The 57,094-nt window shown below is 67.3% G+C and carries 52 protein-coding genes (1 of these 52 cut by a window edge); 38 read left to right on the top strand and 14 right to left on the bottom strand.

Annotated features, from left to right (window positions below; translation table 11 throughout):
* Positions 1-79 precede the first annotated feature (79 nt).
* The 3 genes from AAEX60_RS08225 to mce form a co-directional block, all read right to left on the bottom strand.
* Positions 80-1,915: a calcineurin-like phosphoesterase family protein gene (locus tag AAEX60_RS08225; protein WP_342102560.1), complete on the bottom strand. Its 1,836-nt coding sequence runs from the start codon at positions 1,913-1,915 to the stop codon at positions 80-82.
* Positions 1,916-2,108: 193 nt separating this feature from the next.
* Positions 2,109-3,533, bottom strand: a complete 1,425-nt coding sequence (locus AAEX60_RS08230) for a DivIVA domain-containing protein (protein ID WP_342102562.1) — start codon at positions 3,531-3,533, stop codon at positions 2,109-2,111.
* Between the two features lie 119 nt (positions 3,534-3,652).
* A complete protein-coding gene (gene mce, locus AAEX60_RS08235; protein ID WP_342102563.1) occupies positions 3,653-4,111 on the bottom strand; it encodes a methylmalonyl-CoA epimerase in 459 nt (152 codons plus the stop codon).
* A gap of 225 nt (positions 4,112-4,336) precedes the next feature.
* Here mce and AAEX60_RS08240 point away from each other — a divergent pair, with 225 nt between their 5' ends.
* From AAEX60_RS08240 to AAEX60_RS08250, 3 genes are read left to right on the top strand one after another with little or no spacing between them, the layout of a single operon-like run.
* On the top strand, positions 4,337-4,486 hold the full coding sequence (locus AAEX60_RS08240; protein WP_170165175.1) for a hypothetical protein: 150 nt from the start codon (positions 4,337-4,339) through the stop codon (positions 4,484-4,486).
* A gap of 24 nt (positions 4,487-4,510) precedes the next feature.
* Entirely contained in the window at positions 4,511-5,086 is a 576-nt protein-coding gene (locus AAEX60_RS08245; protein ID WP_342102564.1) for a PH domain-containing protein, read from the top strand.
* Complete coding sequence (locus tag AAEX60_RS08250; protein WP_342102565.1) at positions 5,086-6,672, top strand: NAD-binding protein; 1,587 nt, start codon at positions 5,086-5,088, stop codon at positions 6,670-6,672. The genes AAEX60_RS08245 and AAEX60_RS08250 overlap by 1 nt, the downstream gene beginning before the upstream one ends.
* A 12-nt stretch (positions 6,673-6,684) precedes the next feature.
* Here AAEX60_RS08250 and pgm read toward each other — a convergent pair whose 3' ends face one another.
* Positions 6,685-8,319 (bottom strand): phosphoglucomutase (alpha-D-glucose-1,6-bisphosphate-dependent), encoded by a 1,635-nt coding sequence (gene pgm / locus AAEX60_RS08255; protein ID WP_342102566.1) that lies wholly within the window; start codon positions 8,317-8,319, stop codon positions 6,685-6,687.
* Positions 8,320-8,366: 47 nt separating this feature from the next.
* Here pgm and AAEX60_RS08260 point away from each other — a divergent pair, with 47 nt between their 5' ends.
* Entirely contained in the window at positions 8,367-9,308 is a 942-nt protein-coding gene (locus AAEX60_RS08260; protein WP_342102567.1) for a tetratricopeptide repeat protein, read from the top strand.
* A 313-nt stretch (positions 9,309-9,621) separates the two neighbouring features.
* Here the strand turns inward: AAEX60_RS08260 and AAEX60_RS08265 are convergent, their stop codons facing one another.
* On the bottom strand, positions 9,622-10,392 hold the full coding sequence (locus AAEX60_RS08265; RefSeq protein ID WP_342102568.1) for a GntR family transcriptional regulator: 771 nt from the start codon (positions 10,390-10,392) through the stop codon (positions 9,622-9,624).
* Between the two features lie 405 nt (positions 10,393-10,797).
* On the opposite strand from AAEX60_RS08265, the gene AAEX60_RS08270 reads away from it, so the two are divergent.
* From AAEX60_RS08270 to AAEX60_RS08300, 7 genes are all read left to right on the top strand, one after another.
* Positions 10,798-11,667 (top strand): class II aldolase, encoded by an 870-nt coding sequence (locus AAEX60_RS08270; RefSeq protein WP_342102569.1) that lies wholly within the window; start codon positions 10,798-10,800, stop codon positions 11,665-11,667.
* An 86-nt stretch (positions 11,668-11,753) separates the two neighbouring features.
* Entirely contained in the window at positions 11,754-12,164 is a 411-nt protein-coding gene (locus AAEX60_RS08275; protein ID WP_342102571.1) for a PTS sugar transporter subunit IIA, read from the top strand.
* A 4-nt stretch (positions 12,165-12,168) separates the two neighbouring features.
* Positions 12,169-12,660: a PTS sugar transporter subunit IIB gene (locus AAEX60_RS08280; protein ID WP_342102572.1), complete on the top strand. Its 492-nt coding sequence runs from the start codon at positions 12,169-12,171 to the stop codon at positions 12,658-12,660.
* Positions 12,657-13,409 (top strand): PTS mannose/fructose/sorbose/N-acetylgalactosamine transporter subunit IIC, encoded by a 753-nt coding sequence (locus AAEX60_RS08285; RefSeq protein WP_342102573.1) that lies wholly within the window; start codon positions 12,657-12,659, stop codon positions 13,407-13,409. The genes AAEX60_RS08280 and AAEX60_RS08285 overlap by 4 nt, the downstream gene beginning before the upstream one ends.
* A complete protein-coding gene (locus AAEX60_RS08290; RefSeq protein WP_342102575.1) occupies positions 13,402-14,262 on the top strand; it encodes a PTS system mannose/fructose/sorbose family transporter subunit IID in 861 nt (286 codons plus the stop codon). The genes AAEX60_RS08285 and AAEX60_RS08290 overlap by 8 nt, the downstream gene beginning before the upstream one ends.
* Positions 14,263-14,288: 26 nt before the next feature.
* Complete coding sequence (locus AAEX60_RS08295; protein WP_342102579.1) at positions 14,289-15,332, top strand: alcohol dehydrogenase catalytic domain-containing protein; 1,044 nt, start codon at positions 14,289-14,291, stop codon at positions 15,330-15,332.
* 19 nt (positions 15,333-15,351) lie between these two features.
* Positions 15,352-16,827 (top strand): xylulokinase, encoded by a 1,476-nt coding sequence (locus AAEX60_RS08300; RefSeq protein WP_342102582.1) that lies wholly within the window; start codon positions 15,352-15,354, stop codon positions 16,825-16,827.
* Between the two features lie 118 nt (positions 16,828-16,945).
* On the opposite strand, the gene AAEX60_RS08305 is transcribed toward AAEX60_RS08300, so the two are convergent.
* Genes AAEX60_RS08305 through AAEX60_RS08320 form a run of 4 tightly spaced genes read right to left on the bottom strand, consistent with a single transcriptional unit; the run spans position 16,946 to position 23,090 of the window.
* Positions 16,946-17,722: an NUDIX hydrolase gene (locus AAEX60_RS08305; RefSeq protein ID WP_342102583.1), complete on the bottom strand. Its 777-nt coding sequence runs from the start codon at positions 17,720-17,722 to the stop codon at positions 16,946-16,948.
* A 4-nt stretch (positions 17,723-17,726) separates the two neighbouring features.
* Positions 17,727-19,661 carry a 1,4-alpha-glucan branching protein GlgB gene (glgB, locus tag AAEX60_RS08310; protein ID WP_342102585.1) on the bottom strand — a complete coding sequence of 645 codons (1,935 nt, stop codon included), beginning with the start codon at positions 19,659-19,661 and terminating at the stop codon, positions 17,727-17,729.
* 1 nt (position 19,662) lies between these two features.
* On the bottom strand, positions 19,663-21,030 hold the full coding sequence (locus tag AAEX60_RS08315; protein WP_342102588.1) for a maltokinase N-terminal cap-like domain-containing protein: 1,368 nt from the start codon (positions 21,028-21,030) through the stop codon (positions 19,663-19,665).
* A gap of 20 nt (positions 21,031-21,050) precedes the next feature.
* A complete protein-coding gene (locus AAEX60_RS08320; RefSeq protein ID WP_446721295.1) occupies positions 21,051-23,090 on the bottom strand; it encodes an alpha-1,4-glucan--maltose-1-phosphate maltosyltransferase in 2,040 nt (679 codons plus the stop codon).
* A gap of 243 nt (positions 23,091-23,333) precedes the next feature.
* Between AAEX60_RS08320 and AAEX60_RS08325 the strand changes: the two genes are divergently transcribed.
* The 3 genes from AAEX60_RS08325 to AAEX60_RS08335 all read left to right on the top strand — a co-directional run bounded on the left by AAEX60_RS08325 (position 23,334) and on the right by AAEX60_RS08335 (position 27,624).
* A complete protein-coding gene (locus AAEX60_RS08325) occupies positions 23,334-25,778 on the top strand; it encodes a glycogen/starch/alpha-glucan phosphorylase (protein WP_342102591.1) in 2,445 nt (814 codons plus the stop codon).
* 62 nt (positions 25,779-25,840) lie between these two features.
* Positions 25,841-26,974 (top strand): AAA family ATPase, encoded by a 1,134-nt coding sequence (locus AAEX60_RS08330; RefSeq protein WP_342102594.1) that lies wholly within the window; start codon positions 25,841-25,843, stop codon positions 26,972-26,974.
* Complete coding sequence (locus tag AAEX60_RS08335; RefSeq protein ID WP_342102595.1) at positions 26,971-27,624, top strand: DUF4276 family protein; 654 nt, start codon at positions 26,971-26,973, stop codon at positions 27,622-27,624. The genes AAEX60_RS08330 and AAEX60_RS08335 overlap by 4 nt, the downstream gene beginning before the upstream one ends.
* 33 nt (positions 27,625-27,657) lie before the next feature.
* Here AAEX60_RS08335 and glgX read toward each other — a convergent pair whose 3' ends face one another.
* Positions 27,658-29,862: a glycogen debranching protein GlgX gene (gene glgX, locus AAEX60_RS08340; RefSeq protein ID WP_342102597.1), complete on the bottom strand. Its 2,205-nt coding sequence runs from the start codon at positions 29,860-29,862 to the stop codon at positions 27,658-27,660.
* A gap of 309 nt (positions 29,863-30,171) precedes the next feature.
* On the opposite strand from glgX, the gene AAEX60_RS08345 reads away from it, so the two are divergent.
* Genes AAEX60_RS08345 through AAEX60_RS08360 form a run of 4 tightly spaced genes read left to right on the top strand, consistent with a single transcriptional unit; the run spans position 30,172 to position 33,664 of the window.
* Complete coding sequence (locus AAEX60_RS08345; protein ID WP_342102599.1) at positions 30,172-31,338, top strand: cysteine desulfurase family protein; 1,167 nt, start codon at positions 30,172-30,174, stop codon at positions 31,336-31,338.
* A complete protein-coding gene (mnmA, locus tag AAEX60_RS08350) occupies positions 31,335-32,435 on the top strand; it encodes a tRNA 2-thiouridine(34) synthase MnmA (RefSeq protein WP_342102600.1) in 1,101 nt (366 codons plus the stop codon). The genes AAEX60_RS08345 and mnmA overlap by 4 nt, the downstream gene beginning before the upstream one ends.
* Entirely contained in the window at positions 32,432-33,448 is a 1,017-nt protein-coding gene (locus AAEX60_RS08355) for a methionine synthase (RefSeq protein WP_342102602.1), read from the top strand. The genes mnmA and AAEX60_RS08355 overlap by 4 nt, the downstream gene beginning before the upstream one ends.
* 9 nt (positions 33,449-33,457) lie before the next feature.
* Positions 33,458-33,664, top strand: a complete 207-nt coding sequence (locus tag AAEX60_RS08360) for a hypothetical protein (RefSeq protein WP_342102603.1) — start codon at positions 33,458-33,460, stop codon at positions 33,662-33,664.
* A gap of 12 nt (positions 33,665-33,676) precedes the next feature.
* On the opposite strand, the gene AAEX60_RS08365 is transcribed toward AAEX60_RS08360, so the two are convergent.
* Positions 33,677-34,288, bottom strand: a complete 612-nt coding sequence (locus tag AAEX60_RS08365; protein ID WP_342102823.1) for an amino acid-binding protein — start codon at positions 34,286-34,288, stop codon at positions 33,677-33,679.
* Between the two features lie 224 nt (positions 34,289-34,512).
* On the opposite strand from AAEX60_RS08365, the gene AAEX60_RS08370 reads away from it, so the two are divergent.
* From AAEX60_RS08370 to AAEX60_RS08400, 7 genes are all read left to right on the top strand, one after another.
* Positions 34,513-34,980: a nucleotidyltransferase domain-containing protein gene (locus tag AAEX60_RS08370; RefSeq protein ID WP_342102605.1), complete on the top strand. Its 468-nt coding sequence runs from the start codon at positions 34,513-34,515 to the stop codon at positions 34,978-34,980.
* Positions 34,980-35,318, top strand: coding sequence for a HepT-like ribonuclease domain-containing protein (locus tag AAEX60_RS08375; RefSeq protein WP_342102607.1), 339 nt, complete (start codon positions 34,980-34,982; stop codon positions 35,316-35,318). The genes AAEX60_RS08370 and AAEX60_RS08375 overlap by 1 nt, the downstream gene beginning before the upstream one ends.
* Positions 35,319-35,359: 41 nt before the next feature.
* Positions 35,360-35,587, top strand: a complete 228-nt coding sequence (locus AAEX60_RS08380; protein WP_342102609.1) for a hypothetical protein — start codon at positions 35,360-35,362, stop codon at positions 35,585-35,587.
* Between the two features lie 87 nt (positions 35,588-35,674).
* Positions 35,675-35,971 (top strand): Asp-tRNA(Asn)/Glu-tRNA(Gln) amidotransferase subunit GatC, encoded by a 297-nt coding sequence (gene gatC, locus AAEX60_RS08385; RefSeq protein ID WP_342102610.1) that lies wholly within the window; start codon positions 35,675-35,677, stop codon positions 35,969-35,971.
* The gene (gene gatA, locus AAEX60_RS08390; RefSeq protein ID WP_342102613.1) at positions 35,971-37,515 is read left to right on the top strand and encodes an Asp-tRNA(Asn)/Glu-tRNA(Gln) amidotransferase subunit GatA; all 1,545 of its coding nucleotides are present in this window, start codon (positions 35,971-35,973) and stop codon (positions 37,513-37,515) included. Before gatC ends, gatA begins: the two co-directional genes overlap by 1 nt.
* Positions 37,512-39,014: an Asp-tRNA(Asn)/Glu-tRNA(Gln) amidotransferase subunit GatB gene (gene gatB, locus AAEX60_RS08395; protein ID WP_342102615.1), complete on the top strand. Its 1,503-nt coding sequence runs from the start codon at positions 37,512-37,514 to the stop codon at positions 39,012-39,014. The genes gatA and gatB overlap by 4 nt, the downstream gene beginning before the upstream one ends.
* A gap of 107 nt (positions 39,015-39,121) precedes the next feature.
* Positions 39,122-40,483: a uracil-xanthine permease family protein gene (locus AAEX60_RS08400; RefSeq protein WP_342102617.1), complete on the top strand. Its 1,362-nt coding sequence runs from the start codon at positions 39,122-39,124 to the stop codon at positions 40,481-40,483.
* A 5-nt stretch (positions 40,484-40,488) separates the two neighbouring features.
* On the opposite strand, the gene AAEX60_RS08405 is transcribed toward AAEX60_RS08400, so the two are convergent.
* Both AAEX60_RS08405 and AAEX60_RS08410 read right to left on the bottom strand, forming a co-directional pair.
* The gene (locus AAEX60_RS08405; RefSeq protein ID WP_342102619.1) at positions 40,489-40,935 is read right to left on the bottom strand and encodes a hypothetical protein; all 447 of its coding nucleotides are present in this window, start codon (positions 40,933-40,935) and stop codon (positions 40,489-40,491) included.
* On the bottom strand, positions 40,935-41,576 hold the full coding sequence (locus tag AAEX60_RS08410) for a TIGR03085 family metal-binding protein (protein ID WP_342102621.1): 642 nt from the start codon (positions 41,574-41,576) through the stop codon (positions 40,935-40,937). The genes AAEX60_RS08405 and AAEX60_RS08410 overlap by 1 nt, the downstream gene beginning before the upstream one ends.
* A 227-nt stretch (positions 41,577-41,803) precedes the next feature.
* On the opposite strand from AAEX60_RS08410, the gene hisI reads away from it, so the two are divergent.
* The 11 genes from hisI to AAEX60_RS08465 all read left to right on the top strand — a co-directional run bounded on the left by hisI (position 41,804) and on the right by AAEX60_RS08465 (position 55,371).
* Positions 41,804-42,178 carry a phosphoribosyl-AMP cyclohydrolase gene (gene hisI, locus AAEX60_RS08415; protein WP_342102623.1) on the top strand — a complete coding sequence of 125 codons (375 nt, stop codon included), beginning with the start codon at positions 41,804-41,806 and terminating at the stop codon, positions 42,176-42,178.
* A gap of 8 nt (positions 42,179-42,186) precedes the next feature.
* Positions 42,187-43,695, top strand: coding sequence for an anthranilate synthase component I (locus tag AAEX60_RS08420; RefSeq protein ID WP_342102824.1), 1,509 nt, complete (start codon positions 42,187-42,189; stop codon positions 43,693-43,695).
* Complete coding sequence (locus AAEX60_RS08425) at positions 43,692-44,204, top strand: Trp biosynthesis-associated membrane protein (protein ID WP_342102627.1); 513 nt, start codon at positions 43,692-43,694, stop codon at positions 44,202-44,204. The genes AAEX60_RS08420 and AAEX60_RS08425 overlap by 4 nt, the downstream gene beginning before the upstream one ends.
* Positions 44,201-44,464, top strand: a complete 264-nt coding sequence (locus AAEX60_RS08430; RefSeq protein ID WP_342102629.1) for a hypothetical protein — start codon at positions 44,201-44,203, stop codon at positions 44,462-44,464. Before AAEX60_RS08425 ends, AAEX60_RS08430 begins: the two co-directional genes overlap by 4 nt.
* Positions 44,461-45,252 carry an indole-3-glycerol phosphate synthase TrpC gene (gene trpC, locus AAEX60_RS08435; protein ID WP_342102631.1) on the top strand — a complete coding sequence of 264 codons (792 nt, stop codon included), beginning with the start codon at positions 44,461-44,463 and terminating at the stop codon, positions 45,250-45,252. The genes AAEX60_RS08430 and trpC overlap by 4 nt, the downstream gene beginning before the upstream one ends.
* 50 nt (positions 45,253-45,302) lie before the next feature.
* Positions 45,303-46,586 carry a tryptophan synthase subunit beta gene (trpB, locus tag AAEX60_RS08440; RefSeq protein ID WP_342102633.1) on the top strand — a complete coding sequence of 428 codons (1,284 nt, stop codon included), beginning with the start codon at positions 45,303-45,305 and terminating at the stop codon, positions 46,584-46,586.
* Positions 46,583-47,443, top strand: a complete 861-nt coding sequence (gene trpA, locus AAEX60_RS08445) for a tryptophan synthase subunit alpha (protein WP_342102635.1) — start codon at positions 46,583-46,585, stop codon at positions 47,441-47,443. The genes trpB and trpA overlap by 4 nt, the downstream gene beginning before the upstream one ends.
* Positions 47,444-47,450: 7 nt before the next feature.
* Entirely contained in the window at positions 47,451-48,323 is an 873-nt protein-coding gene (gene lgt, locus AAEX60_RS08450) for a prolipoprotein diacylglyceryl transferase (RefSeq protein WP_342102637.1), read from the top strand.
* An 89-nt stretch (positions 48,324-48,412) separates the two neighbouring features.
* A complete protein-coding gene (gltB, locus tag AAEX60_RS08455) occupies positions 48,413-52,942 on the top strand; it encodes a glutamate synthase large subunit (RefSeq protein ID WP_342102639.1) in 4,530 nt (1,509 codons plus the stop codon).
* Positions 52,935-54,446 (top strand): glutamate synthase subunit beta, encoded by a 1,512-nt coding sequence (locus tag AAEX60_RS08460; protein WP_342102641.1) that lies wholly within the window; start codon positions 52,935-52,937, stop codon positions 54,444-54,446. Before gltB ends, AAEX60_RS08460 begins: the two co-directional genes overlap by 8 nt.
* A 616-nt stretch (positions 54,447-55,062) precedes the next feature.
* Complete coding sequence (locus AAEX60_RS08465) at positions 55,063-55,371, top strand: nucleotidyltransferase family protein (RefSeq protein ID WP_342102643.1); 309 nt, start codon at positions 55,063-55,065, stop codon at positions 55,369-55,371.
* On the opposite strand, the gene AAEX60_RS08470 is transcribed toward AAEX60_RS08465, so the two are convergent.
* Positions 55,348-55,917, bottom strand: coding sequence for a TetR/AcrR family transcriptional regulator (locus tag AAEX60_RS08470; RefSeq protein ID WP_342102644.1), 570 nt, complete (start codon positions 55,915-55,917; stop codon positions 55,348-55,350). The genes AAEX60_RS08465 and AAEX60_RS08470 overlap by 24 nt on opposite strands.
* A 43-nt stretch (positions 55,918-55,960) precedes the next feature.
* On the opposite strand from AAEX60_RS08470, the gene AAEX60_RS08475 reads away from it, so the two are divergent.
* Positions 55,961-56,455 (top strand): SRPBCC family protein, encoded by a 495-nt coding sequence (locus tag AAEX60_RS08475; protein WP_342102648.1) that lies wholly within the window; start codon positions 55,961-55,963, stop codon positions 56,453-56,455.
* 104 nt (positions 56,456-56,559) lie between these two features.
* Positions 56,560-57,094, top strand: partial view of a glycoside hydrolase family 2 TIM barrel-domain containing protein gene (locus AAEX60_RS08480; RefSeq protein WP_342102650.1) — the start only. Its footprint extends 2,645 nt past the window's final position; the window shows 535 of its 3,180 coding nt (coding positions 1-535); it begins with the start codon at positions 56,560-56,562; its stop codon lies beyond the right edge, outside the window.

Raw genomic sequence — 57,094 nt, forward strand, 5'->3', positions numbered from 1 at the left:
GTCTGTTTGCTTTTTGGGGAGGGTGGTGGGTCACCCCCCCTTTTTTCCCCCCCCCGCTTCCATCGGGGGTGGGTCAGGCTCACGCCTTGGTCTTGGGGGCGGGCCGCTCGTCGACCACCACGATCCGGGTGGTCTTGGTGAAGCTGCGGCCGTACTCGTCCGTGGCGGTCACCCTGGCGGTGTGGGTGCCATTGGACAGCTTGGCATCCAGCGGGAGGCGCCAGATGTTGGAGCCGGACTGGGGCACATTGCCGCTGGTCATGAGGCTTCGGGTGGCCGCGTACGGGTCGGAGAACTCCCAGCCCTGGTTGAGGGCCTCACCCTTGTTCGGCTGGGTGTGCTTGGCCATCCGGGCCTTGCCGCCGTCGATCGAGACCTCCACCCGGGCCTTCTCGGAGCCGGCGTAGAAGTGGCTGGTCAGATAGCTCTGACCACCGGCCAGCTCGGCCCGGGTCACCATCATCTCCTCGCCCAGATACGGCATCTGGCCCTGCTTCTTGGCCTTCTGCCACGCCTGCGCCTTGGCCGCCCAGTCCCGCCAGTGCGGGGTGTTGAGCCCCAGGGCCAGCTGCTCCTGGTTGCTTTCGCCGCGCACGGTGTAGCGCTCCATCAGCTTGTTGCCCTTGAGGTTCAGCGTCATCACACCGGGGCGGGAGCCATCCGGGGCGAAGGCGTAGGGCAGGCCGTTCTCATCCAGCCCGCCGCCGTACCAGCCGCCGGAGACGGCCCCGGCGATCAGCTGGGTCACCGGCAGCACCGGGACACCATCCTTGGCCCACTCGGGCCGGGTGCCACCGGCGTTGAGGTGCTCCAGGGTGTGGGTGTGGCCGCCGACGGTCACCACGTCGCGCCCGGCCAACACCTTGTACAGTTCCGCGGCATTGTCCACGACAACGAAGCGGTGGTCCACGATCGGGGCGTGGGTGGCCACGACGATCTTCTTGTTGGCCGGCACATTGGCCAGGTCCGCCTTCAGCCAGTCCAGCTGCTCCTGGCTGATCTTCTCCAGGTACTTCGCCTTGCTGCCGGACTTGTTGGGGTACTCGATGCTGTCCAGCACCACGAAGTGGGCCTGGCCGACGTCGTAGGAGAAGTAGGACGGGCCGAAGTTCTCCCGGAAGGTGTCATTGGCGTGCTCGTCGCTGGTGGCGTCGTAGTCCATGTCATGGTTGCCCATGGCCGCGCGGATCGGGCCGTTGACCTGGGAGTAGATGTCCTTGAGCTTCGGGTAGAGGCTCAGGTCGTCGCCCACATTGTCACCCAGCATCAGGATGCCGCAGCCGGCGTAGTCCTCGCGCTCGGTCAGGTCCTTGACCGCACCGTTGCGGGCGTAGCCCACCTGGGTGTCGTCGTAGACCTGGGTGTCCGAGGCGATCGGGCAGCTCTGGTTGGTCTTCTTGGTGGCCTTGGAGGCGGCCAGCGGGAAGTTGACCGCCTTGGGCAGGTCACCCGTCGGCTGCAGACCGCCGTACTTCAGGTGGGTGGAGCCCTGCGGCAGGTGGGTGTAGTGGAACTGGGCAATCATGTTCTCGTCCACGGGCACCTGCCAGCCGGCCGGCTGGGTGACGAAGACGGTCATGTTCTCGAAGGCGGGCAGGCGGTAGCGGCCCTTGGCGTCGGTGGTGACCACCTGGCGGCCGTTGGAGACGGTCACGCCGGCGATGCCCTTCTCATTGCGGTCCTGGACGGAGTCCTTGTCCCGGTCGTCGAAGACGGTGCCGCGCAGCACCTTGGGGTTGGCGGCCTTGCCGCGGACAACCTGGACGTGGCCGCGGTAGGCGTCGGTGGTGGTGGCGGAGCGGGGGCCCTTGGGGGCGGCGTCGGCGGGCGTGATGGCCAGGCCGGAGAGGCTCAGGGTGGTCACCAGGCCGAGGCTGGCGGCCAGCCCGCGGCGCACGGAGGGGTTCTGCAACATGTCCGGAATCTCCTTGTGGGGTTGGGTTTCCTGGCCATGAAGCTAGTGACGTCAGATGGCCTGACCATGACCTTGCGGTGACATCCTCGCCAACCCAAATCCCTTGTGTGCAAGGAAAGTTGAACCCTGTGTGAACGTGCCGGCCCATCCCTTGACCAACCTGAAACGGACCTGAAAGGCTCCGCCCGGCCGGTCAGCGAGGGGCGTCGGGGCGGTCCAGCACCGTGGTCTGCTCGTCATCGGAGCTGTCCTGGGTCCCCAGGTCCAGCACATCGGTCCGCTCGGTGGCGTCCGAGAGCTTGGTGGTCGACGCCTCATGGAAGACCTGGGTGTGGTCCACCTGCTCCACCGTGGTGGGCTCGTCGTGGTCCGGCTGGGGCTGGGCGCTGAGGTTCTTGCGCCAGGCCGCATTCTGGTCATCTCGGGGGTCCGAGGTGCCCAGCGGATCATCGTCGGGGTAGTCCAGCGGGGCCTCACCGGCCAGCTGGCGCAGGTTGGACAGCTGGGCCACGATCGATCCCTTGCGGGTGAGCAGGGCCGCCACCTCGCGCTCCAGCTGCTCCTTGCGCCAGGCGTACTGCTCCTCCAGCCGGTCCTTCATCATGGCGGCCTGCCGATGGGCGGCCGCGATGGTGCCCTCCGCCTCCCGGGCGGCCTCGGTCTTGGTGCGCTCCGCCTCGGCCAGGGCCTGGTTGCGCAGCTCGACGGCCTTGGCGGTCTCCTCGTCCAACAGGGCCGAGGACTCCTCGTGGTGCCGGGTGGCCTCGCTCAGCAGGGCAGCGGTGCGCTCGGTGACGTCGGTGTGCCGGGCCTGGGCATCGCTCACCAGCTGCTCGGCCTGGTCACTGGCCTGCTGGCGCGTCTGGGCGGCCTGGCGCTCCGCCTCGGCCACCAGCTGGGCCGCCTGGGCCTTGGCTTGGGCGACGATCTCGGCCGCGGTGCTGGTGGCCTCGGCCAGGGTCTGCTCGGCCCGGGAACCGGCCTCGGCCGCGGTCTGGTCCGCCGCCCGACGAGCCTCGGCGGACAGCCGGGTGGCCTCCACCTCGGCGGCGTGGGTGGTGCCCGCCCCCTTCTGCGTGGCCTCGGTCAGGATGGCGGTGGCCTGGCGCTGCGCGGCGGACACCAGGGAGGCGGCCTCGGTGCGGGCCTTGCCGATGGTCTCAGTGGCATCCCGCTCGTGCTGCTCGCGCAACTGGCGCAGATTGGCCAGCCCGGCCACCCGGATGTCGTCGGCCTCGGCCTGGGCATTGGCACGCAGGTCCGCGGCCACGCGCCGGCCCTCCTCCTTGATCCGCTCGGCCTCCAGTTCCGAGCGGTGCACCAGGTCCTTGCCCTGGGCCTCGGCGGCCCGCAGGATGCCGGTGGCGTGGCTGCCCAACTTGCTGAAGTCGGTGCCGGTGGCGCGCTGGGAGGAGGCCAGTTCCCGCCGCAGGTGCCGGGTGAGCTGCTTCAGGGAGGAGAGCTGGAGTTCGATCTCCCGGACATAGTTGTCCACCGAGGCGCGGTCATAACCCATCATCGCCTTGGGGAAGGAGCCAGCCACCGAGGCCGAGTCGTCAAACAGGTTGAGACCGGTCTCCTCGCTGTTGACGTCGTCTTCCGGGTTGTACTCGCTCACGGCAGATCCTCTCCCCGGGGCCGGGCGCCCCACCCGCCAAGGTTATCGAATGCCCTCACAAAGCCGGCAGCGGCGCCGTTTCCGTGGAAACGACGCCGCCGTCGGATTGGTGCTGGGGCTCAGTGCTCGGCGTTGGCCGGGGGCTGGGTCAGCTCCAGCAGGACGCCGCCGGCATCCTTCGGGTGCACGAAGTTGATCCGGGCGCCGCCGGTGCCGGTCTTGGGCTCGGGGTAGAGCAGGCGCAGGCCACGCTCGCGCAGGGTGGCGCAGACGGCGTCGATGTCGGCGACGCGGTAGCACAGCTGCTGCATGCCGGGGCCGCCATTGCGGGTCAGCCACTTGGCGATGGTGGAGTCGTCGTTCAGCGGCGCCAGCAGCTGGATCTGGGCGCTCTCGGGCTCCTGGGTCCCGGTGCCGAGCATCGCCTCGGCGACGCCCTGCTCCTCGTTGACCTCCTGGTGCAGCACCCGGAAGCCGAACTTCTCGGTGTGGAACTTGATGGCCTCGTCGATGTCCGCGACGGCCAGGCCGACGTGGTCGATGCAGATGAAAAGATCGCTGTTGTCCATGGCTCCCATGCTTCCACAAGCGGGTGCGGCAGGGAACGGCGGGGCGGGGCCAATCCGGTTCCGGGCAGCCGGCCGTCGGCATCAAGTGATCCTGCAGACTTCCGCGTGGTCGATGCGCCAGATGGGCCGTGGTGCGGCATAGTTGACTCGACTGGATGCTGGCCGTGCCCGCGTCCGGGCCGCGACAACTTCCCCAAAGGACCCGCGGGTTCACCAGCAACTAGGAGACACGCCATGCCCGAGTGGGCCAAGAAGATCCTGTGGACGCTCGTCATCGCCTTCATCATCTACTACATCGCCACCCAGCCGGAGGAGTTCGCGGCCGGTGTGAAGTCGGTGGTCGAGGCCATCGGACGGCTGTTCAGCGCCCTGGCCGGCAACTGAGCGTGCGCAGCTGGCGGTGACGCGGTGAGCTTCTTCTCGCGTTTCCTGGCGCCCGAGGTCGACCGCCACCTGCTGGTTGACCAGGGCGAATTCATCATCGACGAGGTGGCGAAACACTGGGTCACGGTGGTGCTGCCTGCCCTGGGCATCATCGGCTGCGCCGTGATCTTCTGGATCATGCCCTGGCTCGGCACCTTCTGGTGGGTGGCCCTGGTGCTGGGGCTGGTCCTGTTCGGCTACTGCATGTTGTTGATCCACATGCAGTTCATGGACCGCTTCGTGATCACCAACATGCGGGTCTTCCGGGTGCACGGTGTGCTGGACCAGCACCTGGCCACCATGCCGATGACCCGCATTCTGGACATCTCGGTCTCCCAACCGCTGTTGGGCCGGCTGCTCGGCTTCGGCCACTTCGTCTTCGAGTCCGCCGCGCAGGACCAGGGCCTGCGCGACATCACCTTCGTCGCGCGTCCCGAACAGCGGGACCTGACCATCCAGCGAGTGATCACCCGCGCCGGTCTTCGGGCCCAGCTGAAGGCCGCCGAGTTCGACGACGAGCTGGACTTCGAGGACGACTACGACGACGAGTACGACGACTGATGGCCACCCTGGTGGTGGGCGCCAGTTCCACCAGCATCCGGTTGGCCGACGAGCTGTGCGCCGGCGGGGAACACGCGCGCGCGCTGGTGCTGCCCGGCCAACCCGAATGGATGGTCGAGGAGCTGCGCCAGGCCGGCGCTGCCGTGATCGTCGTCGACCAGATCCGGGAACACGCCCTGGCCGAGGCCGGGATCGACCAGATGCAGGCCGTGGTGGTGCTGGGCCTGGACGAGATGACCACCGTGCGGGTGGCACTGATGGTGGAGGAGCTCAACCCCGAGGCCCGGATTGTGCTGGAGCTGGACAATCCGGCCTTCGGCCGACGCCTGGAGCCCCTGCTGGGTTCCTGCACCGTGCTGTCCGCCGCGGCCCTGGCCGCCCCCTCCTTCGTCGCGGCGGCCTTCCCCGGGGGCCTGGCCCAGCCGGTGATGATCGGTGGACGTCAGCTCTCGGCCGGCCGCGTCAGCCGGGTGGGTGGCGAGCTGGTGGCGACCCTGGGGGAGGTGCGCAGCGACGAGGACGACACGGTGCTGCAGGGCGAGGGGAATGTGGTGCTGGGCACCCGGGTGATCTCCACCGGGCCGCGCGCCCGACAACGGGGCTGGTGGGGCGCCCTGGTGGCGCTCTTCGACCGGCGGCTGCGCTGGGTGGTGGCCACCCTGGTGGCCCTGGTGATTGCCTCGACGGTCTTCTTCCACGAGGTGGCCCGCCTCGACTGGCTCACGTCGCTCTACGTCGCCCTGACTGCCTCCACCCTGACCGGGATGGGAGAGGACTTCTCCCAGCTGCCGATCGGCACCCGGCTGGTGGGGATCGTGATCCAGCTGGCCGGGGTGTTGATCACCTCCGGCATCACCGCCGTGATCACCGACGTGCTGATCAGCTCGCGGCTCTCGGCCCTGACCAGCGGGCTGCGCGGCCGGCCCCGCAGGCACTACGTGGTGGTTGGTCTGGGCCGGGTGGGCCTGCGGGTGGCCCGTGGCCTGAAGGAGCGGGGCCTCAGTGTGGTGGCGATCGAGCAGAGCGAGGACGCCGTCGGGGTGCCGGCTGCGCGGGCCGCGCGGATCCCGGTGCTGATCGGGGACTCGGTGGACGACGACACGCTGCGCCGGGCGGGCGTCGAGCACGCCGACTGCCTGGTGACGGTCACCGACTCCGATGCCGCCAACCTGCAGATCGCGCTCAGCGCGCATGCGTTGAACCCGCAGGTGCGGGTGGTCACCCGGATGTTCGACGATGACCTGGCGGGGCGGGTGGAGCGCCAGCTGGGCACTGGACCGACGCGTTCGGTCTCCCGGCTGGCGGCCCCGGCCTTCGCGGCCGCGGCGCTGGGACGGCACAACGAGACCGTCGTTCCGGTGGGACGTCGGGTGGTGATCCTGGGCGAGATCGACGTCCAGCGGCCCACCACAGTGGGGGCCGTGACCAGCCCGGGCAACTGCCGGGTGCTGGCCGTACGCCCCAAGGGGAGCCCGCTGTGGACCTGGAAGCTGCACCCCGGTGATCGGCTGGAGCCGGGGGACCTGGTGGCGGTGGCCGCCAGCCGCGCCGGGATGGGCGCGGCTGGCAAGGCCCTCACCGTCTGAGGATCGCGCGGCTCAGGCGTTGAGCGCCGCGTTGACCACATCCTTGGCCTCGGCCTGGATGGCGGCCAGGTGCTCGGCCGACTTCAGGCTCTCCGCGTAGATCTTGTACTTGTCCTCGGTGCCAGACGGGCGGGCGGCGAACCAACCATTCTCGGTGGTGACCTTCACGCCGCCGATGGCCGCCCCATTGCCGGGCGCCTCGGTCAGGATGGCGGTGATGGGTTCGCCGGCCAGCTCGGTGGCGGTGATGTCGGCGGGGGACAGCGCCTTCAGCCGGGCCTTCTGCTCCCGGTCCGCATCCGCGTCGATCCGCGCGTAGTAGGACTTGCCGTACTTGGCCTCCAGCTCCGCGTAGTGCTGGCTGGGGCTCTTGCCGGTGACGGCCAGGATCTCCGAGGCCAGCAGGTCCAGGATGATGCCGTCCTTGTCGGTGGTCCAGGTCTGGCCGTCCAGGGTGAGGAAGCTGGCGCCGGCCGACTCCTCGCCGCCGAAGCCCATGTCACCGCTGATCAGGCCGGGCACGAACCACTTGAAGCCGACGGGAACTTCCACCAGCTCGCGGCCGATCTCGGCGGCCACCTTGTCGATCATCGAGCTGGAGACCAGGGTCTTGCCCACCCGGGCCTGCTCGCCCCAGCCGGGGCGGTGGGTGAACAGGTACCAGATGGCCACGGCCAGGTAGTGGTTCGGGTTCATCAGACCGGCGTCCGGGGTGACGATGCCGTGCCGGTCGGAGTCCGCGTCGTTGCCGGTGGAGATGTCGAACTTGTCCCGCTGGGCAATCAGGCTGGCCATCGCGTTGGGGGAGGAGCAGTCCATCCGGATCTTGCCGTCGGTGTCCAGGGTCATGAACCGCCAGGTGGGGTCCACCTGCGGGTTCACGACGGTCAGGTCCAGGCCGGACTTCTCGGACAGGTACTGCCAGTACTGCACGGCCGCGCCACCCATCGGGTCGGCGCCGATCCGCACGCCGGCCTTCTTGATCGCCTCCAGGTCGATCACATTGACCAGGTCCTCGCAGTAGGCGGTGCGGTAGTCGAACCGGGTCACCTGGGCTGCGGCCTGGTCATAGGCGACGCGCTGGATGCCCGACGGATCCCGCATCAGCTCATTGGCCCGGTCGGCGATCCAGCTGGTGGCGTCGGTGTCGGCCGGGCCGCCATTCGGCGGGTTGTACTTGAAGCCGCCGTCGCGGGGCGGGTTGTGGCTGGGGGTGACGACGATGCCGTCAGCCTGCGGCTGGCCCTCGTGGTCGCGGTTGTACGCGATGATCGCGCGGCTCACGGCCGGCGTGGGGGTGTACTCGTCCTCCTTCTCGGCCATCACGGCAACACCATTGGCGACGAGCACCTCGGTGGCGGTCTTCCAGGCGGGCAGGCTCAGGGCGTGGGTGTCCTTGCCGATGAACAGCGGGCCGGTGGTGCCCTGCTGGGCCCGGTACTCGACGATGGCCTGGGTGGTGGCCGCGATGTGCAGCTCGTTGAACTTGCCGTCCAGGCTGGAACCGCGGTGGCCGGAGGTGCCGAAGACCACCTGCTGGTCGACGTTGTCCACGTCAGGAGTGATGTCGTAGTAGGCCGACAGAACCTCGTCGACATTGATCAGGTCTTGTTCCTGGGCAACCTGCCCAGCGCGTTCGTGTGCCATGCCACCCATCTTGCCCGCATTTGAGCGGCTCGGGAAGAATGGGAGGCATGACTTCTCAGAGCTTCAACCGCCCCGGCGCCGTCGACCTGTCCTCACTGGTGGGAGCGGGGTCTGCCAGCAGCAATGCGGGTGCCGACTCCACCGGTGCTGCGGCCGGCAGCTATGTGCAGCAGGTGGGGGAGGCCGACTTCGACGCCGTGGTGCGCAAGTCCGCCAGCCACCCGGTGATCATGGAGCTCTACTCGCCCCGGGCCAATGCCCAGGAGCTGTCCGACGTGCTGATCGCTGCCGCCAACGCCGGCGCGGGCCGCTTCCTGCTGGCCCGGGTGAACATCGACGCGGAGCAGCGGATTGCCCAGGCGATGGGCGTGCAGGCCGTGCCCACCGTCGTGGCGATCATCGGTGGCCAGCTGGCGCCGCTCTTCCAGGGCACCAAGCCGGCCGAGGAGGTGCAGGCCTACCTGGACCAGGTGATGCAGGTGGCCGTCGCCAATGGCCTGACCGGCCGGGCCGAGCCGGTGGGTCCCGCCCAGTCGGCCGGCGATGACGCCGACGCGTCGGCAACCCCGGCCGTCGACCCGCGCTTCGCCGCCGCCGATGCCGCCCTGGAACAGGGGGACTATGCCACCGCCGTCCAGGAATTCCAGAAGGTGCTGGACCAGGCCCCGGCCGACCAGGAGGCCATCCAGGGACTGGCCCAGGCCAAGCTGCTGGAGCGCTCCACCCGCTTCGACCCGCAGGCCATCGTGACCGCCGCGAATGCCGAGCCGTCGAACTGGGATGCCCAGCTGGATGCCGCGGACCTGGAACTGATCAACGGTGACCCGGCCGCGGCCTTTGACCGCATCCTGCAGATGATCCGCCAGACCCGCGACGAGGACCGTGAGCGCGCCCGGTTGCGGCTGCTCGAGCTCTTCGACGTGGTGGGCAAGACCGACCAGGCCGTGCTCAAGGCCCGTCGCCAGCTCTCCACCGCGCTGTTCGCCTGATCCGATCATGCATCGCGACGCCAGCCGGTTGTCGACGCTGACGGTCCTGCTGTGCGCGTCTGGCTGTCGGGCTGCGGGCAGGGGAACGTCACCGGACCGGGAGCCGCCTTCCCGAGTCCAGCCCCACAGCGGACTGCGGTCATGCCGTCGCCCACGGGCTCACCGTCGGGACTTCGGATGGAGGCCCAGGTCGTAAGAGTGTGGCCTCCATCGTGTGGCACGGCCAGCACGGGGCAGTGCTCGCATGGTGGAGCGACGAGCCCCAAGTCACTACCAAATGACGCATGGGGTGGAGCTGAAAGCCCGAGGTGAGTCACGTGGCTGATACGTGGATCTCGAGGGGCACGACATGTGTGAGGACCCACGTCTCGTAGTAGTCAAATGCCTTACCGGCTTGGTCCCACGACACGGAGCGCACGCGCAGTACAGGGTCACCAGAAGCAATACCCAAGTGTTGGGCGACGCTCTCAGGCGCTCCCAGTGCCTCAAGAGAGCGACGAGCCTCGTAGGTGTTGAACCCCGCACGCTCCAGTGTGGCATTGACGGAGCCCGACCCATCCAGCACGTCGCCAGCCGCGGCAATCACTCGCCCCGCCTCGCCTGGGAACCAGTTGGTGCTGAAGAGCGCCCGCTGGCCGTGGATGTAGCGCTCGCGTTCGAGCGCGTACACCGTCTCGCCACGTCCGAGGTGCAAGGCTTCTGAGACGAACAGCGGTGGGATCACGAACTGTGAGCCCACGACCTGCGTCTTAACCTCGTGCTTTCCTTGGCGAATCTGCAACTCCAAGAACCCCTGAGGATCCTGGACTGTCCAACCGGACTGTTTATCAGGCGATGAGACATACACGCCGCGACCAGCGACACGTCGAACGAAGCCCTCCGACTCAAGACGCGACAGCGCTTGACGCACCGTCGCTCGCGACAGTCCGAACTGGCGGCACAGAGCCTGCTCGCTCGGTAGCCGTTCATCTGGGACCAATGCCTCGCCCAGAACCTGCTCGCGCAGGATTCGGTAGAGCTGTTCGTAGTACGGGACTTCCGACGTGCGATCGATGGACGGGTAGCCCGACACGATGTCTTCCACACAAGCAACCTTAGCGGTGACTGTCCATGAACTGTGGCGGCGCAGGCGCTGAGCTAGGCCGCGTGTGGCAAGTTGTACGTACAGTATTGACAGTCCATACCATAGGGCGTACGGTCAGTGAAGAGCGAAGGCGGGTTCACGGGCCGGAGAAGCCCGCCCCGCGTGAACGAAGAGGTTCATCAATGAAGCGTCCTGTGGGGGTCTGAACGCCGACCAGTAACCGCAGATCTGCTGTGCCACTAGATCGGGATGTGGGAAATTTCATAGCGGCGTCGCTTGGTGAGGCCCGCATTTAGCGAGTATTCGAGTACTTCTCCACATGACTTGCTGCTCGCAAGAGTGAAACACAACAACAAGAACCGGAGCATCGACAATAGGATGCTTGTAGTGAAAAGAGATGATGCAATGCCTCTCGTCAATGGATTCCTGCTGCTGGACATGATCAAACGGAGGAAGCTGTGCGCAGGAGCCTTCAATACCACCAACATCGAGAGCACCGTGGGGATCCTCCGGGCGATCGAAGAGTCAGGAGTTCCAACATTTGTCCAAGTTGCACCAACGAACATGAAAATGGCGGACAGTGCCTTCTTCGTTGAAATGGTGGGGCGATATGCAAAGAACATGGACACTCCTGTTGCGCTCCACCTGGATCACGCGAAGGACTTGGGGTCGCTGAAGGCAGCCGCGCGATCAGGTTTCACGTCAGTGATGATTGACGGAGCCGCCTTCGACTTTGAAGAGAACATCGAATTCACCAAGGCTGCAGTGGACTTTTGCGCGGCCTACCAGATTCCGGTGGAGGCTGAGCTGGGTGCCATTGAGGGCAAGGAAGATGACCACGTCAGCCACTCGAACGCAACGACTGACCCCAACCAGGTTGCAGAGTTCGTGGAGCGAACCGGTTGCCACACCCTTGCGATCTCGGTGGGTAACGTCCACGGGCTCGAGGCGACACCGAAACTCGACTTCGAATTGCTAGAGACGATCAGCCAGAACTCGCCGGTGCCGCTGGTCATCCACGGTGGTTCCGGTATTCCGGCTGCAGACATCAGGCGAATTGTGGACCGCAACGTGGTCAAGCTGAACATTGCAGGCGACCTGCGGCGGGCATACATCCGCAGTGTCGGGGAGGCGTACGCGGCCAACAACAATGAGCACAACCTGATCCGCGTGCTCGAGGAAGCAGCGGACTCCGTGTACCAGGTCGTGCGCGAAAAGATTCAGGTCTTGAGCTCCACCGCCACCGGTGTCGAGGCCAGTAGCAAGGATGAATGAGGGCCAAAGTCGACCCGATTGCCCAGATGATGTTGCAAGACATGACTGTATGGATCCATACAGAAGACTGAGAGGAGTGCCTGCAAATGCAGATTATTGTCCTGTCGCATGGGCCAATGGCGGAGGGAATGGTTCAGAGCGCAACGATGATCATCGGGCCGCGGCAGAATGTGACTTCCCTCACGCTAAAGCGCGAGGATGAAATCGGATATTTCAAGGACCGACTTCGAGCGATGTTGGATTCATTCGGCGACGAGGAAGTCATCTGTCTGACGGACCTGCTCCACGGTAGTCCCTTCAATGCAGTCGTCAGCCAAATGGGAGACTTTCCGGTTGCCCACCTCACTGGCGCCAATCTCGCAATGGTGATCCAGGCATGCATCAGGTCCAAGACCAAGAACATGACGGCCCGCAAATTGTGCGCTGAACTGGCCGAGCTCCGCTCGACGAGCGTAGTGGACGTCAATTCGCTTTTCGAGAACGACACGGAGGAGTAAGAAAATGAAGAACATCGTATTCGCGCGCGTTGATGACCGTCTCATCCACGGTGAGGTGGTGACGGCATGGGTGCCGACCCACCGCATCAATCACATCATCATCGTGGACGAGGAAACGGCATCGGACCCATTTCAGAAGCGCATCCTCAAGGCACTCTCGCCCACGGGAGTACAGGTGGATGCGTACACGGTGACCGAAGCCACGAGCGTGTTGCAGAAGGACTTCAATGAACGTGAACGGGTCCTGCTGCTGGCCAAGTCGCCGATTGCCTACTCGCAACTGTTCAAGTCCGGTGTTGACCTGCGGGAGGTGAATCTCGGCGGCATGGGCATCAGGGGCGAACGGAAGACGTTCGTGAAGAACGTTGCCTGCGATCCGAATGAGATCACTGCCATCCAGGAGCTCTTCGATGCCGGGGTGAACGTCTACTACCAGCTTGTTCCCGAACAGCGCATCATCGAGGTGCGCGACTTGGTGGATCGGCCTGCGCGATGACGATCCTCCAAGCAATCCTGTGCGGTGCCGTCTACTGGCTGGCAATCGGAAACCTTCCCTTCGTGGGTCTGTGGTCACTGCAGCGGCCGCTCGTCTGTGGTCTCGTGACGGGCATGATCCTCGGTGACCCGCTGAAGGGCGCGATGGTTGGTGCCACGATCAACCTCCTCTACCTGGGCTTCATCTCGGCCGGCGGAAGCATGCCCGCCGACATGGCCTTGGCGGGAATCCTGGGCTCGGCATACGCCATCACTGGCGGCCTCGACGCCAAGACGGCACTGTCCGTTGCCGTTCCGATTGGTCTTCTTGGCACGATCGTGTGGTACGTCCGAATGACCTTCGGTTCGGTGTTCGTGCACATGGCAGATCGGTACATCGACAAGGGTGAGTACCACAAGATTTGGCGAGCAAATGTGCTGTTCCCGCAAATGATGACCGCGGCCATCACCCTCATCCCCTGCGGTCTGGCGGCTTATTTCGGGGCTGCCTACATCCGGGGATTCATCGATGCCCTGAGTGGCAGGGCGCTCACCGTGTTCCGCGTCATCGGAGGCATGCTTCCTGCTCTCGGTATTGCCATCACGTTGACGTACATCTTCAAGGGCCAGGCGCGGATCTTCCTGTTTGCTGGATTCCTGCTGGCGGTGTACTCCAAGCTGCCCCTGTTGCCATTGGGTGTCATTGCCTTGGTGACTGCCATCATCTACGTTCAAATCAGTGAAAAGGCTGAGGAGCCGATCTATGACTGAAATCGCAGCGGCTGTGGACGGGGCCGTTGAATCCACACCGATCCGGAAGCGTGATCTTGTACATGCGTGGCTGATTTGGGAGAATTTCCCACAGACTTGCTACAACTACGAGCGGATGATGGGACAGGCTGTCGCTCATACCTTCGTGCCGATTGCGCGTCGCTTGTACAAGAACTCTCCTGATGAGAAGAAGGAGATGATGAAGCGTGAGAGCGAATTCTTCAACGTGCACATCGAGTTCGGTGCTTGCATCCTCGGGTTGGCGATCGCGCTCGAAGAACAGAAGGCCATGGGGAAGCCGGTTCCAGGGGCGCTCATCACCAGCCTTAAGACATCGCTGATGGGCCCACTCTCCGGAATTGGTGACACGATCTTCCAGGGTGTCCTGATCCCGATCTTATTGGCAATCTGCATCGACATCACGCAGACTGGGTCGATCTGGGGCTCTGTGACGTATGCAGTGGCGATCATCGCAATTGCGTTTGGCCTGAGCTACGCCAACTTCATGTTTGGCTATCGCGCCGGCGCAGAGCGGGTCATGGAGTTCTTGGAGCGAGGGCTGCTCGACAAGATCCTGCGCGGCGCCGAAATCATGGGATGCATGGTCATGGGTGGCCTCATCTCAAACTTCGTCTTCATCGAGACCCCGCTTAAGATCACCAGCTCGACCAAGACGTTCGAGATCCAGACGCAGCTGCTTGACGCGATCATGCCGAAGGTACTGCCGCTCGCCTTCACAATGTTCGTCTACTGGCTGATCAAGAAGAAGGTCTCTTCGGTGAAAATCATCCTTCTGATCGTTGCCATTGGTGTGGTTCTCGGCGTCCTGGGAATCCTGGGCGCGACGGCGTAGTGCAACCGAGTTTCTAGGAGGAGATCATGAGGGCCATCGTGGAATATGGCAACCGTAGGCTGAACCTGGAGGACCTGCCGACCCCGCAGATCAAGGAGGACGAGGTACTGTTCCAGGTGAAGATGGCGGGGCTGTGCATGAATGACACGAGAGATTACGTGGGTCAGAGTGTCTATACCTATCCTCGTGTCGGCGGCCACGAGTTCAGTGGCGTCATTGCAGAGGTGGGCGCGGCGGTTGATCCCTCGCGCTTCTCGGTGGGAGATCACGTCGTCCGCTACATCATTCCGAATTGCGGTGAGTGCCACTACTGCCACACGGGTCGAGCGAACCTGTGTTCCGACATCTACCAGAGCACGACCTTCCAGAATCCGGAGGGCATCTCGGGATTCTTTGGCTTCTCGGAGTTCCTCGCTGTGAAGGCGTGCGAGCTGGTGAAGTTCCCCGAAGGTGTCGAATTCACGACAAGTGCCATGACCGAGCCGGTGGCCTGCGTCGTCCACAGTGTCCAGCACGCCGGCATCGAGCTCGGCGACACGGTGCTCGTCATCGGCGGCGGCGTCATGGGGCAGCTACACCTGCTCTTGGCCAAGCTGCGTGGAGCGAGGGTGCTGGTCAGTGAGCCCGATGAGGCTCGGCGGAACCTTGCCACGAGGCTTGGGGCGGATGGTGCGCTTGACCCCCGCAGCGGGGATCTGCCCGAGTGCATCATCGCTCTGACCGATGGGCGGGGCGCCGACATCGTGTTCAACACCACTGCCTCGCCCCAAGTGGCGGGCGAGGCACTCGCCTGCGCGGGCCGCGGTGGGAAGACGTACATGTTCAGCTCGCTCCATCCCAACGCGCCGATCCCGATTGACGTGGGCGCGATCCACTCCCGTGAGACCGTCATCGCGGGAACTGTGAGTCCGACTGTCGAGAGCTTCTCCCGAGCCGTGCTTCTTCTCGCCCATGGCCTGCTGGATGTGCACCCGCTCATCGATTCTGTGTTCCCGCTGGAGGAGGCGTGCGAGGCGTTCGAACACGCGTTGCAGCCCGCCACCTTCAAGACCATGATCGACTTCTCGTGAGGGTCGAGGTGTTGGAGAGATGAGCCAGCTTGGAGCATTGCACATCGGTGTTGATGTCGGCACCTCTTCGATCAAGTTCCTGGTGATGAACGAGTCGCTCGAGACCTTGGACGAATGCTCCGTGCCCTATGAATCAGACTCTCCTGCAGCTGGGTGGAATGAGATCGACCCCCGGGTGTGGAGCGAGATCGTCCTCGGCCACCTTACCGAGGTGTGTGATCGCTTTAGGGGGGCCGAGATCGCTGGGATCGGTGTCACAGGGCAGATGCACACCACCGTCTTTCTGGATGCCCAGGGCACGCCGGTACGTCCCGCAATTCTCTGGACGGACCGGCGTGCTGATGATCTGGTGCCGCAGTTGGCTTCGCGCCTGTCTGAGCACTCCGCCCGGAACGCGAGAATCGTCGCCAGTGGCTGCATGTTGGCGAGTATCGCCTGGTTGCGGCGAAACGAGCCGGAGGTGTTTGAGCAGGTTGCCTGGGTCATGACGCCGAAGGATTATGTTGTCTGGTCATTGACTGGCGAGGTTACGACGGATCACTCTGACGCCTCGACGTCGTGCATGTACGACTGGGAAGGGGAGGACTGGTCTGGCCCGGTGCTCGAAGACATTGACCTACCGGCAAGGCTGCTTCCGCCAATTCGCTCTTCTGCTGCGTACGCTGGAACGCTCTCAAGCGACACGCAGCGGCGGATCGGTGCCGAGTCGGCGATTCCGGTGGTTGCAGGCGCTGGCGACAATGTGGCGTCAGCGTTGGCCTGTGGCGCGTTTTCGAGCGATAGCCCCGTGCTCTCGATCGGTACGTCGGCAGTTGTCATCGTGCCGAGCATGGCAGGGAACCTGAAGGGCATCGGCAAGAATGTCAGGAGCAGTATCGTCCCTGGCGACAGCGCGATGATCTGTCAAGGGAGTGTTGGAGCCGGCGGCAAGAGCCTCAGTTGGTTTGTTGACGGGATCTTGGGGGCTTCCAGCTACTCCGAGATTGAGAACAGTGTCCAGTTGGATGGCCTGGGCGTTGGTCAGGTCCTGTTCTTTCCGCACTTGAATGGGGAAAAGATTGTCTATCGCGATCCCGGCCTTCGTGGCGCATTCTATGGCTTGGGGCTGGATACAACCCGAGCCGACATGTACCAAGGCGTCCAGGAGGGTGTTGGCTACGCGCTGCGTGCCCTCTATGACCGCATCCGCAATGCGGATGAGCCGCCCTTCATAACCCTTGTGGGGGGTGGCTCCAAGAGCCGTCTGTGGCCGATGATGTTGGCGAACATCTTCAATCGTCCGATTCGAGTCTTCGAGAACTCCCATGACGCTGTTCGCGGGGCGGCCCTGTTGTCGATGATTGCCGCGGGAGTCACCGTGCGCGTTGATGAGGACTACTCGTTGGTCGAACCCGAGCAGGAGTTGGTCACTCGGTACCGCTGTCGCTACGAGGAGTACTCGCAGTTTGGCGACAGCCTGTTCGAGTTTCTGCAGGGTATGGATGCGCGCACATAGGGGCCTGCCCCTATTCTTCGGTGGGTCTGTGGAGGAGGGACCGGGTGGGGGTACTGACAGTTGACGAGGTGCAGACAGGTGAAGACCCTAAGCCCTCGAGCAGCGGCTCAGTCGCCCATCACCCGACGGGGACCCCGTCCTCGGTGAAGCCGGTGAAACCGTCCAGGATCAGGGTGATCCGGCGGGCCGAGAGCGGTGAGACTTGCTGGGGCAGGTCACCGCGGGAGACCCAATGGATCGCGGCGATCTCGCGCTCCTCCCGGACCAGCTCGGCAATGGTGCCCTCGTCCAGCACCCCCGCGTCGTAGATGAACTCCAGGGCATCGCTCCAGCCCAGCGACGGCGGCATCCAGTCCACCAGGGCGGGGGAGCCCAGGCTGACCGCCAGCCCCAGTTCCTCGGCGATCTCCCGTTCGGCCCCGACGCGGGGTGGCTCGCCCGGCTCGACCACCCCGCCGGGCAGTTCCCAGTCATCCTTGTAGGTGGTCTGCAGCAGGAGCACCCGGCCGCGCTGGTCCTGGAAGACGGCGTGGGCGATCAACCTCTTGGTGGGCAGCACCGAGTTCATCACGGAGCTGAAGCCCTCCGGGCCGTAGACCACGTCGCCGGACAGCCGGCTGTACTGGTGGACGTCGATGTAGTCCCCGTCGGCCACGGCGATTCCGTGCCGCAGGATGCCCTCCCGTCGGAAACCGGCCAGGTGCAGGGCGCGGCGTGCCATCTGGTCGGTGGCGGGGATCGCCACCTCCAGCCGACGCACCTCGCGCCCCAGCAGCACGTCGTCGGCGGCCATGCTCACCGCCCGGGCCAAGGTGTCCGCGTCGACGGCGCCATCCCAGCGGATGACGCCGACGTCACCGGTCACCTCGACCTGGACGGTGAACTCGTCGGCCATCGGGTCAGGCCATGCCCATGTCGCCCGGCAGCTCCGCGGTGGCCTTGGCGTCGTACTTCAGCCAGATGGCGCCCAGCGGCGGGATGCAGACCGTTGCCCCGGCCCCATCGCCCCACGGGGAGGCGCCCTCGCGGGCGATCACCTGACCGTAGTTGCCGAAGTTCCCGTCGCCGTCGTAGGCGGTGGAGTCGGTGTTCAGGATCTCGGACCACACGCCGGCCTTCGGCAACCAGATGCCGTAGGTGTTCTTGGGCTCCGCGGAGAAGTTGAACAGGCAGGCCACCTGACCGCCCAGGCCGTCATTGCGGATCCAGCCGAAGACATTGCCCGCGGCATCGTCGGCGACGATCCACTGGAAGCCCGCCGGGTCATTGTCCAGGGCGTAGAGCGCCGGCTCATTGCGGTAGATGTCGTTCATGTCCTTGAACAACCGCTTCAGGCCGCCGTGGCCCCACATGTCGGCCACCCACCACTCCAGGCCCTTGGACTCGCTGAACTCGCTGCGCTGGCCGAACTCCTGACCCATGAAGATCAGCTGCTTGCCCGGGAAGGCCCACATGAAGGAGTAGAAGGTGCGCAGCGTGGCGAACTTGCGCCAGTCGTCCTGGGGGACCTTACCCACCATGGAGCCCTTGCCGTGCACGACCTCGTCGTGGCTGATCGGCAGGATGAAGTTCTCCGAGTAGGCATAGACCATCGCGAAGGTCATCAGGTGGTGGTTGTACTGCCGGTTGATCGGATCCGCCTCGATGTAGCGCAGCGAGTCATTCATCCAGCCCATGTTCCACTTGAAGCCGAAGCCCAGGCCGTCGTTGTGCACGGGGCGGGTCACGCCGGGGAAGCTGGTGGACTCCTCGGCGATCATCAGCACGCCGGGGTGGCGCTCGTACAGGTGCTTGTTGACATAGCGCAGGAAGTCGATCGCCTCCAGGTTCTCCCGGCCGCCGAAGACATTCGGCACCCACTCACCCTCCTTGCGCGAGTAGTCCAGGTAGAGCATCGAGGCGACGGCATCCACGCGCAGGCCGTCGATGTGGAATTCGCTGATCCAGTACAGCGCATTGCTGACCAGGAAGCTCTTCACCTCATTGCGGCCGTAGTTGAAGATGTAGGTGCCCCAGTCCATGTGCTCGCCCTGGCGCGGGTCGGCGTGCTCGTACAGCGCCGTGCCGTCGAAGCGGCCCAGCGCCCACTCGTCCTTGGGGAAGTGGCCGGGGACCCAGTCCAGGATCACGCCAATGCCCGCCTGGTGCAGCTTGTCCACCAGGTGACGGAAGTCGTCGGGGCGGCCGAAGCGGCTGGTGGGGGCGAAGTAGCCGGTGACCTGGTAGCCCCAGGACGGCTCGAAGGGGTGCTCGGAGACCGGCATGAACTCGACGTGGGTGTAGCCCTGCCACTTGACGTACTCGACGAGCTCGTCGGCCAGCTCCAGGTAGGTCAGCCCCTTGCGCCAGGATCCCAGGTGCACCTCGTAGACGCTCATCGGCTCCTGGTGGGCCTGGGACTTCTCCCGCTGGGCGATCCACTCGTTGTCGGCCCAGATGTACTGGCTGTCGTAGACGATCGACGCGGTGGACGGCGCGGACTCGCAGAAGCTGGCCATGGGGTCGGCCTTCTCCCGCCAGACACCGTCGGGGCCCTGGATCCGGAACTTGTACAGGGTGTCGGTGCCACGGTCCTCGATGAAGCGGCTCCACACGCCGGTGCCGGGCAGGCGGTACATCTCGTCGCCGCCCCAGTAGTTGAAGTCACCGATCAGCTGCACGGCCTGGGCATTGGGCGCCCACACGGCAAAGCGGGTGCCGGTGACGGTGCCGCCGTCATCGGTGGGGATGGTGACGACGTGTGCGCCGAGCCGCTTCCACAGCTCGGTGTCGCCGCCGCTCTGGAAACCTTCCATGTCCCAGCCGGTCAGCCCACCTGCAAGGTCGTAACCCATCTCAGTCCTCCTGCTCATTGCTCGTGGCGATCGCCTCGAGCGCGCTCAACGGAATTTCTACCCAATCCGGGCGATTCCTGGTTTCGTAGACCACTTCGTAGACGGCCTTGTCGGCCTCGTAGGCGGCCAGTGCTGCCTCATCGATCGGGCCGGCCTGACGCGCATAGGCGTCCAGGAAGGCCCGTCGTGCCCCCGCCAGCCACTGCTGGGCGGCATCGCCGGTCGGTTCGTCGAAGACACTGGTGACATAGCCGAAGCTGCGCAGCATTCCCGCGACATCCCGCAGGGGGCTGTCGGGGAGCTGGCGCTCCGCGAAGCTCTTCATCGGCTCGCCCTCGAAGTCGATGATCTTCCAGCCGTCAGGGGTGAGCAGGGTCTGCCCCAGATGGAAGTCACCGTGCACCCGCTGGGCGACCAGCTTGCGGCCGGCCAGTCGGTCGAAGACCGCCACCAAGGCGGCGCCCTGACCGGTCAGGTCCGGGGCCTGCGCGGTGGCCGCCTCGAGCCGCTTGCGCATGGTGGTGGCCACCTGAGCGCCGTCCAGCATGGCGGTCTCGAAGGTGTCGGCGAGCGCGGTGTGCACCTCCGCCAGGGCGGCGCCCAGAGCGGCCGCCCGGTCGGTGAAGTCGGTGCCCGCCAACGCCAGCTCACAGGCCAGCTCCCAGCCGTCCTGCGCGTCGCGCAGCAGCTCGCTGACCATCATCAGGTCCACCCGCTGGGTCTCCGGCGCGTCCGCGCCGTCGGTCCAGGCCTCGTCGCTGAACGGGGTCAGGGCGCCGGAGACCCAGCCGTAGAGGCGGGCCGCCGACGAGACCCGGGCCCGGCCCAGCGCGTCGTGCATCTGGATGTCCAGGTTGGGGCCGATCTCCAGCTTGCGGAAGATCTTCATCAGCGCCACGTCGCCCAGCAGCACATTGGTGTTGGACTGCTCGCCGCCAAAGACCCGCGGGGTCAGGTCACCACGCAGCTTGCCGCCGTCGGGCAGGCTCTCCGACCACGCGTGCGGGCTCTGTGAGCCGGCCAGGATGGCGTTCAGCACGGCGGTCATCGCCGCCGGGTCCCGGGGCGCGTCGTGGGCAAAGCCCAGCTCCGGCTCCAGCGCGGGGCCGATCAGGCAGTCGTCCAGCGGCTCCGGCCGGTAGCTGACCAGCAGCTGGTAGTACTCGTGGCTGTCGTCGGGATAGGCGACGGTGACGAACTCGGAGCGCACCGCGGGGGCCTCCCCACCCGGTTGGACGATCCAGTCGGGTTGCTCCAGCCCGGCCAACTGTCCGTCGCGTCCCTTGCCGGAGAACCAGCGGGCCTGCAGCACGAAATCCTGCAGGGCCGCCAGCGCCTCGGTCTGGTGGTCGTGTTCCTGATTGCTCATCGGTTCCTGGGGTTGGCCGGTCACTTGACGGTCACGCTGAAGACGTGGGCGGGATTGCCGGGGTGGAGGCTGACATAGCTGCGGGCGCCCCACGTCCAGGTGCCGCCACCCAGCTCGTCGTGCACCTCCAGGACGGCATCCTGGTCCAGCCCCAGCTTGCTCATATCCAGGTAGATCTCACTGTCCACCGCATCCCACGGATTGAGGGAGCAGACCACGATGATCCGGTCATCCCCGTCGGTCTTGGAGTAGACGATCACCGCGTCGTTGGGGGCATGGTGGAAGTCGATCTTGCGCAGCTGCTGCAGGGCGCTGTGCTCCCGACGGATCTCGTTCAGCCGTCCGATCAACACCGAGAGGTTGGGCTGGTGGTTCTTCCAGTCCCGCGGCCGGTACTCGTACTTCTCGCTGTTCAGGTACTCCTCGCCGCCGGGGCGGAAGACCTCGTGCTCGCACAGCTCGAAGCCGGAGTAGACGCCCCAGGTGGGGGACAGGGTCGCGGCCAGGATGGCGCGGATGGAGAAGGCCGTCGGATTGCCGGACTGCAGGTAGGCCGGGTTGATGTCCGGGGTGTTGACGAAGAAGTTCGGCCGGTACATGTGCGCCGTCTCGCGCGAGAGCTCGGTGAGGTAGGTCTCCAGCTCCCACTTGGTGTTGCGCCAGGTGTAGTAGGTGTAGCTCTGGTGGAAGCCCACCTTGCCCAGCGCGTGCATCATCTCCGGCTTGGTGAAGGCCTCGGCCAGGAAGATCACCTCGGGATTGGTCTTGTGCACCTCGCTCATGATCCAGGCCCAGAAGTCCACCGGCTTGGTGTGCGGGTTGTCCACCCGGAAGACCGTCACCCCGTGCCCGATCCAGAAACGCAGCAGCCGCAGGCACTCGCGGTAGATGCCGTCGCGGTCATTGTCGAAGTTGATCGGGTAGATGTCCTGGTACTTCTTGGGCGGGTTCTCGGCATAGGCGATGGTGCCGTCCAGCCGGGTGGTGAACCACTCCGGGTGCTCGGTGACCCACGGGTGGTCCGGGGAGGCCTGCAGCGCGAAGTCCAGGGCGATCTCGAGGTCAAGGCTCTTGGCCTTCGCGACGAACTCGTCGAAGTCCTCGATGGTGCCCAGGTCCGGATGCACGGCGTCGTGGCCACCGTCCGCCGAACCGATCGCCCACGGCGAGCCGGGATCATGCTCCGAGGGTTCCAGTGAGTTGTTGCGGCCCTTGCGGAAGGCGCTGCCGATCGGGTGGATCGGCGGCAGGTAGACGATGTCGAAGCCCATCTGGGCGGCCGCCTCCAGCCGCTCATGGGAGCTGGCGAAGGTGCCGGAGTGCCAGCACTGCTTCTCCTCGTCCCACCAGGCGCCCTGGCTGCGGGGGAAGAACTCGTACCAGCTGGAGAACAGGGCGCGTCGGCGGTCCACGCGCAGTCCGTACTCCCGGGTGGGGGTGACCAGCTCGCGCGGCCCGTGGGTGATCATCGCCCGGTTCAGGGAGGCGGAGTTCAGCATCTCCAGCAGCTCGTGGGCGGGCAGCTCGGCCAGGAAGGCGGCGGCCTTGGCGCGCAGCAGGGCGGCGCTGGTGTGGTCATCGGCGTGTTCGGCCTGGGCGGCGGCGCGCTCGGCGACGTCGCGCACCTCCAGGCAGACCAGTTCCCGGTCCACGTCGGCCTGGAGCTTGGCCTCGGCATTGTGGTGGGTGGTGTGCCAGACATCGGACCAGCCCTCGACGTGGAAGGTCCAGTCACCCTCCTGGTCGGCCGCGGCCCAGCCCTCCCAGATGTCCAGGCCGGCGGGCTCCTGCTTGGCCATGGGGAAGCTGCGGGTGGTGCCGTCTGGGCAGGTCAGCACGATGGTGGCGTTGACCGCGTCGTGGCCCTCGCGGAAGACATTGGCCCGGACCGGGAACCACTCGCCCACCACCGCCTTGGCGGGGTAGTTGCCCTCCTCCACGACGGGGGAGACATTGCAGACCGGGATCCGGCCGAAACCGGGCACGGGGCTCACCGGGTTGGCGGTGGGCGCAGACGCTTGGGCGGAGACTGCCTCTGACCGTTGAATGGGGTTGCTCACGCGCCCAAGCCTAGCCACGCCGGACCGTCGCTGGCGAGGATTCGGAAAGTGGTTGGTTTGTCGTTGGCTGTGGTTTGCCGAGCGGTCGTCGGATCCTGCCGGGAAGTCCGTTAGGCTCGACGTGTGTCCAATTCAGTAGAAGCAAACCCGACCGTGGCCCCGGAGCATTCGGACGAATCTCCCCGTACCGGCCGGCACACCGGCCCTCAGTTCCCACCGACCCATCCGGTCGCCAAGGCGCCGGTGGGTACCCCGCCGAACACCGTCGACGGTTTCGTGCGTGAATTCCTTCATGAGCTGAATTCCAACCAGGGTGTCTCGCTGGCGAACTCGAGCGTCAATGACCAGTACATGGCATTGGCCTCCACCGTGCGCAACTACCTGATGGCACGCTGGCTGGAGACCGAGCGGCAGCAGCGGGAGAACCCCAGTAAGAAGGTGGCCTACCTCAGCGCCGAATACCTGCTGGGCCGCCAGCTGGGCAACAACCTGCTGGCCAGCGGCCTGATCGACATTGCCGAGGAGGCCCTCAAGCAGTGCGGCATCGACTTTGCGGTGCTGCGCGCGCAGGAGGTGGAGCCGGGCCTGGGCAATGGTGGCCTGGGCCGCCTGGCCGCTTGCTTCATCGACTCGCTGGCCACCATGAATGTGCCCTGCGTCGGCTACGGCATCCGCTACGAATACGGCATCTTCCGCCAGACCTTCGTCGACGGCCGTCAGGTGGAACAGCCGGACAGCTGGCTGGCCCTGGGCTGCCCGTGGGAGTTCGCCCACCCGGAGCACGCCGTCCAGGTCAACTTCGGTGGCCGGACCCAGACCAGCACCGATGCCGACGGCACCAAGACCGTCGAGTGGATCCCGGACTGGAATGTCCGCGGCGTCCCCTTCAACTACATGGTGCCCGGCTACAAGAACGGCCGGGTGAACACACTGCGGCTGTGGAGCGCCCAGGCCACCCAGGCCTTCGACCTGCAGATCTTCAACTCCGGTGACTACGCCACCGCCGTGCGCGCGCAGACCTTCGCGGAGAACATCTCCAAGGTGCTCTACCCGGAGGACTCCACCCCGCAGGGCAAGGAGCTGCGGCTGCAGCAGCAGTACTTCTTCGTCGCCTGCTCCCTGCACGACTACATCTACAACACCCTCGAGGCCGACTTCGACCTGCACAACCTCGGGGACCGGATCATCTTCCAGCTGAATGACACCCACCCGGTGATCGCGGTGCCGGAGCTGATGCGAATCCTGATCGACGAGAAGGGCTTCGGCTTCGAGGAGGCCTGGGAGGTCACCCAGAAGTGCTTCGCCTACACCTGCCACACCCTGCTGCCCGAGGCACTGGAGGTCTGGCCGGTGGAGCTGCTGGGCCGGCTGCTGCCGCGCCACCTGGAGCTGATCTACGACATCAATGACCACTTCCTGGAGCAGGTGCGCGAGCAGTTCGGCAACGACGAGATGCGCGTGCGCCGGATGTCGATCATCGCCGAGCACCCCGAGCGCTCGGTCCGGATGGCCTACCTGGCCACCGTCGCCGGCTCCAAGGTCAACGGCGTCGCCGCCCTGCACAGCCAGCTGCTGCGGGACAAGGTGCTGCCCGACTTCAACGAGATGTGGCCGGACAAGTTCACCAATGTCACCAATGGCGTCACCCCGCGGCGCTTCGTGCGGCTGGCCAACCGTTCGCTGTCCCAGCTGATCTCCGACTCGATCGGCGTCGGCTGGGTGAACGATCTGGAGCGGCTGCGCGAGGTGGAGCCCTACGCCGAGGATGCCGACTTCCGCGCCGCCTTCCGCGAGGTGAAGCGGCAGAACAAGCAGAAGCTGGGCAAGCTGCTGGAGCAACGCGACGGGATCATCATCCCCGAGGACCACATGCTGGACGTGATGGTCAAGCGCCTGCACGAGTACAAGCGCCAGTCGCTCAAGCTGCTGCACGTCGTGACCCTTTACAACGACATCATCACCGGAAAGCTGGACCCGGCCGATGTCCAGGGACGCACCGTGGTCTTCGGGGCCAAGGCCGCCCCGGGCTACAAGATGGCCAAGGACACCATCCACTTGATCAACAAGGTGGCCGAGGTGGTCAACAATGACGAGCGGACCGGTGGCAAGGTGCGGGTGGCCTTCCCGGCCAACTACAACGTGACCCTGGCCGAGAAGCTGATTCCGGCGGCCGAGCTGTCGGAGCAGATCTCGCTGGCCGGCATGGAGGCGTCGGGTACCGGCAACATGAAGTTCGCCCTCAACGGCGCCCTCACCGTCGGCACCGACGACGGCGCGAACGTGGAGATCCGCGAGCACGTCGGCGACGAGAACTTCTTCCTGTTCGGCATGACCGAGCCCGAGGTGGCCGAGCTGGGCGCCAAGGGCTACAACCCCGCCGAGTACTACGAGAAGGACGAGCGGCTCAAGGGCGCGATCGACCTGATCGCCTCGGGTACCTTCTCCGACGGGGATCGCCGGGTCTTCGAGCCGATCGTGTCCAACTGGCTCTACAGCGACCGCTTCATGGCGCTGGCTGACTACGCCAGCTACATGGAGGCCCAGAGCAAGGTGGAGGCCTACTATGCCGACGAGGAGGCGTGGACCCGGTCCGCGATCCTCAACGTCGCGCGCAGCGGCTACTTCTCCAGCGACCGCTCGATGAAGGACTACATCCGCGAGATCTGGCACACCCCGCCGGTCCTGTGATCACTCGCACCACGCATTGACGGCGGCTCCCCGAATGGGGGAGCCGCCGTTATGGTGGGGGCATGCGTCCGCTCCAAGAGATCAAGATCAAGGGGTTCGCCTCGCTTCGTGAGGTGTCATTGACCCTGGACACCCCAGTCACCGTGTTGATCGGCGCGAATGGCGCCGGCAAGTCAAACGTTGTCCGGTCCTTGGAACTTCTCGGTGAGCTGGTGGACCGGAATCTGCAGAACTACGTCGTGCGGCGGGGCGGCATTTCGCGGATGGTGCACCACGGAGCGGGCGGAGCCACCAGCCGTCAGATTGAACTTGAGGTGCATGGCACCCCAAACGACGACGGTGTCTGGAACGGTTACATGGCTCGCCTCAGTGCGGGAGAGGACGACGAGGTTGTCCTGGACGAAACCCTGCTGATGCAGGACACCACCAAGTTCCAGCGGCCGCTGGAGCGGCCACTTGGCCTGACCAGGGAATCCCGGCTGCGAAAGGTCACCGGGGAGTCCGCGCCGATGGCGTTCTATGTGCAGGATGTGCTCGCATCGTGTCGGGTCTACCACTTCGACGATGTGAGCCAGGATGCCCCACCGAAGCAGCGGTCCAATCTGGCGGACAATCTTGAGCTGCGCAGGGATGCAGCCAATCTGGCGGCCTATCTCCACCGGCTGGAGCAGGAGGACCCCGAAACCTACCAGCGGATGGTTGCCGCGGTGCGGAGCGTGGCGCCCTTCTTCGAGGACTTCGTCCTCCAGCCTGATGGAGCTGCTGCGGACACGATTCTGTTGCGCTGGCGCCAGAAGGGTTGTGATGAAGTCTTCTCCGCAGGACAGCTCAGTGACGGCACCCTGCGCTTCATCTGCCTGACAACGCTGCTGCTGTCACCACATCGGCCCGCTACCGTCGTTCTGGATGAGCCGGAGCTCGGGTTGCACCCCTTTGCGATTCGTCAGCTCGCGGAGCTGGTGAATTCTTGTGCCGGCAGTGGCAGGCGGGTGATCCTTGCCACGCAGTCCGTCTCACTGCTGGAGGAATTCAGCCTCGACACGGTGGCCGTCGTGGAGCGAGCTGCGGGTGAAACTCGGTTGAACAGGCCTGATGCCGAATCGCTGGGGGAGTTCTTGGAGGACTACTCCTTGGGCGAACTGTGGCGGATGAACCTGTTGGGCGGTCGACCCACCCATGAGGCGGTCATTTCATGAAGCAGATCGCCCTGGTGGTGGAAGGACAGACCGAGGAACTATTCGTGCGGGAGGTGCTGGCACCACAGCTTGCCGCTCGGGGGATTTTCCTCACTCCCTTCATCCCCGTGACGAGTCAGACCGCGCATGGACGTCACAAGGGAGGAGCCCGGTGGAGTGGATATCGCAAGCTGGCGAACAAACTTGCCCACGAAGGCCATTGGCACCGTATTGGTGTCCTGCTGGATCTCTATGGCTGCCCCAGTGATGCGCCTGGCAGACAGGGCGCCGGGAGCGGACGCGAATACCATCGTGAGTTGATGGATTCCCTGGCGCAGGACCTGAACGCCGGCGGCCAGCGCGCGAGGATCCTGCCCCATGTGTTCCTGCACGAGTTCGAGGCGCTGGTTCTCGCCGCCCTGGATGCAGGCAGCACCGTCGTCCCGGAGAAGGCGGCACGCGATCTGCGCAAGGTACTGGCGGACTTCCAGGGAGATCCGGAACTGGTCAATGGTGGCGAGAGCACCAGCCCCTCACACCGGATCATGGCTGCTTGGGATGGCTATACCAAGACAGTGGATGGCATCCGGGTCATTGCCGATGTCCCCTTCGACGCCATCCTGGAGCGTTGCCCGAGCTTTGCTGGCTGGTTGGAGGACCTGCTCACCTGAGGGCTTGCCATGCACAGGCCCCCAGATGAGGGCTCAGTACTCCTGCTCGTCCAGCTTGGCCAGGGTGGCGGCCGCCTCGTCGGGGGCGGTCAGCTCCTCGGCCGGCAGCGGCTCCTCGAACTCGTCGATGATCGGCTTGGGGGCCTGGGAGGCCACCTCGCAGCGCAACAGGGTGACGCTGCGGCCGGGCAGGTCGAACTCCTGGCCGGGGGCGATCGGGGATTCGGGCAGCTCGTCGCGGTGCGCCGTGGTGGCCACCACCTGGTAGCCGCTGGACCACGCGCCACCGGGCAGCCGGACCAGGACGTCGTTGGCGGCGCCGTTGTACAGGGTCACGAAGGCTGCGTCGGCATCGGAGACGTACATCCCCAGATGGCGTCGGCCGCCGTCGTGCCACTGGTCGTCGCGCATCTCGCCGTCCCAGCAGTCCAGCCAGGCCAGGTCATAGCGGCCCAGGCCGTGGCCGTCGGCGTCCAGCACCTCGGAGTGGGTCCGGAATCGGGTGGCGCGCAGCGGCGCGAAGTCCCGACGGGCCTTGAGCAGGGTGGAGGTCAGCTCGGACACGTCGCCCCAGCTGTCCAGGGTGTCCCAGTGCACCCAGCTGAGCGGGGAGTCCTGGCAGTAGGCATTGTTGTTGCCGCCCTGGGTGCGTCCCAGCTCGTCGCCCGCGGTGATCATCGGAACGCCGGAGGACAGGATCAGGGTGGCCATCATGTTCTTCACCTGGCGGTGGCGGAAGTCGTTGATCCCCTCGTCGACGGTCTCGCCCTCCCAACCACAGTTCCAGGAGCGGTTGTCGTCGGCGCCGTCGCGGTTGGCCTCGCCATTGGCATCGTTGTGCTTGATGTCATAGGTGACCAGGTCGCGCATGGTGAAGCCGTCGTGCGCGGTGATGAAGTTCACGCTGGAGTGCAGGCCCCGGCCCTCCCGGTCGAAGATGTCGGGGGAGCCACACAGCCGGGTGGCCAGGGTGGCGACGCCCTGGGTGGCGCCCCGCCAGAAGTCCCGCATGAAGTTGCGGTACTGGTCATTCCACTCGCTCCAGCCGGGGCCCCAGTTGCCCACCTGGTAGCCGTAGGGGCCCATGTCCCAGGGCTCGGCGATCATCTTGATGCCCTCGAAGGCCGGGTCCTCGGCAATCCGCTTCTTGAACTCGTGGTTCTGGTCCACGTGGTGCTGCTCATTGCGGATCAGGGTGGTGGCCAGGTCGAAGCGGAAGCCGTCGACGCCCATCTCCGTCACCCAGTAGCGCATCGAGTCGATCACCATGTTCAGCACGCCCGGGTGGGAGGTGTCCACCGAGTTGCCACAGCCGGTCACGTCGTAGTCATTGCGCAGGTCATTGGTCAGCCGGTAGTAGCCCAGGTGGTCCAGGCCACGGAAGCTCAGCGTCGGACCCTCGTGTCCACCCTCGGCGGTGTGGTTGTAGACCACGTCGAGGATCACCTCGATGTCGTGCTCGTGCAGTTTGCTGACCATGCGCTTGAACTCCTCCACCTGCTCGCCCAGAGTGCTCACGGAGGAGTAGGCGGCGTGCGGGGCGAAGAAGCCCAGGGTGTTGTAGCCCCAGTAGTTGGTCAGGCCGCGGCCGACGATGAAGGGCTCGCTGACGAAGTGGTGGATCGGCAGCAGCTGGACGGTGTTGATCCCGGTCTCCACCAGGTAGTCGATCACCGCGTCGTAGGCCATGCCGGAGTAGGTGCCGCGCAGGTGCTCCGGGACGCTGGGGTGCAGGTTGGTGAAGCCCTTGAGGTGGGTCTCGTAGATCACGCACTCGCTCAGCGGGCGGCGCCGCTTGATCGGGGTCGGGGCGGGGGAGGGCGCCACGACGACACTCAGCGGCACGGACTCGTAGGAGTCCCGCGGGTCTGGCAGGTAGTTGGATTCGGCGGTGTGGTCCAGGATCGGGCCGGAGTAGTCCACGCCCGCGGTGATGGCCCGGGCGTAGGGGTCCAGCAGCAGCTTGGCCGGGTTGAAGCGCATGCCGGCATCCGGGTTCCAGTCTCCGTGCACCCGGTAGCCGTACCGCTGGCCCGCGGAGATGCCGGGAACATGAACGATCCAAACCCCGTCCGGATTACGGGCCATGTCCACATTGTGTTGGCTGCGGTCGGCGGCCACCAAGGACAATTCAACACGGTGGGCTCGCGGTGCCCAGAGGGCGAACCGGCAGCCATCGTCGAGGAGCTGGGCACCGAGGATCGACGAGTCGACCGGCGAGGGTGTCTCAGAGTTCATGGATTGTTGCCTCTTCTGCCTTCTTCTACAGGGAGCGGAGATTTCCGTCCCGACGTCCCTGACCGAAGGAGGCAACCGGCCTCCTGCGGCCACTGTGCCTACGCTTGTACGGCCCTTCGAGCGAGCCATCAACGGGCCACGCGCCTGGGCACGAAGGCCAATCTTGCCACCATTGTGCAGTCTAGGGCCTGCGGCGCGCCCCACCGAACTCAGCACGCTCACAGGCGGCATACTTTCGGGTGGTGGCGGCCGGGTGTAGCGTCGCTGGTTCGCGTGGCCGCAGGTGGCCCACGGTGTGAGGATGGAGACATGGAGCAGCCCCAGGGACAGACCGTGCGTCGCAGCTACCTGGATCATGCCGCGTCCAGCCCGATGCTGCCGGCGGCCATGGAGGCACTGCTGCGGCACGGCCGGTTGACCGGCAATCCCGCTGCCCTGCACACGTCGGGACGGGCTGCGCGGGCCGTGCTGGAGGACGCGCGGGAGCAGTTGGCCGAGGCTGTGGGGGCCCATCCGACCGAGGTCATATTCACCAGTGGCGGCTCGGAGGCGGACAGCATTGCCCTCAATGCCGGCGCGCGACGCCCGGGGCGACGCGGCGTGCTGATCGGCGCCACCGAGCACCACTCCGTCGCCGACGCCCGGGTGCGGCTGCCGGGGGTGGGCGCGCTGTCCTGTGACCGCGATGGCCTACTGGACCCGGCTGAACTGTCCGACCGGCTGGGCGGGGAGAGCGCCCTGGTGTCCGTGATGAGCGTGAACAATGAGACCGGGACCATCCAGCCACTGGACCAGGTGGTGGAGCAGGCCCGCCGGGTGGGTGCCTGGGTGCACACCGACGCGGTGCAGGCCCTGGGGCACGTCCCGGTGGACTTCGCGGCCAGCGGGGTGGACCTGATGAGCCTGTCCGGGCACAAGATCGGCGCCCCGGTGGGGATCGGCGCCCTGTTGGCGCGACGGGATCTGGAACTTCCCCCGTGGGGGCTGGGCGGCGGGCAGGAGCGCGACGTCCGCTCCGGGACGCAACCCGTGATGCTGGCCGCGGCCTTCGCGGCGGCCGCCGCGCATGCCGTGCAGAACCTGGCGGCCGAGAGTGCCCGGCTGCGGCTGCTGCGGGATCGGCTGACCGAGCGCGTCCGGGCCACCATCACCCGCAGCTTCCTCAACGGAGCGCCCGAGGCCAGCCCGCACATCGCCAACTTCACCTTCGAGGGGACGCGCGCCGACGACGTGCTGATGCTGCTGGACCAGGCCGGCATCGACTGCTCCACCGGGGCCGCCTGCCGCGCCGGGGTGCACCAGCCAAGCGAGGTGCTGCTGGCCATGGGGCGCACCCCGGAACAGGCCCAGGCCTCGATCCGGTTCAGCTTCGGCGCCTCCACCGTCACCGATGACGTCGCCAACCTGATCTCCCTGCTGCCCGACGTCATCTCCCTGGCTCGGGCAGCCCACAGCGTCGGCGAGGTGCCCTCGTGAGGGTGCTGGTGGCCATGTCCGGCGGGGTGGACTCCGCCGTCGCCGCGGCCCGGATGGTGGCCGCGGGCCACGACGTCACCGGGGTTCACCTGGCGCTGTCCAAGAACCCGCAGAGCTTTCGCACCGGGGCCCGCGGTTGCTGTTCCCTGGAGGACAGTCACGACGCCCGACGGGTGGCGGACAGGCTGGGGATTCCCTTCTACGTGTGGGATCTCTCGGACCGCTTCCGGGCCGACGTGGTGGATGACTTCGTCGCCGAGTATGCGGCGGGGCGCACCCCCAACCCGTGCCTGCGCTGCAATGAGAAGATCAAGTTCGCCGCCGTGCTGGAGCGCGGCATGGCGCTGGGCTTCGACAAGGTGGTGACCGGCCACTACGCCCGGTTGGAGGAGCACGACGGAGCCTTCTCCCTCTACCGCGCCGCCGACGCCGCCAAGGACCAGTCCTATGTGCTGGGCGTGTTGAACCAGGAGCAGCTGGCGCATTCGCTCTTCCCACTGTGCGACGTGCCCAAGAGCGAGGTCCGCTCCGAGGCCGCCCAGCTGGGCCTGGGGGTGGCCAAGAAGCCGGACAGCCACGACATCTGCTTCATCCCCGACGGCGACACCCCCGGCTACCTGTCCCGGGCGCTGGGGGAGCAGGAGGGCGAGATAGTGGACCAGGACGGTGCGGTGGTGGGCCGGCACTCCGGCTTCCACCAGTTCACCGTCGGTCAGCGCCGCGGGCTGCGGTTGGGGGTTCCGGCCGCCGACGGCAGGCCACGCTTCGTCCTGGGGATCGAACCCGTCCAGAACCGGGTGGTGGTGGGTCCCAAGGAGCTGCTGGCGGTGGACCGGATCGAGGGGATCCGCCCCACCTGGACCGAGGCCAGACCGGCGGGTACCTGGCGTGGACTCGCCCAGGTCCGGGCGCATGGCGAGGCGATGCCCGCCGCGATCAGCGCCACCGAGGACACCATGCTGGTTCAGCTGGACAAGTCGGCGGTCGGGATCGCCCCCGGGCAGGCCGTCGTCGTCTACGACGGGGACCGGGTGGTGGGCAGCTCGACGATTGCCGCCACCGGGCGTCGTGCGGAGCCGGGGGAGGCCGGCGCATGAGCATCATTGCCACCGGGATCGGATCCCTGCCGGGCGAAGACCTGCGCGGGGCGCTGACGCACGTGCTGGGCGGATTCGAGCACGCCTGGCTTCCCGAGCTGCCGGCCCGGGGCATCGGGGCGGACATGATTGGCCGCAGCCTGGCCATGACCGAGGGGCTGGGCTTTGACCTGCAGCCCCAGGGTTGGCGCCTGACCGATGCCAGCGGGAGGGACCACGCCCGGGCGCGGGGCCTGCTGCGTCGGGACCTGGATGACCTGGAGGAGCTGGCCCAGGGTTTTGGCGGCAGCATCACGCTGACCGTCGCCGGGCCGCTCACCCTGGCCGCCTGCCTGGAGCGCGCCCGCGGGGACAAGGTGCTGGCCGATCATGGCGCACGTCGGGAAATGGCCGAGAGCCTCGGCATCGGGGTGTCCGGCCTGCTGGCCGAGTTGGCCCGACGGCTGCCCGACGTGACCTGGTGGGTGCAGCTGGACGAGCCGCTGTTGCCCGCGGTGCTGGCCGGCCGGGTGCCGACCGCCTCCGGCTTCTCCCGGCTGCGCAGCCTGGATGCGCCGCGGGCCGGCGAGCTGCTGCGCCGCGTCACCGGCCCGGTGCGCACCGGGGCCGCTCGGGTCACGGTGCACTGCTGCGCGCCCGGGATGGACCTGGGGCTGCTGGGTGGTTCCGGGGCCGATGGCGTGGGCGTCGATGCGGTGTCGCTGGACGTGGCCACCCTGCGGCCCGCCGACCTGGATTGCTTGGCGGGTTGGCTGGAGGCCGGGCGCGACGCGGTGCTGGGGCTGGCACCCACCGCATCGCCCGACCAGGTCAGCACCCCTGACCAGATCGTGCGTCGGGGCCTCGACCTGCTGCGCCCGCTGCAGCTGGATCCTCAGCTGTTGCTGGAACGGTTGGCGGTCTCGACGGCCTGTGGCCTGGCCGGGTGGAGCGTGCGCGCGGCCATCACGCAGCTGGACGCCCTGCCGGAGGCCGCTGTCCTGCTGGCCGAGCAGCTTGTCACCAGCGGATAGTCTGGGCGCATGCGCGGCTTCTCCAACCTGAACCTGAACGGCAACGCCCCGGCGCGGGTGCAGCCGAAGGTAGGCGAGTGGGGCCCCGAGCGGGTCCCCACCACGCAGGCCAAGAAGCGGCTGCGGATCTGGGTGAGCCTGGCCTTCATCGGCGCCGTCGCGGCGCTGTGCGGGTTGGGTTGGTACTTCTACAAGGCGATGAACGGGCTCAGCTGAGCGTGGGCTTCTTCAGCTGAGCGCGGCCAGGTGCACCAGCCGTCGTAGCTCCGAGGGCAGGAAGACCGGCCCGCCGTGCCGGCCCAGCACGATGGCCCGATTCTCGTCGACGGGGCACACCGCCACCGTCGAATCCCCCCAGCCGGGCAGCCAGCCGGTCTCCAGCTCCCGGGCGGCGGCTTCCTCCAGGCCGCCGACGGCCAGGTGGTCGCCCGGTGCGAAGTCGGGGGACTGGTCCGTCCCGTGCAGCAGGTGCCCGTCGTGGCGGTCCACCAGCGCGGCCCACTGGCAGTGGAAGACCCGCGGCGCGTGCTCGGTGAGGGTCTGCGCGGCGTGCTCCGGGTCAGCGGTCATGTGGTTGAGGGCCTCGATGTCACCCTCGATTCCCCAGTTGTCCGGGTAGCGGGAGACCCACAGCACCTGCACCCCGTCGAGTTCATTGCAGGTGCCGATCAGGGTTTCGATCAGGCCGGCCTGGCCCATGGTGAGCATGAAGTCGTCGATCACCCAGTCGGGGCCCTTGTCCACGATCTCCATCGCGGAGATGTCGGCCCCTGACGTGCCCATGGCAGAGGCGACCATCCCGAGGGAGCCGGGACGGTCTGGGAACTTCACGCGAACCAAGTGCACCGCGGCAGTCAATCAAATTCATCGGCCAGATCCCAACATTTCCCACGGGGTGATCCACACTGTGGGCGCCTCCTGGTGTGTGCTCTTAGGGCGCCCAAGGCGATGGGGTGAGACGTTTCGCGCACGGGTAAACGCCACGACGTTTGCAGCTGGCAGGAATTGTGCGCTCTGAGCGTTGAGGCCTCAGTACTGCCAATAGTAATTGCTATCATGAGGGCGTGACGGAGCTTTCGACAGTGGCTGCGGAGTGCGACGAGGCGGTGCGGGTTGCCCGCGCCCGGTTGGTGCACGCCGTCCGTCAGGCCAGTCGGGAGGGAATGAGTCAGCGGGAGATCGCCCGGCAGATTCATCGCAGTCAACCCGAGGTGTCCCGGATCCTGCGATTCCACGGGACAACGCCCTTGGCCAAGCGCCTGATCCATGCACGTGGGGCGATCATGGAGGTCGTTCGTGAGGCTGGGGGCAGTGGCGTCCGGGTCTTCGGGTCGGTGGCCACGGGGCGCGACACCCAGGGTTCCGACGTCGATCTGCTGTTCGACATGCGCCAACCATTGGGGCTGATTCGGCTCGGGGAGCTGGAACGGCGGATCGCCGAGGCGGTCGGGGCCGACGTGGACCTGGTGCCGATCCAATCGTTGAGACCTGACCTGCGCCACCGGATCCTTGGGGAGGCGATACCGCTGTGATGGCGAAACATGGGCGATCGACGGAGGAGATCCTTCACGACGCGCAGTTCCACTTCGGTCTGGCGGTGCAGCATGCCAATGGGGACTTGGGCAGCCAGCTCACAGTGGACGCCGTCTGCATGCGGCTGGCCGCCGGAGTGGAGTCACTCTCTCATCTGGATGAGGACGTCAGGGACCGGATGTTCGGGGCCGCGTGGGCGAGCATGTGGGGGATGCGCAACCGCATCGCGCACGGCTATCTACTAGTCAGTCAGGATGTCGTGCGGGTTACCGTCAAAGAGGACCTACCGAGCGTCCTGGACACCATTGCCAAGGAGCTCTCGACTGCGGACGGCTGACAGTCGCCTGCCATGACGGGGGCGACGAGGAGGGGGATCGGATGGAACTGGAGAACCGGTTCGCTCGTCCGGACGACCAGGTGATCGAGGACCTGGTGGCCCGTTGCCTGCCGCAACCCGTCGAAGACTTCGAGCAGGTGGAGACCGGCTCCAGCGCCCTGGTGGTGCTGACCCAGGATGCGGCGGTCCGGATCGCCCGGGACCCGCGTGCGTGTGCCGAGATGGTGCGTACCCAGGCATTGGTGGACCGGCTGCCGCCCCTGCCCTGATCGTCGGCTGGTCTTGTCGGTGCCGGGCACTAGGATGATCTGGGTGCCAGCAGGCACAGATTTCCCGAGATCCCCAGGAGTGACATCGTGGCCCTGACGCCAGATGACGTGGCCCGCCTCGCGGCGCTGGCCCGGATCGAGCTGAGCAGCGAGGAGCGGGAGAGGCTCGCCCCGCAGCTGGACGTGATCCTCGACTCGGTGGCGAGCGTGGCGCAGGTGGCCGGTGACGACATCCCGCCGACCTCCCACGCCCTGCCGCTGACCAACGTCTTCCGGGCCGACGAGGTCAAGCCGTCGCTCACCCCGGAGCAGGTGCTCAGCGGTGCGCCCGCCGCCGAGGACGGCCGCTTCCGGGTGCCGCGGATCCTGGACGAGGAGGCCTGATGAGCACCGAGTTGAGCACTGCCGAGATCCTGGCGGCCACCGCCGCGCAGTTGGGCGAGTGGATCGCCGACCAGAAGATCACCTCCGTCGAGGTCACCCGCGCCTTCCTGGCCCAGATCGAGGCCGTCGACGGTCAGGTCAATGCCTTCACCGCCGTCGACGCGGACCGGGCGCTGGAACTGGCCGCCGCCGTCGACGCCAGGATCGCCGCGGGCGAGAAGCTGGGCCCGCTGGCCGGCGTCCCGATCGCGGTCAAGGACCTGCTCTGCTACGAGGGGCTGCCCACCACCGCGTCGTCCAGGATCCTGGAGGGCTGGATCCCGCCCTACAGCGCCACCATCGTCACCAAGCTGCTGGACGCCGGGCTGGTGATCCTGGGCAAGACCAACCTGGACGAGTTCGCGATGGGTTCCTCCACCGAGACCTCCTACTTCGGGGCCACCCACAACCCGTGGGACCTGGACCGGATCCCCGGCGGCTCCGGCGGCGGCTCGTCGGCCGCGCTGGCCGCCTTCGAGGCGCCGCTGGCGATCGGCACCGACACCGGCGGCTCCATCCGCCAGCCCGCGTCGGTCACCGGCACCTGCGGTGTGAAGCCCACGTATGGCGGTGCCAGCCGCTACGGCATCATCGCGATGGCCTCCAGCCTGGACCAGCCCGGCCCCTGCGCGCGCACGGTGCTGGACGCCGCGCTGCTGCACGAGGTGATCGCCGGGCATGACCCGATGGATTCCACCTCGATCGACGCGCCGGTGCCGCCGGTGGTGGCCGCCGCCCGCAATCCCGAGATCACGGGAATGAAGATTGGCGTCGTCAAGGAATTCGGTGGCGACGGGTATGCCCCCGGCGTGGAGCAGCGCTTCACCGAGGCCGTCGAGCTGCTCAAGCAGGCCGGCGCCGAGGTGGTGGAGGTCAGCTGCCCGCACTTCGACTACGCGCTGCCCGCCTACTACCTGATCATGCCCAGCGAGGTCAGCTCCAACCTGGCCCGCTATGACGCGATGCGCTACGGCCTGCGGGTGGGCGACGACGGCAGCCGCTCCACCGAGCAGGTGATGAACGCCACCCGCGGCGCCGGTTTTGGCGAGGAGGTGAAGCGTCGGATCATCATCGGCACCTATGCGCTGTCCAGCGGCTACTACGACGCCTACTACGGCTCCGCGCAGCAGGTCCGCACCCTGATCCAGCGGGACTTCGACGCCGCCTTCGAGCAGGTGGACGTGCTGGTCAGCCCGTCGACGCCCACCACGGCCTTCAAGCTGGGGGAGCGCACCGACGACCCGATGGCCATGTACAAGGCCGACCTGTGCACCATCCCGTCGAACATGGCCGGGAATGCGTCGGCCTCCTTCCCGTGTGGGCTGGCGCCGGAGGACGGCCTGCCGGTTGGTTTCCAGGTGATGGCCCCGCCGATGGCCGAGGAACGGCTCTACCGGATTGGCGCCGCGCTGGAGGCCGCGCTGCAGCAGCAGTGGGGCGGCGAACTGCTGGCCCAGGCCCCGGCCCTTGAGAACACCCTGACCCGGAAGGCGGCCCAGGCATGAGCGGCTACTTCGATGGCGAGCTGATGGACTACGACGAGGTGATCGAGCGCTTCGATCCGGTGCTGGGGTTGGAGGTGCACGTCGAGCTGAACACCGCCTCCAAGATGTGGTGCGGCTGCTCCGCCGAGCCCGGTGGCGAGCCCAACACCCACGTCTGCCCGGTCTGCCTGGGCCTGCCCGGCTCGCTGCCCGTCGTGAACGGCAAGGCGGTGGAATCCGCCATCCGGATCGGTCTGGCGCTCAACTGCCAGGTCGCCGAGTGGAGCCGGTTCAGCCGCAAGAACTACTTCTATCCGGACATGACCAAGGACTACCAGATCAGCCAGTACGACGAGCCGATCTGCCACGACGGTTATGTCGACGTCGAGGTGGAGGGTCAGACCTTCCGCGTCGAGGTGGAGCGGGTGCACATGGAGGAGGACGCCGGCAAGAGCCTGCACGTCGGTGGCATCGGCCGGATCCAGGGCGCCGAGTACTCCCTGATGGACTACAACCGGGCCGGCGTGCCGCTGATGGAGATCGTCACCAAGCCGATCACCGGTTGCGGCAAGTACGCCCCGCAGGTCGGCCGGGCCTACATGTCCTATCTGCGCGACATGATGAAGGCGCTGGGCGTCTCCGAGGCGCGGATGGAGCAGGGCAACATGCGCTGCGACGCCAATGTCTCCCTGATGGCCAAGGACGCCACCGAGTTCGGCACCCGCACCGAGACCAAGAACGTGAACTCGCTGCGCTCCGTCGAGGGTGCCCTGCGCTTCGAGATGACCCGGCAGGGCGCGATCCTGGCCAACGGTGGCCGGATCAAGCAGGAGACCCGGATGTGGCAGGAGGACGGGCAGTACACCACGCCCGGCCGTTCCAAGGAGCAGGCGGAGGACTACCGCTACTTCCCCGAGCCCGACCTGGTGCCGATTGCCCCCAGCCGGGAATGGGTGGAGGAATTGCGCGCCACCCTGCCCGAGCCGCCGGCCGAGCGACGCAAGCGGATTGTGGAGCAGTGGGGACTGTCCGAGCGGGAGATGGGCGACATCGAGGCCGTCGGCGCGCTGGACCTGATCGAGGCCACCGTCGAGGCCGGCGCCCAGCCGCAGGCCGCCCGCAAGTGGTGGCTCGGTGAGCTGGCCCGTCGCGCCAATGAGGCAGGGGTCGCGCTGGAGGCCGTCGGGATGAGCCCGGCGCAGGTGGTGGAGCTGCAGCAGCTCGTCGATGCGAAGACGATCAACGACAAGCTGGCCCGCCAGGTGATTGATGGGGTCATTGCTGGGGAGGGCGAGCCCGCGCAGATCGTCGAGCAGCGGGGCCTGGCCGTGGTGAGCGACGACGGGGCCCTGTCGGCCGCCGTCGACGACGTGATTGCCGCCAACCCCGATGTGGCGCAGAAGATCCGCGACGGCAAGGTGCAGGCAGCCGGTGCGCTGATCGGCCAGGTGATGAAGGCGATGAAGGGTCAGGCCGACGCCGGCCGGGTGCGCGAGCTGATCATGGAGAAGCTGGGCTGAGGCGCTGGCCCGGGCCCCGGTGGTGGACGCCGGGGCCCGGAGTGGTTTGATGGGCGGCTGTGGGTTGTCCCACCCGAGTTCTCCCGCACCTCGTCAAAAGGAAATCAGTGAGCAGCGCGCCCGTCACCAGTCCGTCAATCCGGCCCGAGGACGAGCGGCTGCCCGTCGGCAAGGCCTTCCTCTACGGCTTCCAGCACATCCTGAGCATGTACGGCGGGGTGATCGCCGTGCCGCTGATCGTCGGGACCGCGGCCAAGCTGCCGCCCGAACAGGTTGGCATGCTGGTGGCCGCCGCGCTGTTCGTCTCCGGCCTGTCCACCCTGCTGCAGTCCCTGGGCCTGCCCTTCCTGGGGTCCAAGCTGCCGCTGGTCAACGGGACCACCTTCGGTGCCGTCTCCACCATGCTGGCCATCCTGGCCAGCGGCGGGGGACTGCCGGTGATCTTCGGCTCGGTGATGGTCGCGGGCGTGATCGGCTTCCTGCTGGCGCCGCTGTTCAGCAAGATCCAGCGCTTCTTCCCGCCCGTCGTGACCGGCACCATCATCACCGCGATGGGCATCTCCCTGCTGCCGGTGGCGGCCGGCTGGATCACCGGGCAGGATCCCGGCGGGGCGTCGCTGACCAACCTGGCGCTGGCGGCCTTCACCCTGGCCGTGGTGCTGGTCTGCACCCGGGTCAGGCAGCTGGCTCGGGTGGCCATCCTGGTGGGCATTCTGGTGGGCACCGTCGTCGCCGCGGTGACCGGCCAGGCCGACTTCAGCCAGGTGCTGCACGGAGCGGTCTTCGCCTTCCCGCAGCCCTTCTTCTTCGGCGCGCCCCGCTTCGAGGTGGGCGCCATCATCTCCATGACCATCGTGATCATCGTGACGCTGATGGAGATCATGGCCGACCTGTTCGCTGTCGCCAAGGTGGTGGGCACCGACGTCGACGAGAAGCGGATTGCCGACGGCCTGCGCGCCGACATGCTGGCCACCATCGTGGCCCCGCTGTTCAACTCCACCCCGCCCACCGCCTTCGCCCAGAATGTCGGGTTGGTGGCCGTCACCAAGGTGAAGTCCCGGTACACGGTGGCCGCCGGGGCCGTGCTGCTGCTCCTGCTGGGCATGTTCCCGTTGCTGGGCCGGGTGGTGGCCTGCGTCCCGTCCGCCGTGTTGGGCGGTGCCGGGGTGGTGCTGTTCGGCTCGGTGGCCGCGGCCGGCATCCAGACCCTGCAGCAGGCCGATTTCGAGCGCGGCAACAACATCTTCGTCGTGGCCACGTCCCTGGCACTGGTGATGTTCCCGATTGCCGCGCCCAGCTTCTATGCCCACGTGCCCACCTGGCTGGGAATGATCCTGGGTTCCGGAATCTCCGCCGCGGCCCTGAGCGCCGTCGTGCTGAACCTGCTGCTCAATGGCCGCCACGCCACCCGGGGAAGCCTGGGTGACGAGATGGAGGCCGTGCCGGCACCCGAACCCTTCGAGGGCTGAGGCGCTCAGCCGTCGATCGGGACCTCCCAGTCCTGCAGTGCCGTGACGGCCCGCAGATAGGCGTCCCGGTTGATGGTGATGTGCAGGTCCAACTCTTCCGGCGGGGCCACCGAGCCGTTGCCCGACGCCAGGCTGGCCCAGCGCACGTGATCCTCGGCCAGCTCGATCCGGGCCAGCAGGGGACTGCAGCCGGGGGTGCCGCAGGCACAGACCGAGACCTCGGTGCGGCCGTCGAAGTCGGGGTGCTCGCCGCGGAGCAGGCCCGGGATGTGGTCGCCGTCGGGGAGTCCGTACCAGCTTCCGGCAGGGCGCCGGGTGAGGAATTCCACCCAGTCCTCCAGCCGCCGGCCGTCCAGCATGATCCGGACCAGGGTCTCCTTCACCGACGGGCTGTGCGGGATCGCGACCAGTTCCCGGCGCAGCTCGAACCGGCTGATCCCGATGGTGGTCATCAGATGCCGAAGCTGGCGTCGCGCAGACGCTGCACCGCGTCCTCGTCGCCCCGGAGTTCGACGTCGGCGTGCGCGCCCCGGCCGAAGGCGAACAGCAGCAGCTCGCTGGGCTTGCCATGTAGCTCGACGACGGGCTCACCCGGCTTCAGCACCAGGGACTCCGACGGGCCGTCGGTGCGCTCCGCGATGGCGCCAACGGGGCAGCGGCGGAACATCACCCGGCCCATGGAGGCCAGTCGCTTGGCGCACAACGCCTCCGCCTCCTCGCCGAGCTCCCTTGGCTGGGGGCTACCGGGCTGGGCACGGCGCACGTCCTCGTGGTGCACGAAGTACTCCGCGGCATTGGCCGCCTCGTCGAGGCCGGGCAGCGCGAAGACCGAGATCCGGGCAGGACCCCGGCGTACCCGGGCCACCAGCTCGCGATAGGCCAACTTGGTCTTGGCCTGTGTCATCCGCTTCTCGGTCAGGCCGGCCAGGGGCTCGATCACGATGCCGGGTGCGGCCAGGGGATCGGCCTCCCGCACCCACAGGTGCGCGGCCAGGTCATGGGTGGTCCAGCCCTCGCACAGGGTGGGGGCGTCGGGGCCCAGCTCATCCAGCAGGTCGCACAGCGCGAGGCGCTCACTCCGGGAAAAGGACATGCAGGGATTGTAGGTCGGTTCGTGTGCGGGTGGTGGGTCGGTTCGGCGTCGGGCCGGCAGCCTCCGGCGGGGACTGCGCAGCCGTTGAGTGTCGGGGCAGCCGCTGCAACGGCTGCCCGAAGAAGTAGCGGCTGCGCAGTTGAGGGTAGACGGGGGAGATGTGTCGGTCAGCGCCGCAGCATGGGCAGCGTTCGGCCTCCTCGTCGGGATCGGGAACAATGGGCCGCATGCCTTTGAACCCCCAGATCGCCAGCAGGCTGAAGCGCAACCCCGACGGTCTGGTGCCCGCCGTCGTCACCGACGCCGGTTCCGGCGCGGTGCTGATGATGGCCTGGATGGACGACGAGGCGCTGGCGCGGACCCTGGAGACCCGCAAGGCCACCTACTGGTCCCGATCCCGCAATGAGTACTGGGTCAAGGGGGAGACCTCGGGCCACACCCAGCACGTCCGGGAGGTGCGGCTGGATTGCGACGGCGACACCCTGCTGCTCCGGGTGGACCAGGTGGGCGGGGCCTGTCACACCGGGGATGCCACCTGCTTCGATGCCGATCTGCTCCTGTCCGAGCAGGACGCCGACCTGCCGTTGGGGGACGACGCGTGAGCCAGACCATGATGACCATCACCCCGGACCTCGACGGCTTCCGGGCCCAGGCCGACGCCGGACGTCGGGTGATCAGCGTGCACACCCGCCTGCTGGCCGACGACCTGACCCCCGTCGCCCTCTACCACCAGCTGTGCGGCAACCGGGAGCACACCTATCTGTTCGAGTCGGCAGATGCGGGTGTCTGGTCCCGCTACAGCTTCATCGGCGTCAACGCCGCCGCCACCCTGACCGAGACCGACGGCCGGGCCACCTGGCTCGGCCGCGAACTCGCCGGCCTGTCCACCAACTCCGACCCGCTGACCGCGCTGCGCCAGACCCTGGCGGTGCTGCACACGGACCGCGACCCCGAACTGCCGCCCTTCAGCTCCGGCATGGTCGGCTACCTGGGCTATGACGTGGTGCGACGGCTGGAGAAGCTGCCGGACAGCTGCACCGACGATCTGCAGGTGCCCGAACTGGTGATGATGCTGGCCAGCGACCTGGCCGTGCTGGACCACCACAAGGGCGAGGTCTGGCTGATTGCCAATGCCATCAACTTCGACGACTCCCCGGAGCACCTGGAGGAGGCGCATGCGGACGCCACCCGTCGGGTGCAGCGAATGGCCCGTCGGCTGGCCGAGCCCCGCGAATCCCTACTGGCCCACCAGGCCGAGGCCAGCTCCAGGCAGCCCGACCGGCAGGGAACCGACGACGACTTCTGCGCCCTGGTGGAGCGGGCCAAGCAGCACATCGTCGCCGGGGACATCTTCCAGGTGGTGCCCAGCCAACGCTTCGACCTGCCCACCACCGCGTCCGACCTGGCGATCTACCGGGAGCTGCGCAACACCAACCCCAGCCCCTACCTGTACCTGCTGCGGCTGGACGGTTTCAGCGTGATCGGCTCCAGCCCGGAGGCCCTGGTCACGGTCACCGACGGCTTGGCCACCACCCACCCGATCGCCGGCACCCGCCCCCGCGGCGCCACCCCGGCCGAGGACCGTCAACACGAGCAGGACCTGTTGGCCGACGAGAAGGAACGGGCGGAACACCTGATGCTGGTGGACCTGGGCCGCAATGACCTGGGCCGGGTCTGCGAACCCGGCAGCATCGCGGTCACCGAGTTCATGCAGGTGCGCCGCTACAGCCACGTGATGCACCTGGAGGCCGCCGTGACCGGCCGGGTGGCCGACGGCCAAACCGGGCTGGACGTGACCCTGGCCTGTTTCCCGGCCGGCACCCTGTCCGGGGCGCCCAAGGTGCGCGCCATGCAGATCATCGATGAGCTGGAGACCACCCGTCGCGGCACCTATGGGGGAGTGGTGGGCTACTTCGACTTCGCCGGCAATGCGGACACCGCCATCGCGATCCGCACCGCCCTGCTCAAGGGCGGTGTGGCGCACGTGCAGGCCGGGGCCGGCATCGTCGCCGACTCCGTCCCGGCCAGCGAGAACCTGGAATGCCAGAACAAGGCCAAGGCGGTGCTGAATGCCATCCGACGCGCGGAGGCCCTGCACCGTCAGGGAGCCGACGCATGAAGCCCGGGCAGCTGAAGGTGGCCAGCTGGTTGGCCACCGCCGCGGCCGCCGGGCTGGCCCTCTACCTGGCCAAGCAAAGCGGCGCCCATGCGGATGCCGCCAAGGCCATCGGCTGGGCCCTGCTGGCCGCAGTCGGGGTCTCGCTGCTGCTCGGTGTCCTGGGCCGACGCCTGGTGGCAGCCCTGGAACTGGCCCTGGCGGCCGGCCTGGCCCTGCTGGTGGCGCGTGGTGAAGGTCACCAGCTGCTGGCGCTGGCCGCCGCATTGGGCCTTGCCGGAGCGGCAACTCAGCTGGGAACGGCACACCGGTGGGGCAGCGCCGCCCGTCGTTTTGACCGGGATGCCGCGGCGCCGGCGCGGCCACAGACGGATCTGGACCTGTGGAAGGCCCTCGACGCGGGTCTTGACCCCACCAGCGACGAAATCCACGGTAAAGTCACGGGGCGAGAGGACTCTCCCATCAGCAAGCCGAGCCCCGGCGCCGGGGCCGACCAGAAGGACGATCAATGAGCTACCAGGGCATGCAGCAGCACAAGGCCGTCAAGCGTCAGGAGCAGCTGGAGTACCACGAGGGCAAGTCGCCCGCCGCGTGGGCCGGTTCCTGGATTTCCCTGGCCGCCTTCGTGATCCTGACCTACACCAGCACCTTCGGCTTCGAGCAGTTCGGCTGGATGGGCGTGATCGTCCCGTCGGTGATCATCCTGCTGGCCGGCGTGCTCACCCTGGTGATGAAGGCCCAGGGCTACGGCACCCCCGCCCGCGACCTGTGACGAGCGTCCTCGACGACATCATCGTCGGCGTCCGGGAGGACCTGGAGCAGCGCAAGCAGCAGACCAGCCTGCCCGAGCTGGAGGTCCGCATCCAGACCCGGCGCCCCGCGCTGGACGTCCTGGGCCGCTTCCGCGAACCGGGGCTCTCGGTGATCAGCGAGGTCAAGCGATCCAGCCCCAGCAAGGGCGCCCTGGCCAGCATCGACGACCCCGCCAGCCTGGCCAGCCGGTACCAGGAAGGCGGCGCCAGCGCCATCAGCGTGCTGACCGAGAAGCGCCGGTTCAACGGCTCCTTGACGGATCTGGACGCGGTTCGGCAGGCCGTCGAGATCCCGGTCCTGCGCAAGGACTTCGTCGTCGACGACTACCAGGTCTGGGAGGCCCGCGCGCACGGTGCCGACCTGGTGCTGCTGATCGTCGCCGCCCTGTCCGACGAGGACCTGGCCCGGCTGCACCGGCTGGTGCTTGACCTGGGCATGACCCCGCTGGTGGAGGTCCACACCGAGCAGGAGACCCAACGCGCCGTGGAGCTGGGCGCACAGCTGATTGGCGTCAACAACCGCAATCTCAAAACCCTCGAGGTGGACCTCGCCCAGTTCGGGCGGCTGGTAGACCTGATTGGTGAGGGGCCGGTGAAGGTTGCCGAATCCGGGATCCTCACCGCCGATGACGCCGCGCTCGTCCACTCGCAGGGCGCGGACGTCGTGCTCGTGGGCGAGGCACTGGTGCGCCACGGTGACCCGGCCGGCGCGATCCGCGCGATGGTCGAGGCCGCCGGGGCCCGCTGACCCCGCCCCCGGGCGACCCGGCACGTGTCCCTACTGTCTTTGGAGAAACCATGAGCCTGCCCGACGAGCACGGTCACTACGACGACTTCGGCGGACGCTTCGTCCCCGAGGCGCTGCAGGCGGCGCTGAACCAGCTGGACCAGGCCTTCGCCCAGGCCAGCGCCGACCCGGACTTCCATGCCGAGCTAGAGCGGCTGCGCCGTGACTACGCCGGCCGACCCACCCCGATCTGGCAGGCCGACCGGTTTGCCCAGCAGTGCGCCGCCGAGGGCTCGGCCGGGGTCACCATGGTGTTGAAGCGGGAGGACCTGAACCACACCGGCTCCCACAAGGTCAACAATGTGCTGGGCCAGGCGCTGCTGACCAAGCGGATGGGCAAGACCCGGGTGATTGCCGAGACCGGCGCCGGGCAGCACGGCGTCGCCACCGCCACCGCTGCCGCCCTGATGGGGCTGGAATGCCGGATCTACATGGGCAAGGTCGACACCGAGCGCCAGGCCCTCAACGTCGCCCGGATGCAGATGCTGGGGGCCGAGGTGGTGGCCGTCGAGGCCGGATCCATGACCCTCAAGGACGCCATGAACGAGGCGATGCGGGACTGGGTCACCAATGTGGACCACACCCACTACCTGATTGGCACCGTGGCCGGCCCCGCCCCCTTCCCGAAGATCGTGCGGGAGTACCAGAGGATCATCTCCACCGAAACCCGCGCCCAGGTACTGGAGCGCTACGGGAAGCTGCCCGACGCGGTCACCGCCTGCGTCGGCGGCGGCTCCAATGCCATGGGGATCTTCGCGGACTTCGTGGCGGATCCCGAGGTGGCGCTCTACGGCTTCGAGGCCGCCGGCGACGGCGTCGAGACCGGACGGCATGCGGCCACCATCACCGCCGGCCGGATGGGCGTGTTGCACGGGATGCGCACCTATGTGCTGATGAATGACGACGGCCAGACCATCGAATCCCACTCGATCTCCGCCGGGCTGGACTACCCGGGCGTCGGCCCGGAGCACGCCTGGCTGGCCAAGACGGGCCGGGCCAGCTACCTGCCGGTGACCGACGCCGAGGCGATGGATGCGCTGAAGTTGCTGACCCAGACCGAGGGGATCATGCCCGCCATTGAATCCGCCCACGCCGTGGCGGGAGCCCGTCGGCTGGCGCTGGAGCTGACCGCAAAGGATCCGCAGACCAAGCCCCTGATCGTGATCAACATCTCCGGCCGTGGCGACAAGGACGTGGACACCGCCATCAGCTACTTCGGGATCGACGGCAGCGTCGACGACATCGCCGGCCGTATGGAGCGCAGCGACTCGGCCGAGGAAATGGAGCAGAAGTGAGCCGCTACCCCAACACCCCCTTCGACGACGAGGTCCGGCTCGGCAGGTCCGGTCACGCCTATGCCGCCGCCCGCAATGAGGGCCGGGCCGCGCTGGTGGGCTACCTGCCCGTGGGCTACCCCGACGTGCCCGGCTCGGTGGAGGCCATCACCGCGCTGTGCGACGGCACGGACGGGCTGGGCGTGGACATCGTCGAGATCGGAATGCCCTATTCGGACCCGGTGATGGACGGGCTGGTGATCCAGCACGCCACCACCCAGGCCCTGGCCAAGGGGGTCCGCACCCGGGACATCTTCACCGCCGTCGAGGCCGTGGCCGCCACCGGCAAGCAGGCCACCGCGATGATCTACTGGAACCTGGTGGAGACCTATGGCGTCGACGCCTTCGCCCGGGACTTCGCCGCCGCCGGTGGTGCCGGCCTGATCACCCCGGATCTGACCCCGGACGAGGCACAGGCCTGGCTGGCCGCCTCCGACGCGCACGGCCTGGACCGGATCTTCCTGGTGGCACCCTCCTCCACCGACGAACGCCTGGTCTCCACCCTGGACGCCTGTCGCGGCTGGGTCTATGCCACCAGCGTGATGGGCGTCACCGGCACCCGCACCAGCACCAGCTCCGCCGCCCCCGCCCTGGTGGCGCGGGTGCGCGAGGCCCGTCCGGAGCTGCCCGTCGGCGTCGGGCTGGGGGTCTCCAACGGTGCCCAGGCCAAGGAGTTGACCCAGGTGGCCGACGGCGTGATCGTCGGGTCCGCGCTGGTCAAGCACCTGCTGGCCAATGAGCAGGCCGGCTCCCGGGACCTGACCGCGCTGCGTCGGCTGGTGGACGAGCTGGCCCGCGGCGTGCGCGGCGAGGCCTGAGACCGTCGTGTTCAACTCGCTGTCCATCCCCAGCCCCGGCTGGTCCGCCTTCCACCTGGGGCCCTTGACCATCCACGCCTATGCGCTGTGCATCCTGACCGGGATCATCCTGGGCTGGATGTTGGCCAAGCGTCGTTTCATGGCCCGTGGCGGCGACGGCGAGGCCTTCGAGGAGGTCCTGGGCGCCGCCGTCGTGGCGGGCATCATCGGTGCCCGGCTGTACCACGTCATCACCGACCACCAGCTCTACTTCGGCCCCGGCAAACGGCCGATCGAGGCGCTCTACATCTGGAATGGCGGCCTGGGGATCTGGGGCGGGGTGGCGCTCGGCGCGCTGACCGCCTGGCTGCTCTGCCGGCGCAAGGGGATGGACTTTGCCACCATGGCCGACGCCGGGGCCCCGGCCCTGATCCTTGCCCAGGCCATCGGCAGGGTGGGCAACTGGTTCAACCAGGAACTGTTCGGCCGGCCCACCACGCTGCCCTGGGGGCTGGAGATCGACGCGGTGCACCGCCCCCGCGGTTATGAGCAGTTCGCCACCTTCCACCCCACCTTCGGCTACGAGATGCTGTGGAACCTGGCCGGCGTCGCCTTCCTGCTGTGGGCGGAGCGCCGCTTCCGTCTGAGTCATGGCCGGCTGTTCGCGCTCTATGTGGCCTACTACTGCGCGGGGCGGCTGTGGATCGAACACCTGCGGATCGATCCGGTGAACACCGCCGCCGGCTTCCGGTTGAACGAGTACACGTCGGTGATCGTGTTTGCCGCCGCTGTTCTGGCCTTTGTGCTGTTGGGCCGCTGGCAACGCCGCACGGAGCGCTCGGCCAGCACCGCAATGTCCAAGCAATTACCCCGAAACACAACCGAAACAATCCGGTCCTAGCGTTTCGCCCCGGTTGGCGCACCGCGACCTGATTGGTTCGGGTGCCGATCCCGCCGTCGGGTAACCGACCTGCCAGATCGGAGAAATGCATGACCCGTGAGGTCTTCCCGCACCGCCCCAAGCAGGGGCTCTACGACCCAGCATTCGAGCACGACGCCTGCGGCGTCGCCTTCGTCGCCCGCCTGACCGGCGAGCCCAGCCACGAGATCGTCGAACAGGGCCTAGAGGCCCTGCGCAACCTGGACCACCGCGGCGCCACCGGCGCCGACGAGGCCGCGGGTGACGGCGCCGGCATCCTGATCCAGGTGCCCGACGCCTTCCTGCGCGAGGCCTGCAACTTCGACCTGCCCGAGGCCGGCGCCTATGCCGTCGGCATGGCCTTCCTGCCCGTCGACGAGGATGACCGGGACATGGCCCGGATCACCATCGAGAAGATCGCCGTGGAGGAACGGCTCAAGGTGCTGGGCTGGCGCGAGGTGCCGGTGCAGACCGACAGCCTGAGCCCGATCAGCCTGGGTGCCATGCCGCACATGGCGCAGCTGCTGGTCTCCAGCCGCGGCGGCGAGTCCGGCCTGGAGCTGGACCGGCTGGTCTACGTGCTGCGCAAGCGCGCCCAGAACGAGGCCGGGGTCTACTTCAGCTCCCTGAGCTCCCGCACGCTGGTCTACAAGGGCATGCTCACCACCGACCAGCTGGAGGAGGTCTACCCCGAGCTGCACGACCAGCGGATGACCTCCGCGCTGGCCCTGGTGCACTCCCGCTTCAGCACCAACACCTTCCCGGCCTGGGAACTGTCCCACCCCTTCCGGATGATCGCGCACAACGGCGAGATCAACACCGTCAAGGGCAACCGGAACTGGATGCGCTCCCGCGAGGCGCTGCTGGAATCCGAGCTGATCCCCGGCGACCTGAAGCGGCTCTTCCCGATCTGCACTCCCAGCGGATCGGACTCGGCCAGCTTCGACGAGGTGCTGGAGCTGCTGCACCTGGGCGGGCGCAAGCTGCCGCACGCCGTGCTGATGATGATCCCCGAGGCGTGGCAGAACCACACCGAGATGAGCCAGGCCCGGCGGGACTTCTACCGCTTCCACGCGGCCGTGATGGAACCCTGGGACGGCCCGGCCTGCGTCACCTTCACCGACGGCAGCCAGATTGGCGGCGTGCTGGACCGCAACGGCCTGCGCCCCGCCCGCTACTGGGTGACCGCCGATGATCGGGTGATCTTCGCCTCCGAGGCGGGGGTGCTGCCCGTCGAGCCCAGCCAGGTGACCCAGAAGGGCCGCCTCCAGCCGGGCCGGATGTTCCTGGTGGACCTGGCGGAGCACCGGATCATCGACGACGACGAGATCAAGGACGCCCTGGCCGCCGAGCACCCCTACGGCGAGTGGCTGGCCCAGGGCCAGCTGAACCTGGCCGAGCTTCCGGAGCGCACCCACATCGTGCACTCGCACGCGTCGGTCACCCGTCGCCAGCAGGTCTTCGGCTACACCCATGAGGAACTGCGCCTGGTGGTGGCGCCGATGGCCAACACCGGCGCGGAGACCATCGGCTCGATGGGCACCGACACCCCGTTGGCGGCGCTCAGCGAGCGGCCGAAGATGATCTTCGACTACTTCACCCAGCTCTTCGCCCAGGTCACCAACCCGCCGCTGGACGCCATCCGGGAGGAGCTGGTCACCAGCCTGGCCGGCTCGATCGGCGCCGAGGCCAACCTCCTGACCCCCGGCCCCGAGTCCTGCCGCCAGCTGGTGATCCCGTACCCGATCCTGGACTCCGACCAGTTGGCCAAGATCATCCGGATCGACGCCGACGGGGAGCACCCGGACTACCAGGCCCACGTCGTGCGGGGCCTCTACCCCGTCGACGGCGGGGGAGCGGCGCTGCGCGAGCGGCTGGACGAGATCCGCGCCGAGGTCAGCCAGGCCATCGCCGACGGCGCCCGCACCATCGTGCTCAGTGACCGGCACGCCAACCGGGAGCTGGCGCCCATCCCGTCGCTGCTGCTGACCAGCTGCATCCACCACCACCTGGTGCGGGAGAAGAGCCGCACCCGGGTGGGGCTGATCGTGGAGGCCGGCGACGTCCGTGAGGTGCACCACGTTGCCCTGCTGATCGGTTACGGCGCGGCCGCGGTCAATCCCTACCTGGTCTTCGAGTCCGCCGAGGACATGGCCCGGCACGAGCTGTACGTGCAGACCGAGCCGGAGCAGGCCATCAAGAATGTCTACAAGGCACTCGGCAAGGGCGTGCTCAAGGTGATGAGCAAGATGGGTGTGTCCACCATCCAGAGCTACACCGGCGCCCAGATCTTCGAGGCGATCGGCCTCAAGAGCGACTTCGTCGAGGAGTTCTTCGACGGCACCCCGAGCCGGATCGAGGGCGTCGGGCTGGAGGAGATCGCCCGGGAGGTGCAGCTGCGCCACGAGCGGGCCTACCCGATCACCTCGGTCAACTCGCACCGCACGCTGCCCGTGGGCGGCGAGTACCAGTGGCGACGCGAGGGGGAGGAGCACCTGTTCAACCCCGAGACGGTCTTCCGGCTGCAGCACGCCACCCAGACCGGCCGTTACGACGTCTTCAAGCGCTACACGGACCTGGTCAACGACAACTCTCGTCGGCTGATGACGCTGCGTTCGCTGCTGGACTTCGACTCCAACCGGGAGCCGATCAGCATCGACGAGGTGGAGCCGGTCAGCGAGATCGTCAAGCGCTTCTCCACCGGTGCGATGAGCTACGGGTCCATCAGCCGGGAGGCGCACGAGACCCTGGCGATCGCGATGAACCGGATTGGTGGCAAGTCCAACACCGGTGAGGGCGGCGAGGACTCCGAGCGGCTGCACGACCCCGAGCGGTGCTCGGCGATCAAGCAGGTGGCCTCGGGCCGGTTCGGCGTCACCAGCGAGTACCTGAGCCACGCCACCGACATCCAGATCAAGATGGCCCAGGGCGCCAAGCCCGGTGAGGGCGGCCAGCTGCCCGGCCCGAAGGTCTACCCGTGGGTGGCCAAGACCCGGCACTCCACGCCCGGCGTCGGCCTGATCAGCCCGCCGCCGCACCACGACATCTACTCCATCGAGGACCTCAAGCAGCTGATCCATGACCTGAAGTGCGCCAACCCGGCCGCCCGGGTGCACGTGAAGCTGGTGGCCGAGGTGGGCGTCGGTACGGTCGCGGCCGGGGTGGCCAAGGCCAAGGCCGACGTGGTGCTGATCAGTGGCCACGACGGTGGCACCGGCGCGGCGCCGCTGACCTCGGTCAAGCACGCCGGCGGTCCGTGGGAGCTCGGCCTGGCCGAGGCCCAGCAGACCCTGCTGGTCAACGGCCTGCGGGACCGCGTCGTCGTCCAGTGCGACGGCCAGCTCAAGACCGGCCGGGACGTGGTGATCGCGGCCCTGCTGGGCGCCGAGGAGTTCGGTTTCGCCACCACCGCCCTAGTGGTCAGCGGCTGCATCATGATGCGGGTCTGCCACAAGGACACCTGCCCCGTGGGCATCGCCACCCAGAACCCGGCGCTGCGCGAGCACTACCACGGCCAGGCCGACCACGTGGTGAACTTCATGGAGTTCATTGCCCAGGAGGTGCGCGAGATCCTGGCCCAGCTGGGCTTCCGCAGCATCCAGGAGGCCGTCGGCCACGTCGAGGTGCTCAATGCCGCCCCGGCCATCAGCCACTGGAAGGCCAAGGGGCTGGACCTCTCGCCGATCCTGGAGCGAGTGCAGGCCCCCGAGGGCACCCCGCTGCACTGCACCGTCAGCCAGGACCACGGCCTGGACGCCAAGCTGGACCAGCAGCTGGTGGAGCTGGCGCGCCCCGCGCTGGAACGGGCGGAGCGGGTCTCCCACACCGTCGAGGTGCGCAATGTGGACCGCACGGTGGGCACCATCCTGGGCCACGAGGTGACCATGGCCACCCAGGGCAAGGGGCTGGACGACGACACCATCACCTTCACCCTGACCGGCACCGCCGGGCAGTCCTTAGGCGCCTTCGTGCCGCGGGGCATCACCCTGCGCCTGGTTGGCGACTCGAATGACTACGTCGGCAAGGGCCTGTGTGGCGGAAAGTTGGTGGTTACCCCCGGTGAGGACGTCGGCTTCGACCCGTCGGAGCAGATCGTGGCCGGCAATGTGATTGGCTACGGCGCCACCTCCGGGCAGATCTTCCTGCGCGGCATCGTCGGGGAACGCTTCTGCGTCCGCAATTCCGGCGCCACCGCGGTGGTGGAGGGCGTCGGCGACCACGCGCTGGAGTACATGACCGGCGGTGAGGCCCTGATCCTGGGCCAGACCGGCCGCAATGTGGCCGCGGGCATGAGTGGCGGTCAGGCCTGGGTGCTGGACCTGAACGAGGCCCGGCTGAACACCGAGCTGGTGGACGCCCAGCGGCCCAGCGAGAAGGACGTCGCCCGGATCAAGGAGCTGCTGGCGGCCCACCGGGAGCAGACCGGATCCACCGTCGCCGATTCCCTGCTGGGACACGACGACGCCTGGCTGGCGGAGCACTTCACCAGCATCGTCCCGCGCGACTACGCCCGGGTGATCAAGGCCCGTGAGGACGCCATCCTGGCCGGCATCAAGGAAGACGAAATGACCGATCTCATGATGGAGGCAGCACATGGCTGATCCGCGCGGATTCATCACCAAGCAGCGCCAGCTGGCCGAGCGTCGTCCCGTCGACGAGCGCCTGACGGACTGGCAGGAGGTCTACCCGGGCACGCCCGGCCGCTCCCTGCTGCCGATCATCACCGATCAGGCCAGCCGGTGCATGGACTGCGGCATTCCCTTCTGCCACACGGGATGCCCGCTGGGCAACCTGATCCCGGAGTGGAATGACCTGATCTGGCGCGACGAGTGGACCAGCGCCCTGGAGCGCCTGCACGCCACCAACAACTTCCCGGAGTTCACCGGGCGGCTGTGCCCGGCGCCGTGCGAGACCGCCTGCGTGGTGGGGATCAGCCGGGAGCCGGTCACCATCAAGAACATCGAGGTCTCGATCATCGACAAGGCCTGGGATGACCGACGGGTGGTGCCGCAGCAGCCGCAGTGGCACTCGCTGAAGACTGTCGCCGTGGTGGGCTCCGGGCCGGCCGGCCTGGCCGTCGCCCAGCAGCTCACCCGGGCCGGGCACACCGTCGTCGTCTACGAGCGGGCCGATGCGATCGGTGGCCTGCTGCGCTACGGCATCCCGGAGTTCAAGATGGAGAAGTCCGTCCTGGACCGTCGGCTCAAGCAGATGCGGCTGGAGGGCACGGTCTTCAAGACCAACACGCCGATCGGCCCCGGTGCCGACGCCGAAGGCGGGATCACCGGCGAGCAGCTGCTGGAGCGCTTCGACGCGGTGGTGCTGACCATCGGCTCCACCGTGCCGCGGGCCCTGCAGGTGCCCGGCAGTGACCTGGACGGAATCCACCAGGCGATGGACTACCTGACCCAGGCCACCCAGACCCTGTACGCCAACCGGAACACGGCGGCCGAGCCTGTCGAGGCCCCGGAGGGGATCATTGACGCCAAGGGCAAGCACGTGGTGGTGATCGGCGGTGGCGACACCTCCAATGACTGCCTGGGCACCGCCCTGCGCCAGGGCGCCGCGTCGGTGACCCAGCTGGAGATCATGCCGCAGCCGCCCCAGACCCGGCCGGAGAACCAGCCGTGGCCCACCTACCCGATGATCTACCGGATTGCCTCGGCCAATGAGGAGGGTGGCGAGCGGCTGTATGCCGTCAACACCTCCGAATTCCTGGGCGAGGACGGCCACGTCACCGGGCTGCGGCTGTCCGAGGTGAAGTTCGAGGGCGGCAAGTTGGTCACCGTCGAGGGCACCGAGAAGGAGCTCAAGGCTGACCTGGTGCTGCAGGCGATGGGCTTCGTCCACCCGGAGGGCGACGGGGTGGTGGCCGAGCTGGGCCTGGAGCTGGACGAGCGCGGCAACATCAAGCGCGGCGCCCAGTACGAGACCAATGTCTCGGGCGTCTTCGCCGCCGGTGACTGCGGCCGTGGCCAGTCGCTGATTGTCTGGGCGATCGCGGAGGGACGCGCCTGCGCAAATGGCGTCGACGCCTTCCTGTCCGGCGGGCCCAGCAAGCTGCCCCGCCCGGTGGGCCCGGAGGTGCGCCAGCTGATGGCATGATCTTGCCACTCCTCACGCGATGCGGTTCGTCACCCCATTGGGGCGGCGGAGCGCATCGCGTGGGCCTGCTGGGGTCGGTGTCGCTGGTGGGGTGGCCTGTTGCCTCCAGACGCGGGTACTAGCGTTAACGGTCCTCTTTGCGTTGGTGCTAGGTACGTCTTGGACGGTTGCACGGGAAATCTGTACGGGATTGAGGCCGCTGGCGACGACTCTGCATGAGCTGGGGGCGCCAAGCTATCTTGCTACCCGAGTAGCGCTAGTGGAGATAGGGCTGTGTACCGGGTTGGGCCTCTTAGGGGGTGTCGTCGGTGGCCTGATGGGAGCAGTTGTAGGTGTCATGGTTCTGGTGGTGGGAGCGCTCGTGGCCACGAGCTTGGCCGCGGTTGTCGAATTGAGGGGCCTGCGCCGGGCTGCCTGATTTGAAGCGGCTATGGACGACTCTGAAGTGCCCCAGATTCTTTGCCGTTCTCATGTGTCGGGGATTTCAGTGTCGTGTCCGAGAATCGGTGCAAGCGGTCCTTCGCTAGGTTGCTGCGTCGAAGCCTCTGGAAACAACAGATGGAGCGAGTCTCTTTCTGCACTTGGCCACATGGAGACGACGCGAACTATGGCGCGCGTGGAGGAACTGGCGGACCAGATCCGTGCTGCCGTGGTCCGCCGCTACGGCACCGGCTGCGTCCACGTGTTCGGATCGGTCGCCCGGGGCGACGACGGGCCGGACTCAGACGTCGATCTGCTGGTGGAATCCACCGAGCGTGCCTCGCTGTTCGACCAGGTGGGGCTGGAGCAGGACCTTGCAGAGCTTCTGGGGCGCCGCGTCGACGTGGTTTCCTTGCGTGCTACCGGGAGAGTCGCGGATCGTGCCAGGGCGACTGCCGTCCCGTTGTGTGGAGATGCTCCGTCAACCCAAGGACGCCATGGCTAGCTTGACCGCGGCCTCGATGTTCTCGTCGCTGGGGGAACCCCGCTCGATCAGGGCTTGGTAGTAGAGCGGGCCGGCCACCAGCCGGGTGACCAGGCGGGGATCGGCAGGGCAGTGGTGTCGGTGGAGCACGTCGGACACCTCGTGCAGCCGGGCCTGCCAGAAGCGATCCAGGATCCGACGGACCTCCGGGTCCCGCCAGGTGAGCAGGGCCGCCACCAGGGTGGCGCCGTCGGCGTCGAGCTGGGCGGCCAGCCGGGTGGCCAGCACCGTCAGGTCGGCTTCCAGGCTGTCGCCCGCCATTGGCTCCAGATCCTCGGTGATCTGGCTCGCCAGGTCGGCGACGATCCCCGCGGGGGAGCCCCAGCGTCGGTAGATCGACGAGCGGTGCACCCCGGAGCGGGTGGCAATCAGGTCCATCCGCATCCCGCCAATTCCCTGCTCCACCAGCAGTTCCCGGGTGGCCTCCAAGACCGCCTGCCGGGTGCGGGACGTCCGGCCGCCGGGCCGCTGGCTGCCCACGGCGGGGTTGCTGCGGTGGTTCTCCATGGCTTCATCGTAACGCGACAAGGTGTTGGGTTAGCCTGCGCACATGTGGCGAATCTCCCAGTTGCAGCACCGTGCCTCCGCCGCCGCGCGCGCCGGAGTGATTGACCAGGACGCTCGGGTGCGGGCGTCGGCAAGCATCGACGTGGACGCGGAGCCCGAGGAGGTGTGGCGGGTGCTCGCCGACATCGAGGGCTGGCCGGGTTTTGTCCCGGGCGTCACTCGGGTGGTTCTTGAGCGGCCGGGAGCGGTCGGGGTGGGGACGCAATTCCGCTGGCGCAATGCCTGTACTCCGATCCGGTCCACCGTCGAGGTGGCCGAACCCGGCCGGGAACTCACCTGGACCGGAACGGCGCTCTGGTTGGTGGCGGTGCACCGAAATGAGGTGACGGCCCTGGGTCCCGGCGGTTCCAGGCTCACCAGCAGCGAGAGCATGGCTGGGGTGGGGGTGGGGATCATCCTGCCCGCCCGCGCGCTGGAGCGGCAGTTGGGGAAATTCGTCGCCGCCATTGCCGGGCAGGCAATGCGTCACCCGACGTGAGCGAATGAGCGGACCCCCTTGCCAGCTGACCCACTCAGTGGTCTATCGTGGGAGCGTTCACACGGACGTGAGCGCATGTCGAACGGGCTACGAGGGAGTTTCCTGTGTACGAGGGTGGGACCGATCACACTGGTGGTCCGTACGGTACGGAGCTGATCAGCACCGCCGCGCCCGCGCGCCTGCCTGCCCGTTCCTGGCGTCGCACCGAGCCCTTGCGATGGAGTCTCGACGGCCAGTGGCGTTTCCTGCTCAGCAAGGGGCCGGCCTGGGCCCCCGTCGAGGCCGCCAGCCCGGAACTGGACGACACGGATTGGGACCGGATTGAGATCCCCGGGCACTGGGTGCTGCAGAACGACGGCGTCTGGGGCAAGCCCGCCTACACCAATGTGCAGTTCCCGATCCCGTTGGATCCGCCGCACGTCCCGGATGAGAACCCCACCGGCGACCACCGGCTGTGGATCACCCTGCCCGGGGCAGACGCCGACACCAACGGCACTGACCTGCAGGCGCCCGAGGCCTGGGTCGACTGGCAAGGCTTCGAGAAGGTGCTGCTGCGCCTGGACGGCGTCGAGAGCCTGGGCCTCATCAGCGTCAACGGCACCCGGGTGGGCACCTTCTCCGGCTCCCGCCTTCCGCTGG

Source organism: Luteococcus sp. H101, from assembly GCF_038433155.1.
Classification (GTDB): domain Bacteria; phylum Actinomycetota; class Actinomycetes; order Propionibacteriales; family Propionibacteriaceae; genus Luteococcus.

Coding starts and splice junctions, on each gene's coding strand:
- AAEX60_RS08225 (WP_342102560.1), bottom strand. CDS start 1,915: ATGTTGCAGAACCCCTCCGTGCGCCGCGGGCTGGCCGCCAGCCTCGGC.
- AAEX60_RS08355 (WP_342102602.1), top strand. CDS start 32,432: ATGAGCATCATTGCCACCGGGATCGGATCCCTGCCGGGCGAAGACCTG.
- AAEX60_RS08275 (WP_342102571.1), top strand. CDS start 11,754: ATGCAGATTATTGTCCTGTCGCATGGGCCAATGGCGGAGGGAATGGTT.
- AAEX60_RS08405 (WP_342102619.1), bottom strand. CDS start 40,935: ATGACCACCATCGGGATCAGCCGGTTCGAGCTGCGCCGGGAACTGGTC.
- AAEX60_RS08295 (WP_342102579.1), top strand. CDS start 14,289: ATGAGGGCCATCGTGGAATATGGCAACCGTAGGCTGAACCTGGAGGAC.
- AAEX60_RS08475 (WP_342102648.1), top strand. CDS start 55,961: ATGTGGCGAATCTCCCAGTTGCAGCACCGTGCCTCCGCCGCCGCGCGC.
- gatA (WP_342102613.1), top strand. CDS start 35,971: ATGAGCACCGAGTTGAGCACTGCCGAGATCCTGGCGGCCACCGCCGCG.
- AAEX60_RS08280 (WP_342102572.1), top strand. CDS start 12,169: ATGAAGAACATCGTATTCGCGCGCGTTGATGACCGTCTCATCCACGGT.
- AAEX60_RS08425 (WP_342102627.1), top strand. CDS start 43,692: ATGAAGCCCGGGCAGCTGAAGGTGGCCAGCTGGTTGGCCACCGCCGCG.
- AAEX60_RS08380 (WP_342102609.1), top strand. CDS start 35,360: ATGGAACTGGAGAACCGGTTCGCTCGTCCGGACGACCAGGTGATCGAG.
- AAEX60_RS08410 (WP_342102621.1), bottom strand. CDS start 41,576: ATGTCCTTTTCCCGGAGTGAGCGCCTCGCGCTGTGCGACCTGCTGGAT.
- AAEX60_RS08430 (WP_342102629.1), top strand. CDS start 44,201: ATGAGCTACCAGGGCATGCAGCAGCACAAGGCCGTCAAGCGTCAGGAG.
- trpB (WP_342102633.1), top strand. CDS start 45,303: ATGAGCCTGCCCGACGAGCACGGTCACTACGACGACTTCGGCGGACGC.
- glgB (WP_342102585.1), bottom strand. CDS start 19,661: ATGGGTTACGACCTTGCAGGTGGGCTGACCGGCTGGGACATGGAAGGT.
- AAEX60_RS08420 (WP_342102824.1), top strand. CDS start 42,187: ATGATGACCATCACCCCGGACCTCGACGGCTTCCGGGCCCAGGCCGAC.
- gltB (WP_342102639.1), top strand. CDS start 48,413: ATGACCCGTGAGGTCTTCCCGCACCGCCCCAAGCAGGGGCTCTACGAC.
- glgX (WP_342102597.1), bottom strand. CDS start 29,862: ATGAACTCTGAGACACCCTCGCCGGTCGACTCGTCGATCCTCGGTGCC.
- AAEX60_RS08290 (WP_342102575.1), top strand. CDS start 13,402: ATGACTGAAATCGCAGCGGCTGTGGACGGGGCCGTTGAATCCACACCG.
- AAEX60_RS08260 (WP_342102567.1), top strand. CDS start 8,367: ATGACTTCTCAGAGCTTCAACCGCCCCGGCGCCGTCGACCTGTCCTCA.
- AAEX60_RS08270 (WP_342102569.1), top strand. CDS start 10,798: ATGCCTCTCGTCAATGGATTCCTGCTGCTGGACATGATCAAACGGAGG.
- AAEX60_RS08460 (WP_342102641.1), top strand. CDS start 52,935: ATGGCTGATCCGCGCGGATTCATCACCAAGCAGCGCCAGCTGGCCGAG.
- AAEX60_RS08240 (WP_170165175.1), top strand. CDS start 4,337: ATGCCCGAGTGGGCCAAGAAGATCCTGTGGACGCTCGTCATCGCCTTC.
- AAEX60_RS08330 (WP_342102594.1), top strand. CDS start 25,841: ATGCGTCCGCTCCAAGAGATCAAGATCAAGGGGTTCGCCTCGCTTCGT.
- mce (WP_342102563.1), bottom strand. CDS start 4,111: ATGGGAGCCATGGACAACAGCGATCTTTTCATCTGCATCGACCACGTC.
- pgm (WP_342102566.1), bottom strand. CDS start 8,319: ATGGCACACGAACGCGCTGGGCAGGTTGCCCAGGAACAAGACCTGATC.
- AAEX60_RS08345 (WP_342102599.1), top strand. CDS start 30,172: ATGGAGCAGCCCCAGGGACAGACCGTGCGTCGCAGCTACCTGGATCAT.
- gatB (WP_342102615.1), top strand. CDS start 37,512: ATGAGCGGCTACTTCGATGGCGAGCTGATGGACTACGACGAGGTGATC.
- hisI (WP_342102623.1), top strand. CDS start 41,804: ATGCCTTTGAACCCCCAGATCGCCAGCAGGCTGAAGCGCAACCCCGAC.
- AAEX60_RS08300 (WP_342102582.1), top strand. CDS start 15,352: ATGAGCCAGCTTGGAGCATTGCACATCGGTGTTGATGTCGGCACCTCT.
- AAEX60_RS08375 (WP_342102607.1), top strand. CDS start 34,980: ATGGCGAAACATGGGCGATCGACGGAGGAGATCCTTCACGACGCGCAG.
- AAEX60_RS08305 (WP_342102583.1), bottom strand. CDS start 17,722: ATGGCCGACGAGTTCACCGTCCAGGTCGAGGTGACCGGTGACGTCGGC.
- AAEX60_RS08315 (WP_342102588.1), bottom strand. CDS start 21,030: ATGAGCAATCAGGAACACGACCACCAGACCGAGGCGCTGGCGGCCCTG.
- AAEX60_RS08360 (WP_342102603.1), top strand. CDS start 33,458: ATGCGCGGCTTCTCCAACCTGAACCTGAACGGCAACGCCCCGGCGCGG.
- AAEX60_RS08335 (WP_342102595.1), top strand. CDS start 26,971: ATGAAGCAGATCGCCCTGGTGGTGGAAGGACAGACCGAGGAACTATTC.
- AAEX60_RS08285 (WP_342102573.1), top strand. CDS start 12,657: ATGACGATCCTCCAAGCAATCCTGTGCGGTGCCGTCTACTGGCTGGCA.
- AAEX60_RS08250 (WP_342102565.1), top strand. CDS start 5,086: ATGGCCACCCTGGTGGTGGGCGCCAGTTCCACCAGCATCCGGTTGGCC.
- AAEX60_RS08470 (WP_342102644.1), bottom strand. CDS start 55,917: ATGGAGAACCACCGCAGCAACCCCGCCGTGGGCAGCCAGCGGCCCGGC.